The organism is Stenotrophomonas sp. YJH_SMC_4 (assembly GCF_059371575.1).
Window position 1 is genome coordinate 168,258 of record NZ_JCAFUR010000004.1, and the last position, 54,974, is coordinate 223,231.

53 protein-coding genes, 1 tRNA gene and 1 pseudogene (2 of these 55 cut by a window edge) are annotated in these 54,974 nt (G+C 65.0%); 28 read left to right on the forward strand and 27 right to left on the reverse strand.

Translation table 11 applies throughout. The features are described from left to right. On the forward strand, positions 1–703 hold the final stretch of the coding sequence (locus AC5P9F_RS09180; RefSeq protein WP_049396605.1) for an ATP-binding protein. The gene continues 1,001 nt to the left of window position 1, outside the view; 703 of the gene's 1,704 nt are visible here — the last part of the coding sequence; the start codon falls outside the window, past its left edge; its stop codon occupies positions 701–703. Between the two features lie 8 nt (positions 704–711). Here the strand turns inward: AC5P9F_RS09180 and AC5P9F_RS09185 are convergent, their stop codons facing one another. Continuing rightward, positions 712–2,235, reverse strand: coding sequence for an FAD-dependent monooxygenase (locus AC5P9F_RS09185; protein ID WP_279915583.1), 1,524 nt, complete (start codon positions 2,233–2,235; stop codon positions 712–714). 82 nt (positions 2,236–2,317) lie between these two features. Between AC5P9F_RS09185 and AC5P9F_RS09190 the strand changes: the two genes are divergently transcribed. From AC5P9F_RS09190 to AC5P9F_RS09200, 3 genes are all read left to right on the forward strand, one after another. Next, complete coding sequence (locus AC5P9F_RS09190; RefSeq protein WP_005413851.1) at positions 2,318–2,962, forward strand: TetR/AcrR family transcriptional regulator; 645 nt, start codon at positions 2,318–2,320, stop codon at positions 2,960–2,962. 72 nt (positions 2,963–3,034) lie between these two features. Continuing rightward, complete coding sequence (locus tag AC5P9F_RS09195) at positions 3,035–5,176, forward strand: TonB-dependent siderophore receptor (protein ID WP_495231936.1); 2,142 nt, start codon at positions 3,035–3,037, stop codon at positions 5,174–5,176. A gap of 162 nt (positions 5,177–5,338) precedes the next feature. Then, complete coding sequence (locus AC5P9F_RS09200) at positions 5,339–5,536, forward strand: hypothetical protein (protein ID WP_080355030.1); 198 nt, start codon at positions 5,339–5,341, stop codon at positions 5,534–5,536. 110 nt (positions 5,537–5,646) lie between these two features. Here the strand turns inward: AC5P9F_RS09200 and AC5P9F_RS09205 are convergent, their stop codons facing one another. From AC5P9F_RS09205 to AC5P9F_RS09215, 3 genes are all read right to left on the reverse strand, one after another. Further along, the gene (locus AC5P9F_RS09205) at positions 5,647–6,969 is read right to left on the reverse strand and encodes a Smlt3024 family type IV secretion system effector (protein WP_164225437.1); all 1,323 of its coding nucleotides are present in this window, start codon (positions 6,967–6,969) and stop codon (positions 5,647–5,649) included. 31 nt (positions 6,970–7,000) lie between these two features. Continuing rightward, positions 7,001–7,864, reverse strand: coding sequence for a Smlt3025 familytype IV secretion system inhibitor (locus AC5P9F_RS09210; RefSeq protein ID WP_164225438.1), 864 nt, complete (start codon positions 7,862–7,864; stop codon positions 7,001–7,003). A gap of 198 nt (positions 7,865–8,062) precedes the next feature. Beyond that, on the reverse strand, positions 8,063–8,410 hold the full coding sequence (locus tag AC5P9F_RS09215; protein WP_049449066.1) for a winged helix-turn-helix transcriptional regulator: 348 nt from the start codon (positions 8,408–8,410) through the stop codon (positions 8,063–8,065). A 102-nt stretch (positions 8,411–8,512) separates the two neighbouring features. Here AC5P9F_RS09215 and acuI point away from each other — a divergent pair, with 102 nt between their 5' ends. Both acuI and AC5P9F_RS09225 read left to right on the forward strand, forming a co-directional pair. Beyond that, on the forward strand, positions 8,513–9,502 hold the full coding sequence (gene acuI / locus AC5P9F_RS09220) for an acrylyl-CoA reductase (NADPH) (protein ID WP_164225439.1): 990 nt from the start codon (positions 8,513–8,515) through the stop codon (positions 9,500–9,502). A 146-nt stretch (positions 9,503–9,648) separates the two neighbouring features. Then, positions 9,649–9,969: a hypothetical protein gene (locus AC5P9F_RS09225; protein WP_164225440.1), complete on the forward strand. Its 321-nt coding sequence runs from the start codon at positions 9,649–9,651 to the stop codon at positions 9,967–9,969. An 88-nt stretch (positions 9,970–10,057) separates the two neighbouring features. Here the strand turns inward: AC5P9F_RS09225 and AC5P9F_RS09230 are convergent, their stop codons facing one another. Further along, on the reverse strand, positions 10,058–10,450 hold the full coding sequence (locus tag AC5P9F_RS09230; RefSeq protein WP_164225441.1) for an ankyrin repeat domain-containing protein: 393 nt from the start codon (positions 10,448–10,450) through the stop codon (positions 10,058–10,060). Positions 10,451–10,749: 299 nt separating this feature from the next. Between AC5P9F_RS09230 and AC5P9F_RS09235 the strand changes: the two genes are divergently transcribed. The 3 genes from AC5P9F_RS09235 (at position 10,750) to AC5P9F_RS09245 (ending at position 15,928) form a co-directional block, all read left to right on the forward strand. Then, positions 10,750–13,503 (forward strand): UvrD-helicase domain-containing protein, encoded by a 2,754-nt coding sequence (locus AC5P9F_RS09235; RefSeq protein WP_164225443.1) that lies wholly within the window; start codon positions 10,750–10,752, stop codon positions 13,501–13,503. Between the two features lie 175 nt (positions 13,504–13,678). Then, entirely contained in the window at positions 13,679–14,617 is a 939-nt protein-coding gene (locus AC5P9F_RS09240; RefSeq protein ID WP_239502343.1) for an IS3 family transposase, read from the forward strand. A gap of 231 nt (positions 14,618–14,848) precedes the next feature. After that, positions 14,849–15,928, forward strand: a complete 1,080-nt coding sequence (locus AC5P9F_RS09245) for a hypothetical protein (protein ID WP_146256526.1) — start codon at positions 14,849–14,851, stop codon at positions 15,926–15,928. A 368-nt stretch (positions 15,929–16,296) separates the two neighbouring features. Here AC5P9F_RS09245 and AC5P9F_RS09250 read toward each other — a convergent pair whose 3' ends face one another. Continuing rightward, the gene (locus tag AC5P9F_RS09250) at positions 16,297–17,655 is read right to left on the reverse strand and encodes a DUF6161 domain-containing protein (protein ID WP_197638199.1); all 1,359 of its coding nucleotides are present in this window, start codon (positions 17,653–17,655) and stop codon (positions 16,297–16,299) included. A 170-nt stretch (positions 17,656–17,825) separates the two neighbouring features. Further along, positions 17,826–17,915 (reverse strand) — tRNA-Ser (locus AC5P9F_RS09255). 124 nt (positions 17,916–18,039) lie between these two features. Here AC5P9F_RS09255 and AC5P9F_RS09260 point away from each other — a divergent pair. Further along, positions 18,040–19,113 carry a DUF4241 domain-containing protein gene (locus AC5P9F_RS09260; protein ID WP_111193752.1) on the forward strand — a complete coding sequence of 358 codons (1,074 nt, stop codon included), beginning with the start codon at positions 18,040–18,042 and terminating at the stop codon, positions 19,111–19,113. Between the two features lie 54 nt (positions 19,114–19,167). Here the strand turns inward: AC5P9F_RS09260 and AC5P9F_RS09265 are convergent, their stop codons facing one another. Beyond that, positions 19,168–20,160, reverse strand: a complete 993-nt coding sequence (locus AC5P9F_RS09265) for a LysR family transcriptional regulator (RefSeq protein ID WP_049429058.1) — start codon at positions 20,158–20,160, stop codon at positions 19,168–19,170. Between the two features lie 127 nt (positions 20,161–20,287). Here AC5P9F_RS09265 and AC5P9F_RS09270 point away from each other — a divergent pair, with 127 nt between their 5' ends. Beyond that, entirely contained in the window at positions 20,288–20,875 is a 588-nt protein-coding gene (locus tag AC5P9F_RS09270) for an FMN-dependent NADH-azoreductase (RefSeq protein ID WP_164225645.1), read from the forward strand. Positions 20,876–21,115: 240 nt separating this feature from the next. After that, entirely contained in the window at positions 21,116–21,466 is a 351-nt protein-coding gene (locus AC5P9F_RS09275) for an SH3 domain-containing protein (RefSeq protein ID WP_164225644.1), read from the forward strand. A gap of 157 nt (positions 21,467–21,623) precedes the next feature. On the opposite strand, the gene serS is transcribed toward AC5P9F_RS09275, so the two are convergent. Continuing rightward, positions 21,624–22,904, reverse strand: a complete 1,281-nt coding sequence (gene serS / locus AC5P9F_RS09280; RefSeq protein WP_227415574.1) for a serine--tRNA ligase — start codon at positions 22,902–22,904, stop codon at positions 21,624–21,626. Positions 22,905–23,017: 113 nt separating this feature from the next. On the opposite strand from serS, the gene AC5P9F_RS09285 reads away from it, so the two are divergent. Together AC5P9F_RS09285 and AC5P9F_RS09290 are read left to right on the forward strand one after the other, a co-directional pair. Further along, on the forward strand, positions 23,018–23,656 hold the full coding sequence (locus AC5P9F_RS09285; RefSeq protein ID WP_005410179.1) for an energy transducer TonB: 639 nt from the start codon (positions 23,018–23,020) through the stop codon (positions 23,654–23,656). A gap of 119 nt (positions 23,657–23,775) precedes the next feature. After that, positions 23,776–24,348, forward strand: coding sequence for an energy transducer TonB (locus AC5P9F_RS09290; protein WP_227415573.1), 573 nt, complete (start codon positions 23,776–23,778; stop codon positions 24,346–24,348). A 212-nt stretch (positions 24,349–24,560) separates the two neighbouring features. On the opposite strand, the gene aroA is transcribed toward AC5P9F_RS09290, so the two are convergent. The 4 genes from aroA to AC5P9F_RS09310 form a co-directional block, all read right to left on the reverse strand. Next, a complete protein-coding gene (gene aroA, locus AC5P9F_RS09295) occupies positions 24,561–25,868 on the reverse strand; it encodes a 3-phosphoshikimate 1-carboxyvinyltransferase (protein ID WP_100438711.1) in 1,308 nt (435 codons plus the stop codon). Positions 25,869–25,944: 76 nt separating this feature from the next. Then, the gene (gene pheA, locus AC5P9F_RS09300; RefSeq protein WP_279915927.1) at positions 25,945–27,150 is read right to left on the reverse strand and encodes a prephenate dehydratase; all 1,206 of its coding nucleotides are present in this window, start codon (positions 27,148–27,150) and stop codon (positions 25,945–25,947) included. A 51-nt stretch (positions 27,151–27,201) separates the two neighbouring features. Then, the gene (gene serC / locus AC5P9F_RS09305) at positions 27,202–28,287 is read right to left on the reverse strand and encodes a 3-phosphoserine/phosphohydroxythreonine transaminase (RefSeq protein WP_012480720.1); all 1,086 of its coding nucleotides are present in this window, start codon (positions 28,285–28,287) and stop codon (positions 27,202–27,204) included. A 194-nt stretch (positions 28,288–28,481) separates the two neighbouring features. Continuing rightward, positions 28,482–29,288: an FHA domain-containing protein gene (locus AC5P9F_RS09310; protein WP_005410184.1), complete on the reverse strand. Its 807-nt coding sequence runs from the start codon at positions 29,286–29,288 to the stop codon at positions 28,482–28,484. Positions 29,289–29,413: 125 nt separating this feature from the next. Between AC5P9F_RS09310 and AC5P9F_RS09315 the strand changes: the two genes are divergently transcribed. The 3 genes from AC5P9F_RS09315 (at position 29,414) to AC5P9F_RS09325 (ending at position 31,510) form a co-directional block, all read left to right on the forward strand. Beyond that, positions 29,414–29,689, forward strand: coding sequence for a polyhydroxyalkanoic acid system family protein (locus AC5P9F_RS09315; RefSeq protein WP_005417302.1), 276 nt, complete (start codon positions 29,414–29,416; stop codon positions 29,687–29,689). An 81-nt stretch (positions 29,690–29,770) separates the two neighbouring features. Then, on the forward strand, positions 29,771–30,262 hold the full coding sequence (locus AC5P9F_RS09320; protein WP_308678796.1) for a phasin family protein: 492 nt from the start codon (positions 29,771–29,773) through the stop codon (positions 30,260–30,262). 237 nt (positions 30,263–30,499) lie between these two features. Continuing rightward, on the forward strand, positions 30,500–31,510 hold the full coding sequence (locus tag AC5P9F_RS09325) for a restriction endonuclease (RefSeq protein ID WP_062607335.1): 1,011 nt from the start codon (positions 30,500–30,502) through the stop codon (positions 31,508–31,510). Between the two features lie 146 nt (positions 31,511–31,656). Here the strand turns inward: AC5P9F_RS09325 and AC5P9F_RS09330 are convergent, their stop codons facing one another. From AC5P9F_RS09330 to AC5P9F_RS09345, 4 genes and pseudogenes are all read right to left on the reverse strand, one after another. Further along, complete coding sequence (locus AC5P9F_RS09330) at positions 31,657–32,034, reverse strand: type II toxin-antitoxin system HicB family antitoxin (RefSeq protein ID WP_229295552.1); 378 nt, start codon at positions 32,032–32,034, stop codon at positions 31,657–31,659. Between the two features lie 138 nt (positions 32,035–32,172). Then, a pseudogene (locus AC5P9F_RS09335) lies at positions 32,173–32,241 on the reverse strand (type II toxin-antitoxin system HicA family toxin); the annotation flags it as partial. A 94-nt stretch (positions 32,242–32,335) separates the two neighbouring features. After that, positions 32,336–33,064, reverse strand: a complete 729-nt coding sequence (hutC, locus tag AC5P9F_RS09340) for a histidine utilization transcriptional repressor HutC (protein ID WP_062607337.1) — start codon at positions 33,062–33,064, stop codon at positions 32,336–32,338. 28 nt (positions 33,065–33,092) lie between these two features. Then, positions 33,093–34,463 (reverse strand): formimidoylglutamate deiminase, encoded by a 1,371-nt coding sequence (locus tag AC5P9F_RS09345; protein ID WP_111173735.1) that lies wholly within the window; start codon positions 34,461–34,463, stop codon positions 33,093–33,095. Positions 34,464–34,530: 67 nt separating this feature from the next. On the opposite strand from AC5P9F_RS09345, the gene hutI reads away from it, so the two are divergent. From hutI to AC5P9F_RS09385, 8 genes are all read left to right on the forward strand, one after another. Continuing rightward, positions 34,531–35,754 carry an imidazolonepropionase gene (hutI, locus tag AC5P9F_RS09350; RefSeq protein ID WP_062607459.1) on the forward strand — a complete coding sequence of 408 codons (1,224 nt, stop codon included), beginning with the start codon at positions 34,531–34,533 and terminating at the stop codon, positions 35,752–35,754. Beyond that, positions 35,751–37,292, forward strand: a complete 1,542-nt coding sequence (gene hutH, locus AC5P9F_RS09355) for a histidine ammonia-lyase (RefSeq protein ID WP_087803501.1) — start codon at positions 35,751–35,753, stop codon at positions 37,290–37,292. Before hutI ends, hutH begins: the two co-directional genes overlap by 4 nt. Next, the gene (hutG, locus tag AC5P9F_RS09360) at positions 37,289–38,143 is read left to right on the forward strand and encodes an N-formylglutamate deformylase (protein ID WP_012480727.1); all 855 of its coding nucleotides are present in this window, start codon (positions 37,289–37,291) and stop codon (positions 38,141–38,143) included. The genes hutH and hutG overlap by 4 nt, the downstream gene beginning before the upstream one ends. Continuing rightward, on the forward strand, positions 38,140–39,807 hold the full coding sequence (gene hutU, locus AC5P9F_RS09365) for a urocanate hydratase (protein WP_308678797.1): 1,668 nt from the start codon (positions 38,140–38,142) through the stop codon (positions 39,805–39,807). The genes hutG and hutU overlap by 4 nt, the downstream gene beginning before the upstream one ends. A 270-nt stretch (positions 39,808–40,077) precedes the next feature. Next, complete coding sequence (locus AC5P9F_RS09370) at positions 40,078–40,281, forward strand: hypothetical protein (RefSeq protein WP_262089288.1); 204 nt, start codon at positions 40,078–40,080, stop codon at positions 40,279–40,281. Positions 40,282–40,374: 93 nt separating this feature from the next. Continuing rightward, complete coding sequence (locus AC5P9F_RS09375; protein ID WP_012480730.1) at positions 40,375–41,031, forward strand: hypothetical protein; 657 nt, start codon at positions 40,375–40,377, stop codon at positions 41,029–41,031. Between the two features lie 272 nt (positions 41,032–41,303). Then, positions 41,304–42,740 carry a serine hydrolase domain-containing protein gene (locus tag AC5P9F_RS09380; protein WP_012480731.1) on the forward strand — a complete coding sequence of 479 codons (1,437 nt, stop codon included), beginning with the start codon at positions 41,304–41,306 and terminating at the stop codon, positions 42,738–42,740. Positions 42,741–42,933: 193 nt separating this feature from the next. Further along, positions 42,934–45,045 (forward strand): TonB-dependent receptor family protein, encoded by a 2,112-nt coding sequence (locus AC5P9F_RS09385; RefSeq protein ID WP_308678798.1) that lies wholly within the window; start codon positions 42,934–42,936, stop codon positions 45,043–45,045. Between the two features lie 46 nt (positions 45,046–45,091). Here the strand turns inward: AC5P9F_RS09385 and AC5P9F_RS09390 are convergent, their stop codons facing one another. The 4 genes from AC5P9F_RS09390 to AC5P9F_RS09405 are packed head-to-tail and all read right to left on the reverse strand — an operon-like array spanning position 45,092 to position 47,545. Further along, a complete protein-coding gene (locus AC5P9F_RS09390) occupies positions 45,092–45,610 on the reverse strand; it encodes a hypothetical protein (protein WP_043034615.1) in 519 nt (172 codons plus the stop codon). A 13-nt stretch (positions 45,611–45,623) separates the two neighbouring features. Next, complete coding sequence (locus AC5P9F_RS09395) at positions 45,624–46,496, reverse strand: hypothetical protein (protein WP_043034614.1); 873 nt, start codon at positions 46,494–46,496, stop codon at positions 45,624–45,626. After that, on the reverse strand, positions 46,496–47,341 hold the full coding sequence (locus AC5P9F_RS09400) for a hypothetical protein (RefSeq protein WP_043034613.1): 846 nt from the start codon (positions 47,339–47,341) through the stop codon (positions 46,496–46,498). Before AC5P9F_RS09400 ends, AC5P9F_RS09395 begins: the two co-directional genes overlap by 1 nt. A gap of 51 nt (positions 47,342–47,392) precedes the next feature. Next, complete coding sequence (locus AC5P9F_RS09405) at positions 47,393–47,545, reverse strand: hypothetical protein (protein ID WP_005410201.1); 153 nt, start codon at positions 47,543–47,545, stop codon at positions 47,393–47,395. Positions 47,546–47,820: 275 nt separating this feature from the next. Here AC5P9F_RS09405 and AC5P9F_RS09410 point away from each other — a divergent pair, with 275 nt between their 5' ends. Next, positions 47,821–48,132, forward strand: coding sequence for a hypothetical protein (locus AC5P9F_RS09410; protein WP_225792049.1), 312 nt, complete (start codon positions 47,821–47,823; stop codon positions 48,130–48,132). A 34-nt stretch (positions 48,133–48,166) separates the two neighbouring features. Here the strand turns inward: AC5P9F_RS09410 and AC5P9F_RS09415 are convergent, their stop codons facing one another. Continuing rightward, entirely contained in the window at positions 48,167–48,742 is a 576-nt protein-coding gene (locus tag AC5P9F_RS09415; RefSeq protein WP_024957212.1) for a TetR/AcrR family transcriptional regulator, read from the reverse strand. A gap of 69 nt (positions 48,743–48,811) precedes the next feature. Between AC5P9F_RS09415 and AC5P9F_RS09420 the strand changes: the two genes are divergently transcribed. After that, positions 48,812–49,357 carry a thioesterase family protein gene (locus AC5P9F_RS09420; RefSeq protein ID WP_005410204.1) on the forward strand — a complete coding sequence of 182 codons (546 nt, stop codon included), beginning with the start codon at positions 48,812–48,814 and terminating at the stop codon, positions 49,355–49,357. A gap of 6 nt (positions 49,358–49,363) precedes the next feature. Here AC5P9F_RS09420 and AC5P9F_RS09425 read toward each other — a convergent pair whose 3' ends face one another. After that, entirely contained in the window at positions 49,364–50,497 is a 1,134-nt protein-coding gene (locus tag AC5P9F_RS09425; RefSeq protein ID WP_100438731.1) for an agmatine deiminase family protein, read from the reverse strand. A 105-nt stretch (positions 50,498–50,602) separates the two neighbouring features. Between AC5P9F_RS09425 and AC5P9F_RS09430 the strand changes: the two genes are divergently transcribed. After that, positions 50,603–51,487, forward strand: a complete 885-nt coding sequence (locus AC5P9F_RS09430) for a LysR family transcriptional regulator (protein ID WP_033835282.1) — start codon at positions 50,603–50,605, stop codon at positions 51,485–51,487. On the opposite strand, the gene AC5P9F_RS09435 is transcribed toward AC5P9F_RS09430, so the two are convergent. The 4 genes in view from AC5P9F_RS09435 to AC5P9F_RS09450 are tightly spaced (at most 53 nt apart) and all read right to left on the reverse strand, a layout consistent with a single transcriptional unit that may run on beyond the window. Next, entirely contained in the window at positions 51,462–52,241 is a 780-nt protein-coding gene (locus AC5P9F_RS09435) for an SGNH/GDSL hydrolase family protein (RefSeq protein WP_164225365.1), read from the reverse strand. The two genes, AC5P9F_RS09430 and AC5P9F_RS09435, sit on opposite strands and share 26 nt — an antisense overlap. 11 nt (positions 52,242–52,252) lie before the next feature. Continuing rightward, positions 52,253–53,845 carry a hypothetical protein gene (locus AC5P9F_RS09440; RefSeq protein WP_161771791.1) on the reverse strand — a complete coding sequence of 531 codons (1,593 nt, stop codon included), beginning with the start codon at positions 53,843–53,845 and terminating at the stop codon, positions 52,253–52,255. Continuing rightward, the gene (locus tag AC5P9F_RS09445) at positions 53,845–54,675 is read right to left on the reverse strand and encodes a hypothetical protein (protein WP_146257178.1); all 831 of its coding nucleotides are present in this window, start codon (positions 54,673–54,675) and stop codon (positions 53,845–53,847) included. Before AC5P9F_RS09445 ends, AC5P9F_RS09440 begins: the two co-directional genes overlap by 1 nt. Before the next feature lie 53 nt (positions 54,676–54,728). Beyond that, positions 54,729–54,974, reverse strand: partial view of a DUF2268 domain-containing putative Zn-dependent protease gene (locus AC5P9F_RS09450; RefSeq protein ID WP_032966912.1) — the 3' end only. The gene runs 720 nt beyond the window's last position; 246 of the gene's 966 nt are visible here — the last part of the coding sequence; the start codon falls outside the window, past its right edge — the gene reads right to left on this strand; the stop codon is at positions 54,729–54,731.

Here is a 54,974-nt window from a genome sequence, read left to right on the forward strand (position 1 = left end):
GCTGACATCGGTGCCTTCCGTACGGTTCGCGGCGCCGATGAAAGGCAACTTCGCTGCGATCAGCGTCAGCGACACCGGTGCCGGTATCGATCCGTCCGTGGTGGACCGGATCTTCGAGCCATTCTTCACCACCAAGGGAGTGGGCGCGGGCACCGGGCTTGGCCTCAGCCAGGTTTTCGGCTTCGTCAAGCAGTCCGAGGGCGAAGTGGACGTACAGAGCCAGGCCGGTGTCGGTACGCGCTTCACGCTGTATCTGCCCCTGGCGCAGGCAAACGCCTCCATCGAGCTGCCGACCGCGCAACCGGGATTGCTGCATGGTCACGGATTGTGCGTGCTGGTGGTGGAAGACAATGTGGATGTGGCCGAATTTGCAGTCGGTGCGCTGCGCGAGCTTGAGTACAACGTCGTACTCGCGCGCAATGCCGACGAAGCACTGGCGGAGCTCGAGCGCGACGCTGCGCGTTTCCACGTGGTGTTCAGCGACGTGGTCATGCCCGGGACCAATGGGCTGGATCTGGCCCGCACCATCCGCAGCCGCCTGCCCGATCTTCCGATCATCCTCACCAGTGGCTACAGCGAACTGCTGGCCCGCGATCCAGGCCACGGTTTCACGCTGCTGCGCAAGCCCTACTCACTGAAGCAGCTGGCCTTGGTGATGACCGAGGCCAGCTGTCGCTCGCAGACGATGGTGACTGCGCATTAGCGGGCAGATCACCGGGTCGGACCGGTCCAGGAAGCAAGCGCTGAATCGAGGCCGGACATATCCCCCCGTGTGCCACAGGCCCAGGCAACGATGCCATCCGGGCGCACCAGCACCGCCCCCAGGCCCGACGCCACATCCCCGGTATCTGCGGCGCAGGCGATGGAAGGCTGCCAGCGTTGGCCATGCTGCGGCGGCGAAGACGCCGGGTCGAAAACAAGCAGCGCCCCCTGCCCCGCTCTCAGCAGTTCGCCCAGGCGGCGGCCATCGACCAACCGGAAGTCCGGCGCGCTCCTGCCGACCAGCGGGTGGTCCCCGTCAAGATCCAGCTGCTGCGAAACACCCCAGATCCGCTCGGCCAGATACGTGGCCCCATCGCGGGTGCCGGCCAGGTCGGCCATGATCGCTGCCAGTGCGCGCGAACCGGCCCCGGGTCGCATCAGCGCAACCTGCGCGCGCGACCAGTCCAGCACCTTGGCGCCCACCGGATGGCGCTCAGCCTGATAGCTGTCCAGCAGCGCCTCATCGGCCTTGCCCCGCGCCACGGCGGCCAGCTTCCAACCGAGGTTCATCGCATCGCCGATGCCGAGGTTCAGTCCCTGGCCGCCCAACGGCGAATGCATGTGCGCGGCATCACCTGCCAACATCACACGTCCGCTGCGATAGGCCGTCGCCTGGCGCGCAGCATCGGTCCATGTCGTGGCCAGGTGCAATGCAGTGATCGTTGCCTCGCAGCCAGACACCCGCCGCAGCAACGCTTGCGCGGTGTGCCGGTCCAGTGGCGTGCGATGGCCGGCGCCACCATCGAAATCGGCCAGCGCCAGCATGCCTGGCGGGTTGAAATTGCACATCCCGTGATCGGTGAACTGTCGGCCTGGTGTGAGTACACACCCATCTGCCAGTTCGACCAGCAGCGTGTAACCGGTGAACTCTGGCCCGGTTCCAGCGAAGAGGAAGCCCGATTGTTTGCGTACCGTGCTGCGGGCCCCATCACAACCGACCAGCCAGCGGCCGTGGACCCTGCCGGAGCCGGTGTGCACGGCAACCTGCGCCTCGTGCGCATCCACCGCCTGTACCGCACGCCCGCGTTCGATGCGCACGCCCAGCGCAGCCGCACGTTCGGCAAACACCGCTTCCAGGGCCTGCAACTCCACCGCCATCTGGGTGCCCACCGGTGTCGGCAGGCGCCAGCTCCAGCGCGCCTGGTCCACATCGTCCAGTGCAAATGGAATACCCGCGAAGTGCCCACCCAGCGCACGCGGCTGCGCCAGCCAATGGGCGGTGCCGGGCGGCGGCGCACCCTTGTCGGGCTTGAGCACCTGCGTCGCGGCGACCGCGTCCAACAGGCCGCGCCGATCCAGTGCCTCCAGCGTGGGGGCGTTGAGGCCGCGCAGCCCGAATGGCAGGCGCTTCAACGGCGAACCGGCGGACCCGGCCTGTTCCAGAACCAGCACCGAACACCCGGCCTGGGCCAGTTCGCAGGACAGGAACAAGCCAACCGGGCCAGCACCGGCAATGACAACGTCGTACAGCATCGAGATTCCTTGTGAGCGCCGGGTCGGCGCTCTGGCGGATCAAATGTTACACTCGGTGTACGTTTTCACAAGTGAACCGCCCATGACCCCGCCTCCTGGCCGCCGCGAACAACGCAAGGCCGTGACTCGACAAACGATTTCGGACGTCGCCACCGAGCTGATCATCCGGCGCGGCTTCGAGGCCGTCTCCATGTCCGAGATCGCCGAAGCCGCGGGCGTCTCACGCAAGACGGTCTTCAACTACTTCGCCAGCAAGGAAGACCTGGTGTTCGACCGGGATGAGGAGGCGCGCACGCTGCTGCGCGAGGGCATGATGGCGCGCAGCGGCCTGACCCCGCTCGCGGCCTTCCAGTCGCTCGTTCGTGAGCTGCTGGAGGCTGGCCATCCGCTGCTGCGCATCAATGCCGGCGCTGTCGCCTTCTGGGGCACCGTGGCGGAGAGCCCGGTACTGGTCGCGCACGCGCGACGGCTGCAGGCGCAGTTGACTGACGATCTGGCGCGATTGATGGCCCACGCTGTCGGCCGGCCCGAACATGACGCCGAAGCGCGACTGGGCGCGGCCATGCTGCTGGCGTCGATGGTGGCGGCCTATGAGAAAGGACTGGCAAGCCAGCTGCAGGGCGAGGACCCGCGTGAGGCCATGCGGCAGCTGATCGTGCGCGGTGCCACCGGGGTACTGGTGGCCTTGGCGGGCACCCCGTATACGGACCCCGGCGCGCGTCCATAGCGCATCCGGGGATAGGCATCGAAGTATCGCAAATGCTAATCTTTCTCATTTGCAGACACGTGACCCTCCCCAATGTCCCTGCCCATGCCCCTGCAACGCACCCTGTGCCTGGCACTGACCCTGCACGTGGCGACCCTTGCGCATGCAGCTGAGTCCTCCGCTGCCGCACCCAAGGATCTGGACAAGGTCGAAGTCCGCGGACGCGCACAGACACTGTATCGGGTAGACGATGCCGCGGTCGGCACCCGCACCGATACGCCCCTGGAGCTGGTCCCACAGTCGATCCAGGTCATCCCGCGTGAACTGATCGACGACCAGGCCGCGCGCCAGGTGACCGACCTCTATCGCAGCATCAGCGGCATCAGCTATTTCAGCTATGCCGGAGTGACCCTGCGCGGCTTCCGCCAGGAGAACGTGCTGTATGACGGCCTGCGCGGCGACCCGTACGCAGGATTTTCGGTGCCGCAGCTGTTCAACATCGAGCGCGTGGAAGTGCTGAAGGGGCCGGCAGGCGCGCTGTATGGCGGGGGTGATGCGGGCGGTGTCATCAACTACGTGACCCGCAAGCCCCAAGCCGCTGCCGAGCGCCGCATCGAGGTCCAGCTGGGCGACAAGGACTTCCGTGCCGGATCGATCGAGGGTACCGGGCCGTTGAATGCCGCCGGCAGCGTGCGCTATCGCGCCGGGCTCTATGCCGACAATGAAAAGGGCGTGCGCTGGAACACCAACAGCGAGAGCGTTATCGGCGATGCCTCGCTGGCCTTCGACGTTGGCCAGACCGGCGAGCTGGTGCTGCAGTTCACCGACATCACCCAGAACCTTGGCGGCAACCGCCTGCGTGGCGTGCCGGTCAACGATGCAGGTACGTTCCTGACCAACCGCCGCTGGAACCACAACGAGGCCAGCGACTTTCTCGACATGCGCGCCAAGGTGGCACTGGCACAGTATCGCTTCGCGCCGCTCGATACCCTGGACGTGGACTTCGCCGCTCGCTGGTTCAGCAACACCGAACACCAGATGTACCACGAGCCGATGGGCCTGATCGATCGCGACCGCGATGGCGTGGCCGAATGGATGACCCGCCAGCTGCGCAACCAGATCCGTGACAACGAGGCCTTCACTGCCAACGGCAATGCAGTCTGGCGGGTGACCACCGGCGCGGTGGCGCACAAGGTGCTGTTCGGTGCGGACGTGTACCAGCTGGATGCGGATTTCACTGCACAGACCGCCAACAGCGCTGACCTTGCGCGCGGTGCGGGACCGGTGCGCGGCATCGACCTGTTCAATCCGGTGTACGGCGCCAGCACCTGGCATGACTACAACCTGGGCGCCCTGCCCTGGCGCAGAACGTCCACCCGCAGCAAACGCTATGGCGGTTACCTGCAGGATGAGCTGGCACTGGGCCCGCGCTGGCATGTGCTGGCCGGGCTGCGCTGGGATGGTTTCAAGGATGAGGATCGCATCGCCGGCAGCAGTGTCGATGGCAGCGATCTCAGCTGGCGGCTGGGCAGCACGTTCACCGTGCGCGAGGGCCTGAACGTCTACGCCAACGTCGCCAGTGGTTTCGTGCCGCAGAGTGCGGCGAACCAGAATCCGGCCGCTGGCGGACCGTTCGATGCCGAGCGCAGCAAGCAGTGGGAAGTGGGCATGAAGTCCCTGCTGGCCGAGCGCGTGACGTTGAACATGGCGGCCTACCGGATTGACCGCAGCAACATCGTGCAGGCCACCGGCGAAGTGATCGGTGGCGTGAACCAGCTGGCCGCGCTGGGCCTGGTGCGCAGTACCGGGATGGAGCTGGACCTGTTGGCCGACCTTACCGAGCGCTGGGTGCTGAACCTGACCTACGCCTACAACGATGCGCGGGTGAAGGACGCCGGCCCGAACGGCATCACCAACGCCTCCGGCGACCGCTTCGCGAATGCGCCCCGCAACAAGCTGGGCCTGTGGACCCGCTACGACCTGCCGGCAATCAACTCCGCCATCGGCTTCGGGGCAGACCATGTTGGCGAGCGTGTCAGCCTGGATGGGCAGACGGTGAAGGCCTACACGGTGTTCGACATGAGCTGGAAGACGACGTGGAAGCAGTGGCAGTTCCAGGCCAACGTGAAGAACCTGTTCGACAAGGTGTATGCGGCCAGTGGCTTCATCGAACGCAACGGGCATTTCCCCGGCGAGCCACGACGGGTGTATGTGCAGGCGGCCTACAGCTTCTGACCGGAAGCATTTGTAGCGCTGAATCCACTGTCGGCAAGCAGATCGTTGCCTGGCACTGGTTCACGCGTGTCCGAAACCATCGGCACTTCCAGTCACTTGTGCACGATCACCTCCGCCTGTAGCGTTGCCGTTGCCCAAGGAGGGCTATCAACGGAGTGAAGCATGAAGATTGGATTCAAGCTGTCTGTTGCTATTGCGGCTGCTGCACTGACCCTGGGAATCGGCAGTGCCTCCGCGCAGTCCCGCTGTACCCCGTGCTACACCGCCTACGATGCTTGTCTGGCGGCGGGCAATGGTGAGAACGTCTGCTACCCGGCGTTTGCACGTTGCCTGCGGAACAGCGGCTGCACCATCCCGTAAGTCACGCACTGCCGTGATGCGTGCCGGCCCCCATTTCGGGGGCTGGCATTGGCTGGCAGGCGCTGCGCCTTACTACTGAAAAGGTTCCATACGCGACTGGCGGTGTGATTTCATCCCATCCGCATCGCATGGTTCTCGCGCGCCTGCACATCAATTTCCTGCTGGCGTTGCCCGGCAGTCTGCTGGCGATCCAGGTCGATCGCATTCATCTGCTGCAACGACTGCGCAACCGGCGTCTGTACTGCTATATCCGTGGGCATTGAAACGCGCAGGTGGGCGGGGTCGGTCATCTCGCCCTGCACCACGAACACGTTCCGCCCTGCGGCAGCGTCGGCCGTCTGGGCGCTCAGCAGCGCGTGATCGGCGCGTTCAAGCTGGTTGCGGCGGGCCAAGGCCATCACGCTCGCCACAAGACGCTCGCTGTTCTCATCGTGGGTACGTCCCGCGCTGGCATCGATCGCGGCCACGCCTTCGCGCACCTGCTGCAGCAATGTGTACTCACGGTGGCCAGGACCAATGTCGGCCAGACGGGTCGGCGCCTGTGAGGGATCCGGCACGTCGTCCACCGCTGCGGTAAGCGGGCTGCGGGTAATGGTCCGATATGGGTCGTCCGGGTGGAACTGGGTTCGCTTCTCCAGGCGCTCCAGACGAACCTCGCGCGCGTCGTTGAGTTCGGCGATACGTGAGGGATCGGTGATCTCGCGCAGCGACATGTGACCGCCGCCCGCACTGATGCTGGCCCATTTCCTGTCCGCCTCGAAGTACATCGCGTAGTAGCTGTTGCCACCGATGACGTTCGGATCGACCGTCGAGCGCCCTTCCAGGGCCTGGGTGGCTTCCAGCACGCTCAACCGGGTGAGGTACTGGCCGCCTTTCGTCCATCCCATCTGGCTGATGGCATCGACGCTGGTGTTGCCTACGCGCGGGCCTCCGGCGTAGTCATTGTTGAGCATGTTGGTCCAGATCTGTTCCAGCTTCTCGGGGCCGCTCTTCTGCTCAGCCGCCTGCAGCAACACGCGCGGCGTCCAGCAGCTGGGATCGAGTTCATGCCGTTCAAATGCACGGTCGTGAGCCAGCATTACATCCTTGCCGGGAAGATTCAGTGCCAGGTCTGGGCGGCGCTCGTTCATCCACTGCTGCCGCAACTCAAGATCTCTTTCTAGCAGCGTCTGCCCAAAGGACTCCCATTGCCGTTCGGTCAACTGTGCATTTGGAAACCGGGATCCCTCTTCCTGCTGGCTCTTCGCGTAGTCCTGTGCATAGGTGTTCGCGACGCGTCCCGGCAGGCTGTCATTGCGTACAACACCCAGTGCCAGTGTCCCATACCCATCGGCTCCCGGCAGTTGCGACAAGTAGTTCCAGTAAAGCTCGCGGTTGCCGTCTCTGGCATAGCTGCCAAGGATGCTGAGATCGTGCTCGGTCAATCCACTCATACCCTTCCTCTCCTCTTCCTTGAATCACCGATCACTTGGACCGGGTGCGCGCGATGACGTCCTTGACGGCCTCTTCCATGCGCTTCCAGTCCTTCAGAAACGCTCTCTTGTAGTCCAGACTGACGGACAGCTTGTTGTCGATGTCCACGAAATAATGAACGCAGCCCGCTGCCACTTCCCCTGGCTCACTGATCACCTCGCGCCCCTCCAGCCGCACGCCGTCGCGTCGGAATTCCTCGCCGTCACATTTGATGAACGAGCTGATCCGACCATCGCCCTGGCGTGCGATGTACCAGTCTCTCTCGTAGGCGGGATTGCGGACAGGCGGCTTCCCGTACCGCGCCTCATACTTCTTCGCGTACACCACCATCTTCGCTTCATCGATTGCATAGGGCGTCAGGCCCAAGGTCTGCGGCTTTGCAACGCGTTGATCGAGACGGTCCCTGGGATCCTCCCTTTCCACAGAACCCTCCTCCGTGATGGCTTCATTTGACGACAGCCTTGAGAGCAGTGTTTCGACGGGAACGCGATCAACGTAGTTGATCCGAATGGGAATCTCCTTCCGGAAATCATTCGTGCGCGGATTGGCGCGGGCACCCGGCGGCGTCGGCGTCATGTCCGGCCACTCGATGACCAGCGTCACGCCCTCGCCCGGCCACGGTGCGATCTGGCTGTCCAGGTAGTTGGCCGGAATGCGGAAAGTGTTCGGCCCGAGCCTCACGTCCACGGGCGCATCGGTATAGGTGTGGCCGTTGATCGTGCGGCCGGTCTGGGTTGCGCCGGACATGGCGGGATTCCTTTCGTGTTCGGTGGACGGCGGCCGTGCACACGCGCTGGCACTCACTGCGACGGCAAGTGCAAGCGTCAGGCAACGGCTGGGGGACATCACGTGCATGGGCATTCCATTGCAGGGTTCCGGGGCCACTATAGGGAACCGGGCGTCAACGGAACAGGAACCGCATCACCGCCCTTCACGGAGCGAGGCAGCGCTCCACATCCGCTGCCTGCAGTACTGCGGCTATTGCCGCGGCCTCCGGAATGCTGCAGGGGTTCAAGAGCCATGGCGACGACGCTCGGTTCGCCGCTTCACGCCTCAGCCGTCGCTGTCCGTGCCTTTATGGCCGCGATAGGTTTCACCCCACTCGCGCATGGCAAGCAGCACCGGCACCAGCGTGCGCCCGAATTCGGAAAGCTCGTATTCCACCTTCGGTGGCACCTCGGGATAGACATGGCGGATCACCACCCCGTCAGCCTCCAGTTCCCGCAGCTGGCTGGTCAGCATGGACTGGGTGGCGTTGGGCACACGCCGCGTCAGCTCCATGAAGCGTCGCTTGCCTGTCATCAGGTGAAACAGAATGATCGGCTTCCACACGCCGCCCATCACCGACAGCGTGACTTCCACCGCACAACCGCTCTTGCCGTCCCAACGCCTGCTACGCATGCATACTCCGGAAAACCATAGTACCTACGGAAATTCATCGTTCTTGTTGCGATAACGGTGCGAGCCTAGCATGGGCTCATCCACTGAACGTGAGACCGCACCATGAGCTTCAAAGCACTGCTGACCCGCAAGACCAACGACGGCGTTTCCACGGAGCTGGTCGATTTCGACGAGGCCAACCTGACGGATGGCGACGTGCTGGTGCAGGTCGAGTACTCCACGCTGAACTACAAGGACGCGCTGGCCCTCACCGGCACGCGCCCGGTGATCCGGACGTTCCCGTTGATCCCTGGCATCGACCTGGCTGGCGTGGTGCTGGACTCCAGCAGCGTCGACTTCAAGCCCGGCGACCGCGTTGTGCTCAATGGCTGGGATCTCAGCATGGGCCACCACGGCGGCCTCGCTCAGCGCGCCCGTGTTCGCGGTGAATGGCTCAACAGGATTCCCGGCAACCTGAGCACCCGCGATGCCATGGCCATCGGCACCGCCGGCTATACCGCAATGCTGTGCGTGCTGGCATTGGAAGATGCCGGCCTAACGCCCGGGAAGGGCGATGTACTGGTCACCGGCGCCAACGGCGGCGTCGGCTCGATTGCGGTGGCGATCCTGTCCAAGCTTGGCTATCGCGTGGTGGCCGCCACCGGGCGACCTGAACACGCCGGGTATCTGCACAGCCTGGGCGCCGCCGAGATCATCGACCGCGCGCAGCTTTCAGAACCGCGTGAGCGGCCGGTGAGTGCCGAACGCTGGGCCGGCGTGGTCGATGTGGCGGGCGGTCCCACCCTCGTCAACGCCATTGCCGAGACGAAATACCGCGGCGCCGTGGCCGCCTGCGGGCTGGCTCAGAGTGATGAGCTGCATGGCTCGGTGCTGCCCTTCATTCTCCGCAACGTGACGCTTGCCGGCGTGGATTCGGTGAATGCGCCGCAGGCCGTCCGCCAGCGTGCATGGGACCGGCTTGCCGCCGACCTGGACCCGCAGAAGCTGGAAAGCACCGTGCAGCTGATCGGGCTTGCCGATGTGCTGAAGGTCTATGACCAGATCATTCCCGGCAAGGTGCGTGGACGCATTGTCGTGGATGTGAATGCGTGAGCGGATCATCAGGATCAACTGCCGCTGAAGCAGCTCCCATGCTGTGGCGAATGGTGAACATGCGGTGAAACGACGCGGGCGGCGGTGGCCTCAAGCCAACGCCGCTCGCATACGCTCGGGTTCCCATCGCCGCCTGGACACCTGACATGCCAATGACCGCACTCGCACTTGCCGCTGCGCTTTCGGGCCTGCCCGACATCACCTGGGAGCGCGAGCGCGCCGAGGATGCGCACCAGCTCACGCTGTGCCAGATCCATCGCGATGCGCTGAAGCAGAACGAGGGCAAGGATGATGCCTATTCGCGCGCCAAGGCGGTCTGCGACCTGCTGGCACGCGAGTACAAGGACAAGTGGGATTTCGATGCGCAGGATGCCCTGGCCGCTTCGGCGGTGAATCTGGATGAGCTGATCCGGCGCGGTGATGTGGTGGAAGTCCCGCCGACGAAGCAGGATCGCGCCTACGAGTGATGGCACGCGATCCTAGCACCGTGATCTTCTCGGCCTGCCCCAGGTTGCGGAGCCACGAGCGCGCTCCAACGCCCACACCTCGCCCGCCTCAAACCGCCCCCGGGAGCTCGCTCTCGATCTGCTCAACCAACTGATTGAAGACGGGTCTCCTCTTCATGATCTCCAGCACCGAATCGCCCACTTCATCCAGGATCATGGGGTCCGCACCACAGGAGAGAAGGTAGACAACGGCCTCGAGGCTTTCACTAATCACCGCGTTCGCCATCGGGGTCAATCCAATATCCCCGAGTACGTCGATATTGGTGACGAACGGCATCAACTCTTTGAGTAGATCCACTTCGTTATTGAACGCCGCTATATGCAGTGGCGTATCGTCGTCGATCCCATGGCTTTCCGGACTGGTCAACTGGCAGCCTTCGAAGGTGTGGCACTCATCGAACCTTGCCAGCAACTTCTTCAATTCCGGATCCACTGCATTCATCGGGGGCATTCCCTCCCAAGCCTCTCTCCAAGCACCGCTTCCACTCAACATGCAGTGAGCCGCCGGATGGTGGCACACCACTGCACAGGTGCATAGTGGCACGTACGGAGCGCACATCCGGGACGCACGCGATAAGCGCGACACCCCGCGACTCCACAGACCACTTCCTGCGTATGCGAAGCCCTTACCGAGGTCAATCCGCGAGCTGATGACCACAGGCGGCTTCCAAGCCCCTTATCATGTGGGCTTAGGGGCTCAATAAGCCCTATTGACGCTTGCAAGGCAGTATCTGGATGTCTATGGAATGGTGCCCCTCGGGCTGGGGCCGACGCGTGACCCGTTCGCCCCATTGGTCGCTGCGACTTGATGGCGAGTGCGTTGAACTCAGTGTCTCCGGCCAGCAGTACCGGCTGCGCGTGGATGATGACCAGCAGGTGCAGATCCATCCAGGGGTCTTCTGGTCACGGGTCGAGCTGCAGACCGGCGATGCCGCCGGGCTGTGCGTCGACGGGCTCCCCAACGGACAAGCATCCCGGCTTGCTGCGGCCCTGCAGCACCTGCTCTTTGCGCGCACTGCGCGTGGGCGCAAGGCCCTGTTCGACACGATTCTGGAGCAGATCCAGTCGTGGTTGAGCGACGCGGATGCCCTCATTGATCGTGGCAGTGCCGGCCGCCGCTGGATCACCCATGAGCAGCAGCAGGCGCTGCTGGCGAAGCGCTCAGACCTGCCCCTGCAGCCGCCTGAGCTGGAGCAGCTGTTCCGCGATGAAGACGTGCATGAAGATCTGCATGCGGACAGCCATCGCGCAGCGCTGGACGCCCTGCGCGACTGGAACCTGGATTGGCCCGCTGCCTGGGCCGAAGCCAATGAGGCCATGACCCTGCGCGAGCTGGTGTTGGCCAGGGACTTCCTGGGCCGGGTCGAGAGCAAGCCGCTGACCGAGGAACAGGCCCGCGCCGTCATCTGCTTCGACAATCGGGTGCAGGTCGTGGCCGCGGCCGGCTCCGGCAAGACCTCCACGATGGTCGCCAAGGCCGCTTATGCCATTGACCGCGGCTTTGTCGAGCCCGAACGCATCGTGATGCTCGCCTTCAACAAGGATGCTGCCAAGGAACTGGAGGAGCGTGCGCAGCGAACCTTCGATCGACTCGGCATGGGCAACACCGTGGTTGAGGCCCGGACCTTCCACGCCCTGGGCCTGGCCATCATCGCCAAGGCCACCGGCCGCAAGCCCGACATCCCCGAATGGGCCATTGACGCCACGCTGGGCTTCAACAAGCTGGCCGAACTGGTGGACGACCTGAAGGACCGCTCGACCCACTTCCGCACCCAATGGGACATGTTCCGCCTGGTGTTCGGGCGCGACCTGCCGCCATTCGGTGCGGAAATGGAGGCCGACGGCTACGACCGCGATGGCACGCCCTACATCCGCGCCCTGCAGGGTGAGCGGGTGAAGAGCCTGGAAGAGTGCGTCATCGCCGACTGGCTCTTCTACAACGGCGTGACGTACGACTACGAGCGGCGCTACGAATTCGATACGGCCACCGACACCCATCGCCAGTATCGCCCCAAATTCTATTACCCGGATGCCGGGCTGTATCACGAACACTTTGCGCTGGATGCCGATGGCCAACCGCCGGCGCACTTCGCCCATTACGCCGAAGGTATGCACAGGAAGCGCCAGCAGCACGCGGCACGCGGCACCGCCCTTGTCGAGACCACCTCGTTCGGTCTTCGCAGTGGACATGCCCTGCAGGATCTTGCGGAGAGGCTTGACGGGTCCGGTGTCGAACTCGACCCCAACCCCGACCGCGAGCTACCCGAGCAGGGCGCAAAGCCCATGCCGGACGCGGACCTGATCGGGCTGATGCGCACATTCATTGCCCACGCAAAGAGCAATTGCCTGACGCTGGATGACATGGCCGAGCGCCTGCGGCAGATGCCCGAAGATCAGTTCAAGGAACGGCATCGGCGCTTCCTGGAGATTGCCAGCCCTGTTTTCCAGGCTTGGGACAACGCACTGGCTGACGAGCACGGCATCGATTTCGAAGACATGCTCAACATGGCGGCCGGACTGCTGGAACAGGGCCGCTATGAATCGCCCTACGAACTGGTGATGGCCGACGAATTCCAGGATGCCTCGCGCGCCCGTGCCCGGCTCTGCCGAGCATTGGTCAGCAAACCAGGGCGCTACCTGTTTGCGGTAGGCGATGACTGGCAGTCGATCAATCGCTTCGCCGGCGCCGACGTTTCAGTGATGACCGGATTCCGCGAGTGGATGGGACAGGGCCAGGTGCTGAAACTGGAGCAGACATTCCGCTGCCCGCAGACGCTCTGTGATGCGTCCAGCCGCTTCATCAGCAGGAATCCGGCGCAGATTACCAAGGCGGTTCATTCGGCTGCACCGGCGCTGGGTCCGGTGTTGCAGGCGTTCCAGATGACGCGGCGCGAGGAAATGCAGGATGGTGTTCGCCAGTACCTCGCCAGGCTGCATCAGCAACTGATGTCCGGAGCGGTGCCGCAGGGACGCAATGGACGCGTGACGGTGTTCATCCTGGGCCGCTACCGCGCGGATCGCAGCACGGTGCCTTCCGACTGGGAGACGGCGTTCGGCAGCACGATGGAGGTGGAGTTTCTTACGGCTCATCGCTCGAAGGGGCGCGAGGCGGACTACGTGATTCTGCCCGGAATGGTGAATCGCGGCTTCCCTAGCCTGCGATCGGATGATCCTGTGCTTTCCCTGGCGATGCCGGAGGGCGATACCTATCCACTGAGCGAAGAGCGGCGGTTGTTCTATGTGGCGCTAACGCGTGCGCGACGGTCGGTTGCGATGTTCACGCTGCAGGGCAAGCACTCGCCGTTCCTGGATGAGCTGGTGAAGGACGACACGGTGGTAGTGACGAGCCTGTCTGGCGTGGCCATCAACGAAGAACGTTGCCCGGTATGCAAGGTGGGCGTGTTTGTGGACCGCAATGGGCCGCACGGGGCTTTCAGATCGTGCTCCAGTTATCCGCTGTGCCACAACAAGCCTAAGGGGGGGCGACGTGGGTGAGCACGTGACCTCTCCCGAACACCTCTTCCTGGGTATTCGCGCATGGGGAGAAAAGTGACCGCACTCAACCGACTGTCTCCCAGTATCGCTATGAAACTAGAGCCAAGAATATAGGCACGACCCAGCGAAGATTACGGCCAGCGCGGGAAAGTTAAATGCAAACCAATTTCACAGAATGCGAGCAACCTCGCACAAGCGAGCCTTGCGCCGCATATGGTGTAAGCAGTGTTCGAAAAACACGTCATCAAGGATGCGTTACGAAGAAGTGATGACCGCACTGGCGCGCAGGTTACTCGTGCGGAGCATGGTCGAGAAAGGGCTGAGCGAGAGGCGCGCGTTGGTGGTTGCACGCATGAGCGCCAGCGCGCTGTGTTACGAACCCAGGCCGGTCCACAACGTTGAACTGCGCGAGCAGATCGCTGCACTGGCACACCGGCCTCGACGTTACGGCGTGGGCATGATCCATCTGAAATTGCGACAGAAGGGGCTTATTGTGAACTACAAGCGCGTGGAGCGCCCGTATCAGGAAGCGGGTCGGCAGGTGCGTCGCAGGAAGCGCAAGAAGGTGCCTGTCGGTCAGCGTCAGCCCTTGCCGCGCCCGTCCGCCGCCAATCAGGTGTGGTCGATGGATTTTGTGTTCGACCGCACTCCGGAAGGCCGAGCAATCAAGTGCCTGACTATCGTTGACGATGCCCCCCCCAAGGCCGTGGCCATCGAGGTGGAACGGGCCATTTCTGGGCAGGGCATTGCCAGAGTGCTGGATAGATTGGCCGTTCAGCGCGGCTTGCCGCGAGTGATCAGGACCGACAACGGCAGGAAGTTTTGCGGTAAAGCGATGGTGGCATGGGCTCACGAGAAGGGAATTTCCCTGCGCCTGATCGAGCCGGGCAAGCCGAACCAAAACGCTTACGTTGAGTTCTTCAACGGACGGCTGCGCGATGAATGTCTGAACGAGCATTGGTTCCCGACGTTGCTCCATGCCAGGACCAGTATCGAAAGCTGGCAGCGTGACTACAACGACGAAAGGCCTAAACGAGCACTTGGTGGACTGACGCCCGCCCAGTACGCCGCCCAGTTGGCTGGCAAGAAGGATAAGATCAGCACCGGACTCTAAACCCGCCCACTACTCGGGACGAGGGGACATCGGTCCAGTCGCTTCTGTATAGATTATTTCCTATCAGCAGAATAACTTATGCACCTACTCTCATCACACAATCGCTCCGAATTCCTAGCATGCCCACAGCTAGTTCGTTTCGAGTACGCCAAGGGAGACGAGAAATTCGAGCCCACCTTTCTCATCAAGGGCAGCACTCTCCTTCTAAAGTACATAGTACTTGGTGTACCTATGCAGCTTGCCTTCGCCATGCACGGCGACCGTCTTCTTTATGCATTGAGGGTATGCGACGACGGTGACAGTGGAGGCATTCTTTGGTCGGTTATGGAGCGTACCGAGGAATTGAATGGGATTCGTGGCTTGGCACGCGGCGAGCCATTGGTGGCATTTCTGTTCAACGAACTTGCTGTGAACGTTGCTTGGAAAAGTCTTCCTACACCCGGCGCGTTGGATCGTCTTTCAATGTGGGCAGATAGCGCCGAACTGGGCCAGGTTGACCATGCGATGATGAAGTCTACGATAGAACCGTTGATAGACCGACTTCATCAATCTGACCTAAGCAACGGCGAGTGGCTGCTGTTAGAGATTGGCGGAGAATCCGGTTGGAATGCCCTCGATAATCACTTCATCACTGCGGACGCTGCATCCAGCCTAATTGATCTGTTCGACGAAAACGAAGGAAATCAGCAAGAGCAACTTGGAATCTGGCTTACCGACAATCTTCACCCTTTGGGCATCCATTATAGCCCACAAATTCCCAAGGGGAGCGGAACGCGCGAATTGACAGACATACTGTTTAGCCATGAATTTGGCGCAGTCTTGATCGAATCCAAGACGCTTTCCGTTTTAGCACGCGAACGTCTACCGGACAGGGCAAAGCTAAAGCGCGATATTTCCGCCCATATCGGCAAGGCATTCGCTCAATTGCGTGGCGCCATACGGGCACTTAAATCCGGCGTCCCGGCGACAAGCCCGAAAGGCGATACGCTGACGATCGAGAGAGAGAAACCTGCTCACGCTATCGTCCTCATCCCCGATTTGGAACTAGTCGCGGATCACCCAGCCTACGGCATCGAGTTCATACGCGATTTCATGGGCGCCACGGGGGCCATTCCGCACCTACTGGATATTTCAGAGTTGCTTCGCGTTGTGCAAGCTGCCGAAATAATCGCCAAGCGAGGCACCACAACCACCCCAATGATGGCGTTCGACTACTATCTTATGGAGAGAGCTAACATGGCACTTGCTGCTGGCACACTTTGTATCGAAGTGTTGTTGCGCCTCACCGACGACGAAGGGGCACCAGAATGAAAGTCACACAGGCGGCGAGACTTATGGCGGAAGGGGCGGGATTCGAACCCGCGGATGCTTGCGAATCGGCGGCTTTCAAATTTCCCGTGACCGACCTTTACGCCATTTACCGAACACTCTCGAAATCTGGCGTACGAAGAGCAAAGGCCCGGAGTTCGTGAAGCTCGGGCATACCAATTCTGCGCCCATCCGATATCTGCGCTCCAAGATTTTCCAGTTCATGGAGGCGCAGACTTTCCGCAGCACCAGCGCCTACGCGCCGAACTCCAGACACAGAGTTATTCGTGCTTGCTCGCTAAGGACTTGGCGCTTCTGTGGTTAGGTCGGCAGCACCCGAAAAGTACAAGCCCAGCGCAATCCTGGGCTGCTTACTCGTCCTGCTCAGGATCTACCTTTGGCTTGGACTTCGATTGAGCTTTTGCAGGAGTGACAGCAACAATTGCCTTGCTTGCCAAGTCCTTCACCTGCTCCGCGAAGCCGGGCACGGCTTTCATAGCCTGCTTTACCACATCCGATGAGGCCAATTCATGCCAAGGGCTTCCGTGACTATCTGTCTCCACCAAACGGAGTGGCAGTTCGTCAAGCCGTGTCAGTGCGGACGTAAGCAGCTTGGCCTCCATGTCCTTGTCGAATCGCGCCGCCTCACGGCGGAACCCTTCATAGGCGCGCGAGATTGATGCTTTGAATGCGTAGTCTTCGGCAAGCCGAAAACGCTGCCCGATCTGCTTAGTTGCGAGCCACGCAAACCACACGGGAGCGGCTACCGACAACACAGATAGCAGCAGGTTGAGAACGATCACAGAAGTGGATGCACTCGGAACCTTGAAGAGTTCTGAAAGGGTATGCAGTTGACCTGAGCCGAAATAGCTGCCAGCAGCCAAGGCCCCGACTAGTCCGGCAACCCAGAACCACATGGATTTTGATAGCGCGTTTGACCGCTCACTGAACGCCGCAGCGAGTCCAACGCTGGTTGCAGCGGAGTAAGCAGTTTCGCAACGCTCAAGCACTGCCTTCGCGTCGTCAGCGCTCTTTTTCAGTTGTTTATCAAGCTCATTGGCCGCTTCGCGGATACGGGATACATCACCTTGATCCCTCGTCGCATCCTTGGCGAGGTCAGCGATTTTCTGCCTTGCCTCAGACAATGACTCTAGGTCTGTAGGCAGTTGATCCGCCGCGTTGTACGCCTGCTCGATACGTTCGACCATTGTATTGAGCGAAGCGGTACGAGGCTCCAGCCCATTGAGTCGTGCCTCCATGCTGCGAAGCTGGCTGGCCAACTTCTTCAACTTGACCACAGCGTCGGCATGACCGTCATTGGTCAGTACAGGCGTCAGTGCCTTGCGAAGCCCTTGAAGGGTGAAAAGATACGCTGGCACGGCTTGCCCAGCGTTTCCCCAAAGCTGGGCCACAGTATGTTGCTGGAGGTGTTGAAGTCGGCGAGCGTAGTCCTGTAGCCGTGCTTCGTGGTCACCAACTTCGTCGCCGCCTTGATCCTCGATCAGGTCAACAATGGATTGGGTCTCTTCAATTAGCTCGGCTCGTGTGAGACCGGGAAAGCTCCAGTTGTTATGCGCATTCCCAAACGGTTCATCGTTCGGAACGACAGATTGCACTTGGGCAATGACCTTCTCCAAGTGCTGCTTGATTGTTGTTAGCGCCTGATGCATTCCTTCCCCCAGTTGAGTCTGCGTTTCTCCCATGTAATCCGAGTTTACACGGGGATACATGATCAAATTTCAATGGGTTACGAGAAACGAAGGTACCCGCTGTCAGTTACGGCGTGCTTATGGGCCGCAAAATCGTCACTAACAAGAAAGCCCCGACTTGAAGGGCTTCTCGTTCTCTTTTGCAAGCGCTTTGCGTGCCCGCTGAACTACGCAAAGTGCTTGTTTTCTACTGGCGGAGAGAGTGGGATTCGAACCCACGGAAGGTTTGACCCTTCGCCGGTTTTCAAGACCGGTGCCTTAAACCGCTCGGCCATCTCTCCAATCGGGTCCCGGTCGCCCGGGCAGCGCCGTATTCTCGCACGTGAAGGCCATTTGCCCAAGACCACCCTTGCTCCCGCCCTTCGCATCCGGCACGGTGGGGCCTCCACTGCAATCGGATCCCCCATGGCCCACCTCGATCTGGCCAACCTGCGCACCACCCTGCTGGACGACACCCAGCTGGCCGCAGTGGCCCTGCACCGCACCTTCGCCGGCCACCTGCCGGTCAGCAGCGGGCATCTGGTGGTCTGCGATCCGCTGGTCCAGTCCGAGGCGCCCGCGCTGGCCGACTACACCGCTCCGGTGGGTCGGCATCCGGTCGAGATCATCGTGCACAGCGGCCGCCCGGCACTGGCCGTGGTCTGGTTCAAGCCCCGCGAAGCCCTCACTGCGTCTGCCCTGCATTGGCAGATGGCGCGCTGGACCACGCAGGACCTGACCGGCCTGGATGAGGACAGCTTCATCGGCTATCCGGTCGACGCCGGCATCGGCTGTTTCATGGACACCGACACCCAGCAGGCACTGCTGGCCCTGATCGAACAGGCCGATGGCGACGAAGACAATGCGTGGTCGGATGCCCTGATCGACCACGACGGCCTGGATGAAGGCGCCGAGTACCGCCCTTGGGGCGAGGACTCGCCACACGGCCTGGTCGTATTCACCAGCGGCTGGGGCGACGGCGTCTATCCGAGCTACTGGGCGCTGGATACGTCCGGCATTCCGGTAGCACTGGTCACCGATTTCCTGAGCATCCAGGGCGGTGACGGGCGCGACGAGCGCGAGATCGCCGACCAGGCCTATCGCGACAGCCTTTCACCCGACGAAGCGGAAGCGCTGGCACGCCTGCTAGCGGCCGTGGAACGCGACGATCAGGATGCGCTGCATGTCCTGTTGAAGGACGCCCCACAGCGCGCCAACCAGATCGAACCCGGTTGCGGCGGCACCGCGCTGTTCGAGGCGATCCGCCTGGACCGTCCACAGGCATTGCAGGTACTGCTGCAGGGCGGCGCCTTGCCGGCGATGCCGGAGCGCCTGCACATGAGCAAAGTGACCAGCTACCTGGACTATGCACGCTTCCTGAAGAAGCCGCGCAGCGCGGAGCTGATGGCAGTGCTGGAAGCGCCGGTCGTCGCTGCCGCCCCCACGCCGATGCCGGCACCGCAACGCAGCTTCTGGGACCGGCTGTTCAGACGGAAGTGATCGACCCCGGAAACAGCAACGCCGGGCATGGCCCGGCGCTACCTTTCAGATCTCTCAGCCCGCATCCACCGCCAGCGCGCCCAGCGCACTGGCCTTGATGCGCTCCTTGGCCTTCTCACAGGCTCCATCGCAATGCAGGCGCGAGGCCTCCAGCTGCGGCGGCAGGTGCTCGGCCAGGAAGTCGATGAACACGCGCACCGCCGGCAACAGGCCACGGCGCGAGGCGAACACGGCATGGCACACGCCCTGCGGCAGCGACCAGTCCGGCAGCACTACTTCCAGTTCGCCATTGCGCACGGCATCGGCGCACACGGTTTCCGGCAGCATGGTGATGCCGAAGCCGTCCTTCACCATGCTCTGCAGCAGCGGGAAATCGAAGCCGGCCACGCGTGGCTGCAGGTCGACCCGGCGCACTTCGCCTTCCGGCCCATGCAGTTCCCAGCGCTGGCGCGCTTCGTCTTCGCTGATGCTGAGGGTGACGTGCTGGGTCAGTTCTTCCGGGTCCTTGGGGCGGCCGGCGCGGTCCAGGTACTTCGGGCTGGCCACCAGCAGTTCCTGCACCTGGCCGAAGCTGCGCATCACCAGGCTGCCGTCGTCGTCCAGGCGCGAACGCACGCGCAGGGCCACGTCGTAGCCTTCATTGATGATGTCCACGCGGCGGTTGCTGATGTTCAGCTGCAGGCGCACCTTCGGGTACTGCTCGAGGAACTTGGGCAGCAGCTTGGGCAGCTGCATCTGCGCCAGCGACACCGGCACACTGGCGCGCACCACGCCGCGCGGTTCCGCGCTGAGGCGGTCGACAACTTCGCGGGCGGCCTGCGCCTCGGCCAGCATCGTCTGCGCGTGGCGATGCACGCTGGTGCCGACGTCGGTGACCGCGAAGCGGCGCGTGGAGCGCTGCAGCAGGCGCACGCCCAGGTCGGTCTCCAGCTGGCTGATGCGGCGGCTCAGGCGCGACTTGGGGATGCCCAGCGCGCGCTCGGCGGCGGCAAATCCACCGTGGTCGACCACCATCGCAAAGTAGTACAGATCATTCAGGTCATGCATGCCCGAGTTCCATATCTAGAACAATACGTGGCATTCAATCACCTTTATCCCGCCTTTGCAACAACCTATCGTTCTCTCCGTCGGCGGGGCCTACCCGCTTCTTCCTTCCAGAACATAGGTGACTGCCATGAAGCTTCTGCATCTCGACGCCAGCGTGCTTGGCGAGAACTCCGTCTCCCGCCACCTGACCGCCGCCGTGGTGGCCCGGTTCAAGCAGCAGGTCGACGGCCTGCAGGTCGATTATCGCGATCTTGACGCCAATCCGGTACCGCATCTGCGCAGCAGCTCGCTGGCCAAGGCCGACGCGGCCGAAGCCGCCGATGCTGAACAGGTGCTGGAACAGTTCCTTGCTGCGGACATCGTGGTGATCGGCGCGCCGATGTACAACTTCAGCATTCCGTCCACCCTGAAGGCCTGGATCGACCGCGTAGCCGTGGCCGGGCGCACCTTCAAGTACACCGAGAACGGCCCGGTCGGCCTGGCCGGCGGCAAGCGCGTGATCGTGGTCAGCAGCCGCGGCGGCATCTATACCGATTCGCCGGCCGACTTCCAGGAGCCGTTCCTGCGCCAGACGTTCGCCTTCTGGGGCATCAACGACATCGAGTTCGTGCGCGCCGAGGGCATCGCCTACTCGCCGCAGCACCGTGAAGACGCCATCGCCGGCGCGCTGGCGGCCCTGCCGTCGCACGAAGCGGCTGAAGCCGCCGCTGCATAAGCGTTCCAGCGTTCGGCGCCGCTCTCTCCTCGTCGAGGCGCTGAACGCGGGCCGGCATCCCCTCCCCCATCCCGGCCCACCCTGGCGGCCCCGCTGTGCGGGGCCGCTTTTTTGTGGTGCCTGGTCTGAGGGCCTGCGCTATCCACGCATGGCGTGGATCTACTGATGCGCGCGGTAGATCCACGCCATGCGTGGATGCGGCGCCGTGCGCGGGGTTCTACAGAGCGTTAGGCTGGGGCCATGAACTACATCGTGACCACTGCGCATCGCAGCGAATTTCCGCACCCGATCACCCTGCGCCGCGGGCAGGCGCTGGCGGTGGGCGAACGCTATGAAGGCCCGGAGGGCTGGGCGGACTGGTTCCTGTGCGAGGCCGAGGGGCAACAGCCCGGATTCGTGCCAGCACCGGTGATCGGTCGCACTGCGCAGGGTGACGCGTTTGCCACGCAGGATTACGGCGCGCGGGAGCTGGATGTGGATCCCGGCCAGCTGCTGCGTGGGCAGCGCACGCTCAATGGCTGGGCGTGGTGCGTGCCGGAGGCCGGCGACCCGGGATGGGTGCCGTTGGAGAAGGTGCGGGTTGTGGAGTGATCGTGGGGTTCATCCACGCATGGCGTGGATCTACTGGGGCATCGGTGAAATCATGCCGAGCGCCTGCAACATCCTCCAGTAGATCCACGCCATGCGTGGATTCGGTGCCATGCAAGCATGGCACCCACCAGAGCCGCAGCACCGCCCGATCAGGGAATCAGGCGATGGTTTCCAGACCGCCCATGTACGGGCGCAGGGCTTCCGGCACGGTGATGCTGCCGTCGGCGTTCTGGTAGTTCTCCATCACCGCGATCATCGCGCGGCCGACGGCCACGCCCGAGCCGTTCAGCGTGTGCGCCAGCTCCGGCTTGCCGGTGGCCGGGTTGCGCCAGCGCGCCTGCATGCGGCGGGCCTGGAAGTCACCACAGTTCGAGCACGAGGAGATTTCGCGGTAGGTCTCCTGCGACGGCAGCCAGACTTCCAGGTCGTAGGTCTTCACCGCAGAGAAGCCCATGTCGCCGGTGCACAGCAGCACCTTGCGGTACGGCAGGCCCAGCTTTTCCAGCACCACTTCGGCGCAGCGGGTCATGCGCTGGTGTTCGGCATCGCTGTCTTCCGGGCGGCTGATCGAGACCAGCTCGACCTTCTCGAACTGGTGCTGGCGGATCATGCCGCGCACGTCGCGACCACCGCTGCCAGCCTCGGCACGGAAGCACATCGAGTGGGCGGTCATGCGCAACGGCAGGCGTTCGGCATCGACGATCTCGTCGCGCACGATGTTGGTCAGCGGCACTTCCGAGGTCGGGATCAGGTAGCGCGTGGAATCGCCCACGGCCGTCATGAACAGGTCGTCCTCGAACTTCGGCAGCTGGCTGGTGCCACGCAGCGAGTCAGCGTTGACCAGCAGCGGCACGTTGGTTTCCTCATAGCCGTGCTCGCCGGTGTGCAGGTCGACCATGAACTGGGCCAGCGCACGGTGCAGGCGCGCGATCGGGCCGCGCAGCACGGTGAAGCGCGAGCCGGACAGCTTGGCCGCGGTCTCGCCGTCCAGCCAGCCGTTGCGGGCGCCCAGTTCGACGTGGTCGAGCACCTTGAAGTCGAACTGGCGCGGGGTTCCCCAGCGCGACTGCTCGACGTTGTCGTTCTCGTCGGCACCGGCCGGCACGTCATCGGCCGGCAGGTTCGGGATGCCCATCGAGATCGCTTCGATCTTCTCGCGCAGCTCGTCCAGCGCCACTTCCGAGGCCTTCAGCTCGTCGGCGAAGGCTGCGACCTCGGCCATGATGGCCGAGACGTCCTCGCCCTTGGCCTTGGCCTGGCCAATGGCCTTGGAACGGCTGTTGCGCAGGCTCTGCAGCTCCTGGGTCCGCACCTGGATGCGCTTGCGATCAGCCTCCAGGGACTCCAGGGCAGACACGTCGAGCTCGAAGCCGCGGCTGGTGCGCAGGCGTTCGGCGAGGTCGGCGGGCTGGTGGCGGAGCAGGGCTGGATCAAGCATGGCAGGTGTCGTGGTGGGTATCAGGGATGGGATTATCGCTTGTTATACGGATTTCTGCCGCCCGGTTCATTCCCGCCGTGGCAGAATCGAGCCATTCCGTACTGGTCCGGTCCATGTCTGCACCCCGCTCGTCGTCCGCCAAGTCGTTCACTGTGCATATCCCGCGCAACGCCCTGAAGATCGCCGGCATCGCCTTCGGCGTGGGCGTACTGCTGTTCGTGCTGGTCTGGCTGACCGGTCGCGACAAGGAGTTCTTCCGCGCCGATCCGGCTGCCCAGACCCCGCAGGAAACCGCCCAGATCGAGCCCCTGCCGGAACCACTGGCCGCTGCCGCCGGTTCCAGCGACATGCCCGATGCCAAGCCGGCACCGGTGGAGGAAGAAGCGCCGAAGCTGGTGGAAACGGCCCCGCCGCCGCCCGCGCCCGTGGCTGAAGCGGCCCCGGCTGCACCGGGCCCTGCGCCGGCGGCCACCGGCAACAGCCAGCCGATGCCGATTGCCGGCCAGTCGCCGCCGCCGTCCTATCCCGCCGCCGCCCTGCGCGCCGGTGAAACCGGTACGGTGGTGGTACGCGTGGACGTGGACGCCACCGGCTATCCGAACAACGCCACGGTGATCCAGCGCAGCGGTTCACGCGAGCTCGACCGTGCCGCCACCGACGCTGTGCGCCGCTGGCGCTTCACTCCGGCGCAGAGCAACGGCCAGGCCGTACCCGGCAGCATTGAAGTGCCGTTCGACTTCAAGACGCAGTAACTGAACACTTCCCGGCAGGCAAACTGAACCCTGCCGGTGGCGTTGACGCAACGCTGACACTTCCCGTCCGTGGCTCGGGCAACACTGCCCACGTCGTCCATTGACGGAAGGAGTTTGCGATGACCGCCACCACCCACGAAGACCTTCATTCGCCGCAGCTGCCGCAGGATTCAAGCGCGCAGCACAAGCCCACGTCGCCCTGGATGTGGATCGCGCTGATCGTGGCGATGTTTGCCGGCGCCCTGCTCTGGCTGCGTCATTCGAACCAGGAAGACGTGGCACCGGCGCCGGTCGGTGAGCGCATGCTGCCGGCCCCTGAGCAGCCCGCGGTGACGGATGCAGCGGCCCCTGCCGCGCGCCAGGCAACCCCGGCTACTGCTTCGCGGAAGGCCGCGCCGGCAGTGCGCAATCGTGAAGCCCGCCCGCTGGCCAGCAACCGCATGCCCACCTACCCCGCCGCCGCGCTGCGTAGCGGCGTGCAGGGCAGCGTGATCGCCAGCCTGAATGTCGATACCCGCGGCAATGTCGCCAGCGCTGCGATCGTCTCGCGCAGCGGCGAGCGCAGTCGCGATCTGGATCGTGCGGTGCTCAATACCGTGCAGAACTGGAAGTTCCAGCCGGCGGTGCATGACGGCCGCGCAGTAGCAAGCGTAGTGCGAGTCCCGGTGGATTTCCGTACCGAGCAGCGTTGATCGCGGACGAGGGGTTCGTGATGTTTAGACGGAGGCTTCGGCCTCCGTCCTTTTATGCGGGAAAGCGTGCCAACCAAGGTTGGCACCTACCAGGAGATGTGAGCGTGCCAACCAGGGTTGGCACCTACCGGGAGATGTGTGCGTGCCAACCAAGGTCGGCACCTACCGGGCATTGCGATCCGCCTGGCAGGGCCCGGCGGACGCGGTGACGATCAGGCCAGGTTGAATCCGGCGCTGCGGGCCAGGCCGTCGAAGTCCGGGAAGGACGTGGCGACGTTGGCGATATCGTTGATGCGCACCTCGCCGTCACTGATCTGGCCGGCAATGGCGAACGCCATGGCGATGCGGTGGTCGCCGTGGCTTTCGATGGTGCCGCTGCCCAGGCGCACGCCACCATGCAGGGTGGCACCGTCGTCGGTTTCGTCCACCTGCATGCCCAGCGCGCGCAGGCCGGTGGCCATCGCCGCAAGGCGATCGGATTCCTTCACCCGCAGCTCGGCGGCACCGCTCACCACGGTCTGGCCTTCGGCGGCGGCGGCGGCCACGAACAGCGCGGGGAACTCGTCGATCATGTCCGGCACCAGTGCTTCCGGAATGCGTGCACCCTTCAGCGGGGCATAGCGCACCACCAGGTCCGCCACCGGTTCACCGCCCTGCTCGGCCGGGTTCTCTTCGGTGATATCCGCGCCCATCAGGCGCAGCGCATGCAACAGACCGGTGCGGCGCGGGTTCAGGCCGACCTGTTTCAGGCGCAGCTCGGAGCCCGGAATGATGCTGGCAGCCACCAGATAGAACGCCGCAGACGAGAAGTCGGCCGGCACCACGATATCCGTGGCACGAAGGCGTTGGCCGCCGCGCAGGCGCGCCTTGCCCGGCGAGAATTCGATGTCCACGCCGAACGCGGACAGCATGCGTTCGGTGTAGTCGCGGGTCGGGTGCGGCTCGACAACGCTGGTTTCGCCCTGCGCGTACAGGCCTGCCAGCAACACCGCCGACTTGATCTGCGCGCTGGCCACCGGCGAGGCGAAGTCGATGCCATGCAGCGTCTGGCCGCCATGCACGTGCAGCGGCGGCGTGCCGTCATCCTGGGTGTCGATCTTCGCGCCCATCTGCGACAGCGGGCCGGTGACGCGGCGCATAGGTCGACCCGACAGCGACTCGTCGCCGATCAGCGTGCAGTCGAACGCCTGGCCCGCCAGCAGGCCGGCCAGCAGGCGCATGCCGGTACCGGCGTTGCCGCAGTCCAGCGGCGCATCCGGCGCCTTCAGGCCGTCGATGCCGACGCCGTGCACGATGCGCTGCGACGCGCTGGGGGTTTCGATGCGCACGCCCAGCTGGCTGAAGATGCGCGCGGTAGCGCGGGTATCTTCGCCTTCCAGGAAACCTTCGATATGCGAGGTGCCATCGGCCAGCGCGGCGAACATCACCGAGCGGTGCGAGACCGACTTGTCGCCGGGAATGGTCAGGCTGCCCTGCAGCGGCTGGCCCTTGCGGGCGATCCAGTGTTGCGCGTTGCTCATCGTTCGATCATTCCGTAAACGCCGGCAGCGCCGGCGATGCATCAGGGAGCGGCGGCCAGGGCCGCCGCAGCAGCACTCAGGGCACGGCCACCGGATAGGAGCCCAGCACCTTGATCTGCGCCGAGTGCGCTTCCAGTTCGGCCAGGGCAGCCTGCATCGGCGCGTCGTCGATGTGGCCGGCCAGGTCGATGAAGAAGCCGTATTCCCACTTGCCGTGGTGCGACGGGCGCGACTCGATGCGGTTCATGCTGATGCCGTGGCGGGCGAACGGGCTGAGCACGTCGAACAGCGCACCGGGCTTGTCATGGATGAACACCAGCACCGAGGTGCGGTCGTGGCCGGAGGTCGGGAAGATGTTACGGCCCACCACCAGGAAGCGGGTGGTGTTGTCGGCATCGTTCTGGATCGGCTTGGTGACCACCTTCTTCAGGCCATACACGTGGCCGGCACTCTCGCCGCCGATGGCCGCTGCGTCGTCGGCGTTGCGCGCACGGCGCGCACCTTCGGCGTTGCTGGATACCGGAATCTTCTCGGCCTTCGGCAGGTTGGCGCGCAGCCACGCCGAGGTCTGCATGAACGACTGCGGGTGTGCGTAGATGCGCTCGATGTCCTCGATGCGGCCGCTGCGCGACATCAGGTACTGCTGCACGCGCAGTTCCACTTCGCCACAGATCTTCAGGTTGGAGGTCAGGAACATGTCCAGGGTGATCTGGATGGTGCCCTGCCCCGAATTCTCCACCGGCACCACGCCGAAATCGGCGTTGCCCGCTTCCACTTCCTGGAACACTTCCTCGATGCTGGCCATCGGCAGGCCCAGCGCGGAGCGGCCGAAGTGCTTGAGCACCGCCTGCTGGCTGAAGGTGCCTTCCGGGCCGAGGTAGCCGATCTTCAGTGGCTCCTGCTGCGCCAGGCAGGCCGACATGATCTCGCGGTAGACGTGCACCAGCAGTTCATCGCTGAGCGGGCCTTCGTTGCGGTCCACCACCATGCGCAGCACCTGCGCTTCGCGCTCGGGGCGGTAGTAGTCGACGGCAGCAGCCAGCTTGCCCTTGGCCTTGCCGACCTGGTGGGCGAAACGCGCGCGCTCGGCGATCAGGCTCTGGATGTCGCGGTCGATCTGGTCGATCTTCGAACGCACATCGGCCAGCGCCAGCGGCGCCAGGGTGGGCGCCGGGTTCGACGCAGCCTTGGACGTGCTCTTGCCCTTGGCCTTGGTGGAGGCGCTGTCCTTGGCCGATTCGGCCTTCTTCGGCACCTTCTTGCTGGATTTGCTGCTTGCCATCGGAATTCCCTGTTGCGGGGCACGCACCCGACGGTGCGCGCCGTTCATTGCTCAACCGTGACGCTGCTGGAAATCGGCCATGAAGGCGACCAGCGCCTCGGCCCCGGCCAGCGGCATGGCGTTGTACAGCGAAGCCCGGATGCCGCCGACCACCTTGTGGCCCTTCAGCGCCAGCAGGCCAGCGGCCTTGGCTTCGGCGACGAAGCGGGCGTCAAGCTCGGCATCGGGCAGGAAGAACGGAATGTTCATGCGCGAACGGGCCGCATATGCGACTTCATTGCGGTAGAAGCCGCCGGAGCCGTCGATGGCGCCGTACACCAGCGCGGCCTTGGCGGCGTTGCGCTTGGCGAATTCGGTCACGCCGCCTTCGGCCAGCATCCACTTGAACACCAGGCCGGCCAGATACCAGTTCCAGGTCGGCGGCGTGTTGAGCATCGAATCGCGGGCGACGTGCGAGCGGTAATCGAAGATGTCCGCGCGCGGCTGGCCACTGCGCTCGAGCAGGTCGCGGCGGATGATCATCACCGCGACGCCGACCGGGCCCAGGTTCTTCTGCGCGCCGGCGTAGATCACGCCATAGCGGCGCACATCCAGCGGTTCGCTGGCGATGGACGAGCTGAAGTCGGCGATCAGCGGGACGTTGCCGGTGTCGGGCACATCACGGAATTCGACGCCGTGGATGGTCTCGTTGGCGGTGATGTGCACGTAGGCGGCATCGCGCGACAGCTGCCAGTCGGCACGCGCCGGCAGCTCGCGGTAGCCGTTGGCCTCGCTGCTGGCGGCAATGTTGACGTCGACGTAGACCCCGGCCTGCTTGACCGCCGTCTTGCCCCAGTGGCCACTAACCACGTAATCGGCACGCTGGCCCGGGGCGGCGAAGTTGAGCGGGATCAGTGCCTGCTGGGTGGTGGCGCCACCGGACAGGAACAGCACCGCATAGTCGTCGGGGATGTCGAGCAGGCGACGCAGGTCGGCCTCGGCTTCGGCAGCCACGGACATGAATTCCGCGCCGCGATGGCTCATTTCCACGATCGAAGCGCCGGACCCGTGCCAGTCCAGCATTTCCGCCTGCGCCTGGCGCAGGACCGATTCCGGCAAGGTCGCAGGGCCGGCACTGAAGTTGAACGCGCGCGTCATGTCACACCTGTGGGGCAAGACCCCTAGTATGCCGCAGTGCACCAGCCTTGCGGCCTTGTGGCGCAAGGGAAATTTGGTTTCATTGGAATCCATTGGCGACGCGACCGGGTAGTGCCGGCCGCTGGCCGGCAACCTCATGGATTCGGGGCGGCGGTTGCCGGCCAGCGCCCGACACTACCGTCACCGCGCGACCGTCAGCGCGCGCCGAACCAGAGCAGCAGGCTGAGCACTGCTGCCAGCAACAAGGCGCTGGCCAGCAGCCACGGCCAGCGCCGGACTCTGCGCGGCGTCACAGGCAGCACCGGCGCCTGTTCCGCGTCCTCGCCGGACTCGTCCTCGGCCGGCAACGGCCGCCGACGTGGATCATGCGGCACTTCCAGCACGAAACGATGCTGGCCATCGAACACCACCTGGTCGCCGGCCTGCAGCCAGCAGTGGCGCACGGCCACGCCGTTGACCCGGGTGCCGTCGGCACTGCCGAGGTCGCGCAGCAGCACACGATCACCGTGCACTTCCACGCGGGCGTGCTGTTCGGCGAAGGCCGGATCGTCGATGGCGATGTCGGCGTCGCTGCCGCGGCCGATCAACCGTGCCCGCGACAGCGTATAGCTGCGGCCATGATGCAGGCCGCCGACACCGCGCAGCAGGCGCTGCTGCTCATCGGTGCCATCGTCGTTCTTCGGCGCGGGTGCCTGCAGCAGGCTCTCGACCTCGCCCTGCAGCACCATCTCCACGCCGTCCACATAGACCGCATCGCCTGCACGCAGCAGCGCCATGCGACGCACCGGCCGACCATTCACGTGGATGCCACGGATACCGTTGCCGACCTGCAGCCACAGGCCGCGATCGTCCATGCAGAACTGCGCCAGCAGCAGGGCGCCGTGGCCGGCGTCGCCGAGCCGCACACTGCCGTTGGCCTGGCGCACGATGCGTTGCACCCCGGGCCGCAGCGGCTGGTCGGGCTGTTGTTGTTGACTGAAGTGAACAAGCAGGTTCTGCACGCGGCGCAGCCTAGCAGGTTGGCCGCCAACGAAGAAGAACCTGCGATGAGTGCTTGGCGCGACGGCCCTCGATGCGCACAATGCTCGCCCTCATTGATCATCCCCGCCCGGCGCCAGGAGCCTGCATGTCCACCATCGATGTCCGCCACGCCCACGCCCTGCCCGACGCGCAGGCACGCGCCGCGATCGAACAGGTCGCCGCCAAGCTGTCCGAGCGCTTCGGCCTGAAGTCGTCCTGGACCGCCGACGTGCTGAACTTCTCTGGCAGCGGCGTGGACGGTGCGATCGAACTGCAGCCGGGCGCCGTGCGCGTCACCGCCAAGCTGGGCTTCCTGCTGTCGGCGATGAAGGGCATGGTCGAGGGCGAGATCCAGCGCGTCCTGAAGGAAAAGCTGGGCTGAACCCCGGCGGCGGCCGTCACGGCCGTGCAACGCCAGTGCGCGCTACTCTCGGGGGCAGGCCCAACTCCCACGGGAAGTGCGATGAACCAGTACAAAAACGATGACCGCCGCAACGACGACGCCTCGTTCGGTGACCAGGCCGAGCGCTTCTCGCGCAAGCTGAGTGACTCGGCGCAGCAGGTCTGGCTGGCCGGCCTGGGCGCTCTTGGCCGTGCACAGGCCGAAGGCAGCCGCTTCTTCGACGGCCTGGTGAAGGAAGGCGAAGCCTGGGAGGCCCGCCGCCGTGAACGCCATGGCGAACAGGGCCCGGGCTGGCGCGACAACGTGGAATCCTCGCTGGATGAGGCCCGCGAGAAGGCCTCTGGCACCTGGAACAAGGTCGAAAAGGCCTTCGATGACCAGGTGCAGGGCGTGCTCAAGCGCCTGCATGTCCCAACTGCGGACGAGGTGACCGCGCTGGAAGCCCGTATCGACGCCCTGCACGCGCGGCTGGCCAAGCTGGAAAACCGTGCGGCCTCGGGCGCCGATGCTCCCGCCCCGGGCAGCCATCAGTCGCCAGGCAGCGTGCCCTGACCGGCCATTGTTGCAATGCAATAAAATTTGATTGACAATCGCGAGCAACCCGCCAATCGCTTCGGCTGCCGTTTGTTCCCTCCCCTCACGGCTTCAGGATTGGCGGGTTTTTCGTGCTCGCCGTATGCCGATCTGAGCGTTCCATCACGCTTCCTGTCAGGAACGTCCTGACCCAGCCGGATAGTGCGACCTTTACACTGTCGTCTTCCGCATTCGCCCCTTCCGCGCACCTCCTGCATGCTCCCTTGGATCCTGGCCCTGCTGTCGGCCCTGCTTACCTGTTCCCTGGCTGTTGTCTATCTGTGGTGGATCAAGCGGCGGCAGAAGGAGATGCAACTCGGCCTGCAAGCGCTGGCCGGCATGCACTGGCGCGAGTTCTCGGTACTGGTCAAGCGCATGCTGCGCGAACAGCGCGGCCTGCGTGAACTGAATGACCCGGCGGAGGAGTCCCGCGAGCCAAGCAGCGACTTCCTGCTCAGCGACGGCCCCAACCAGTGGCTGGTGTCCTGCAAGCATGGCCTTGCCTACCGTATCGGCACCGCCGCAGTGAACGAGCTGGGGGCTGCTGCGCGCCTGGCCGGCGCCAAGGGCGGCGTGCTGCTGACCGAAGGCCGGATGGAACGCGACGGGCGCAGCGCTGCCGAGAAGCAGGCGGTCGAGGTGCTGGACGGTCCACGCCTGTGGCCGCTGCTGCAGCCCTACCTGCCGGCGGAAATCGAAACCCGTGTGCGCGCCAGCGCCCGCCATGAAGCCTTGCGCCGGATCGCCATTGCCGCGCTCGGCGCGGTCACGCTGGGCCTGCTGGTGGGATTGAGCCTGCAAGGCTTGCATGTGCAGGACACCGCGCCTGTTGCCGAGGTGGCGGCCCCCCCCGCGCCGGTTGCGCCTGCGGTTGGAGCGGCGCCCGAACCGGCACCGGCCCCCGCCACCACGCCGCCGGCCGCTGCGCCTGCACCGGCCGCGCCCTCAGCCGACGCGCGCAGCAACCCCAACCCGGATGCCGCCACGCTGGAGCGCTTCCAGGCCGATCTGTCCCGCGCCTTGGCCGGCAAGCCCGGTATCGCCAGCGGGGTCTGGCTGACCCGGCAGACGCTGGCGATCAACCGCACGGGCGAGCTGGACGCGGTCTGGCCGCAGGTCTGCGAGGAAGTGCTGCACTACCCCGCCCTGCGCAACGTGCGCATCCAGCTCAACGCCCGCCCCGGCGTGGATGAGCCGGTGCGCTGGCGCCAATGCGCCACGTACTGATGGGGCCGCATCCACGCGTGGCGTGGATCTACTGAACCCCGATGCGCGACCCCTTGGTAGATCCACGCCACGCGTGGATGCCTTTGCAGAGTTGAGCCACGCGCGAACAGCAGCCGAGCATCGGCTCGGCTCCACATGGCGCCAGCTCAGCCCAATGCCGCGAGATGGGCGATGTAACTGGAGCGCGATTCACCCGCCGCTCTGGCCTGCGCATCCAGCCTCGCCAGGATCCGGCGTGGCAGGCTGATATTGACCCGCTCGATGGTATCGTCCAGCAGAGCCGGATCAATGCAGATGTACGCAAGAATCCAACGGATGTCCTTGGATGCCTCGGCGGCGATCTTCTGCGGCGCGGACGGTGTCGGAATCGAACGCCCCTCATCCAGGGCCGCATCAATCCAGGCGAGTGCAGCTTCCTCGGCAGCGCTGAGCGCATCATCAAGCGTATCGGCCGCCGAGAAGCACCCCGGCAGATCTGGAACGACCACACCCCACGCGGTGCGCTCATCGCCTGCCTCGATCAAGACTGGATATCGCATGGGCCCTCCTACGTCAGTCCTGCGAGCTTCCGCAACGCCTGCACCAGCCCTTTCCCCAGATCCTTCCTTTGGGTGAGGAAGGGTGATGATGTGAGGGTGCTGCGGGTGCACGAATACATGATGGGATCCGCGGATCCGGCGACAGATCCAACCTGCCGCTTCCAGATCCCGGATGAGGTCCCTGCTCTTCATGCAGGGACGATACACATCGTACACACGCCCCGACAGAGCTCAAGGCGACAGTCGTTCCGGCCCAGTAGATCCACGCCATGCGTGGATGGAATCCCTATCGCGCGCCCGGCGCGAAACGCGCCACCAGGTCCCAGGCATCCCCCAGGAACACCTGGCGCACGCGGGTGATCGGCTGTTCGCCACGCCAGGTAAGGCGTTCGATCACCAGGCAGGCGGTACCGGGCTTCACGTCCAGCAGCTTGGCGGTGGCGGTATCTGCCCCCCAGGCACTGATGCGGTGCTGGGCACGGGTCCACGACACGTTCTGCAGCAGCCAGCTGCCCGGCGCGGTAGTGCTGAAGTCGACCTCCAGTACCTCAGGCACGCCCACCGGGCTGATCAGGCGATGCTCCAGCGCCAGCGGGCGACCATCGGCCAGGTGCAGGCAGCGCATCGCCAGCAGGTTTTCCTGCCCGGCCAGCTCGACTTCACCGGCATTGCCGGCATCGGCAAGGCGCAGGTCGCGCTGCAGCAGGCGATAGGCGTACTGGTGGCCGCGCGAGCCAACCTCCATCGCGATATCGGGAATCTCCAGCGCCACCTGCTCCAGGTGCGGGGGCTGCCGCGCGACGAACGAACCGGCACGGCGACGGCGTTCGATCATGCCGCTCTCGGCCAGCGCGGTCAGCACCTTGTTCACCGTCATCCGCGAGCAGCCGTACTGCTCCATCAGCTCGTGTTCGTACGGAATCCGAAAGCCCGGCGCCCACTCTCCACTGAGGATGCGGCTTTCCAGATCGCTGCGGATACGCTGGTTGAGCGTGGCGGACTTGCTGGCCTTCACGTAATGGGGTCTCGGTGGCGGGAGGCGATCAGCCCAGCACGCCACGCAGGGCGGCGGTAAAGGCGGTGGTGATCGCCTCGCGCTGCAGGTGGCGGCCCTCGGCCACGCATTGGCGGCCATGGCGCCAGACCGATCGCAGCGCGCCATTACGTGCGGCGAACACCCAGCTGTCAAGCCATGCGTCATCCTGTCGCGCCTGCAGCGCCGGGTGCCCGGCATCCAGTTCGACCAGGTCGGCACTGGCGCCGACCTGCAGGCCAGCGGCCACGCCCAGCGCCTGTGCACCACCGTGCAGTGCGCCTTCGAACAGGAAGCGGCCGGTGCTGCGGGTGGCATCCGGGGCCAGCACGTTGCGACCGCGCAGGGTCAGGCGCTGGCCGTATTCGAGCAGGCGCAGTTCTTCGGCCGCATCAATCAGCACATTGGAATCGGAGCCGACACCGAAGCGCCCGCCCTCGCGCGCGAACGCCTGCATCGGGAACAGGCCGTCACCCAGGTTGGCTTCGGTGATCGGGCACAGGCCGGCCACGGCCTGGCTGGCCACGATGGCGACGCGCTCATCGTCGGTGATGTGGGTGGCGTGCACCAGGCACCAGCGCGCATCCACCGGTGCATGGTCGTACAGCCACTGCACCGGACGCTGGCCGCTCCAGGCCAGGCAGGCCTCGACTTCACGCACCTGCTCGGCGATATGGATGTGCACCGGGCCGTCGGTCAGCGGCAGCAACGCACTCAATTCCTCGCCGGTGACTGCACGCAGGCTGTGCGGCGCGATGCCGAGCACCGCATCCGGCAGCGCGGCCAGTGCCGGCTTGGCGGCGTCCAGCAGCTGCGCGAAACCGTTCACGTCGTGGATCAGGCGCCGCTGCGCTGGATTCGGCGCCGCCCCGCCGAAATCGGCATGCGCATAGAACACCGGCAGCAGGGTCAGGCCGATGCCGGTCTGCTCGGCGGCGGCAGCAATCCGTGCACTCATCTCGGCGCGGTTGGCATAGGCGCGACCATCGGCGTCGTGGTGCAGGTAATGGAATTCGCCGACGCGGGTGAAGCCGCTTTCCAGCATTTCCATGTAGGCCTGGGCGGCGATGGCCTGCACCGCGTCCGGGCGCAGATGGGCCAGGAAGCGGTACATCAGCTCACGCCAGCTCCAGAAGCTGTCACCGTCGCCGCCGCCGATCTCGGTCAGCCCAGCCATGCCGCGCTGGAAGGCGTGGCTGTGCAGGTTGGGCAGGCCCGGCACCAGGATGTCGACGCGGGTGTCGCCGTGCTGGGCGCCCTGCCCCATGTGGATCGCCGTGATGCGGCCGTCCTGCACCTGCAGGCGGACATCGCGGGCCCAGCCATCGGCCAGCAGGGCGTGGGCGGCATGGAAACAGTGTGGGGAACGCGAATCGGACATGGCTGGACAACCCGAAATGGACGCCTATATTGTATAGACATATAAGCACAGCCGCGTTGTGGATGCCATGCACGTCGATACCCTCTGGTCCAACGTCCACCTGATGACCCTCGATGGCGAGGGGCTGGGTGTCATCCGCGATGGCGTGATGGCCTGCGCCGACGGCCGCATCGTCCATGTCGGCCCGGCCGGCAGCGACGCCCACCTGCAGCCGACCACCCGCATCGATGGCGAAGGCCGCTGGATCTCGCCCGGCCTGATCGACTGCCACACCCACCTGGTCTACGCCGGCAACCGCGCCAACGAATTCGAGCAGCGCCTGCAGGGCGTCAGTTATGCCGAGATCGCCCGTGCCGGCGGCGGCATCGTCTCCACCGTGCGCGCCACCCGTGCTGCCACCCCGGAACAGCTGGCCAGCGAAAGCCGGCCGCGCCTGCTGGCGATGCGTGCCGAAGGTGTGACCACGATCGAGATCAAGTCCGGCTACGGCCTGACCCTCCCCGACGAACGCAAGCAGCTGCAGGTAGCGCGTGCGCTGGGCGAGGAGTGCCGGGTCAACGTGGTGACCACATTCCTCGGCGCACACGCGATTCCGCCAGGCCGCGAGGCGCAGGAATACACCGACGAGGTGTGCAACGTGATGATTCCAGCCATCGCCGCCGAAGGCCTGGCCGAAGCGGTGGACGTATTCTGCGAGAACATCGCCTTCTCGCCGGCGCAGGCGCGGCAGGTCTTCGAAGCGGCGCGCGCCAACGGGCTGGCGGTGAAGATCCATGCCGAGCAGCTGAGCAACCAGCATGGCGCCGAACTGGCAGCCAGCTTCGGTGCCCTCTCGGCCGACCATATCGAACATCTGGACGATGCCGGCATCGCCGCGATGGCCGCCGCCGGCACCGTCGCCGTGCTGTTGCCCGGTGCCTTCTATTTCACCCGCGATACCACCCTGCCGCCCATCGCTGCGCTGCGTGCGGCCGGCGTGCCGCTGGCGTTGGCCACCGACAGCAATCCGGGCACTTCGCCGCTGACCAGCCCGCTGCTGGCGATGAACATGGGCGCCACCCTGTTCCGCCTGACCGTGGATGAGTGCATCGCCGGCTTCACCCGTGAAGCGGCGCGCGCGCTCGGACGCAGCGACCGCATCGGCCGCCTCGCCGTGGGCCTGGACTGCGACCTGGCGATCTGGGACATCGATGCCCCCGCCGACCTGGTCTATCGCATTGGATTCAACCCGCTGCACGCGCGCGTGGTGCGCGGACAGCCCGACCTGCCTGCCTCCTGGAGCAACACATGAGCAACACCCTGGTTCTTCGCCCCGGCCATGTCACTCTCGCCCAGTGGCGGCAGGTCTATCGCGGTGCGCCGCTTGCACTGGACCCGGCCGCGCTGCCGGTGGTGCGCGCCAGTGCTGCGGCGGTGGCCGCCATCGTCGCCAAGGGCGCGCCGGTGTATGGCATCAACACCGGTTTCGGCAAGCTGGCCAGCGTGCGCATCGAGCGCGAAGATCTGGCCACTCTGCAGCGGAACATCGTGCTCTCGCATGCCGCTGGCGTGGGCGAGTCGATGCCGGCCAGCGTGGTGCGCCTGATGATGGCGCTTAAGCTGGTCAGCCTGGCGCAGGGTGCGTCAGGCATTCGCGAGGAGACGCTGCTGCTGCTGGAAGCGATGCTGATCAAGGGCGTGCTGCCGGTGGTGCCCGCACAGGGCTCGGTGGGTGCCTCGGGTGACCTGGCGCCGCTCTCGCACCTGGCCAGCGTGATGCTGGGCGTAGGCGAAGCCTTCATCGGCGGCGAACGCCTGCCGGCGGCCGATGCACTGGCACGTGCCGGCCTGCAGCCGATCGAACTGGGCGCGAAGGAAGGCCTGGCGCTGCTCAACGGCACCCAGTTCTCCACCGCCTATGCGCTGGCGGGCCTGTTCGAGATCGAGACCGTGTTCCAGGCCGCACTGGTCACCGGCGCGCTGTCGGTGGAAGCTGCCAAGGGTTCCGACACGCCCTTCGACCCGCGCATACACGCGATCCGCGGCCAGCGCGGGCAGATCGCCACCGCCGCCACCCTGCGCGCGCTGATGCAGGGCTCGGACATCCGCGAGTCGCATCGCGACAACGACGTGCGCGTGCAGGACCCGTACTGCCTGCGCTGCCAGCCGCAGGTGATGGGCGCGGCGCTGGACATCCTGCGCCAGGCCGCGACCACGCTGGAAATTGAAGCCAACGGCGTGTCCGACAATCCGCTGGTGTTCACCGACACCGGCGAAGCGCTGTCCGGTGGCAACTTCCACGCCGAGCCGGTGGCCTTCGCCGCCGACATGCTGGCGATGGCGGTGTGCGAGATCGGTTCGATCAGCGAGCGCCGCCTGGCGATGCTGGTGGACCCGGCCCTGTCCGGCCTGCCGGCGTTCCTGACCCCGCGCCCGGGCCTGAATTCCGGCTTCATGATTCCGCAGGTGACCGCCGCCGCGCTGGTCTCGGAAAACAAGCAGCGCGCCTACCCGGCCAGCGTTGATTCGATTCCGACCTCGGCCAACCAGGAAGACCATGTGTCGATGGCCGCGCATGGCGCGCGCCGGCTGATGCAGATGGCCGAGAACGCCGCCAACGTGATCGGCATCGAGCTGCTGGCCGCCGCGCAGGGCTGTGATTTCCATGCGCCGCTGCGCTCCAGCGCCGCGCTGGAAACGGTGCGCGCCACCCTGCGTGCGCAGGTGCCGACGCTGGAAGAAGACCGCTATTTCCACCCCGACATGGTGACCGCCACGAATCTTGTGCGCAGTGGCGCGCTGGCGCAGGGCCTGGGCGATCTGTTGCCGACTGTGGAACCGCAGGCATGACGACCCTTCCTGAATGGTTGACGGTGCACGAGGGCGATGCCCCCCTCATCGTCAGCTTCCCGCATACCGGCAGCGAGCTGCCGCACGACCTGATCGGCGACTACCACTCGCCGTGGCTGGCCCGCCGCGATGCCGACTGGTGGGTGCACGAGCTGTACGACTTCGTGCGCGGCATGGGCGCGACCACGGTGCGCTCGGCGATCTCGCGTTCGGTGATCGACCTCAACCGCGATCCCAGCGGCGTGTCGCTGTACCCGGGCCAGAACACCACCGGCCTGTGTCCGCTGACCACCTTCGACAACCAGCCGCTGTACCACGCCGGGCGCGAACCGGACGAAGCAGAAATCGCCCGTCGTCGCGACACGTATTTCCTGCCTTACCACGATGCGCTGGCTTCGCAGATCACGCGCCTGCGTGCACGCCACGGCACCGTGGTGGTGTACGACGCGCACTCGATCCGCTCGCATATCCCGCACCTGTTCGAGGGCGAACTGCCGCAGTTCAACCTGGGGACTGCCGGTCCGTCCGGCGCACCGGACACCTCCTGCGACAACGCCCTGAGCGACGTGGTGGAAAACCTGCTGAAGATCAGCGGCATGAGCCAGGTGCGCAACGGCCGCTTCAAGGGCGGCTGGATCACCCGCCACTACAGCAACATCGCCGGCGGCGTGCACAGCCTGCAGATGGAACTGGCCTGCCGCGGCTACATGCACGAACCCCTGCCGGACCAGGTGGACGAACACAGCTGGCCCACCCCGCTCGACCCCGACCACGCCGCACCACTGCGCCACACCCTGGCGCAGGTGCTCAACGCCTGCCTTGAATTCGCTACGAACCGGAGCGCCGCATGACCCGCAACGACCCGTCCCGCACCATCGCCGCGCCGACCGGCACCACGCTCAGTGCCAAGAGCTGGCTGACCGAAGCACCGCTGCGCATGCTGATGAACAACCTGCACCCGGACGTGGCCGAGCGCCCGCAGGAACTGGTGGTGTATGGCGGCATCGGCCGCGCCGCACGCGACTGGGAAAGCTTCGACGCCATCGTCGAAACGCTCAAGCGCCTGGACGATGACCAGACCCTGCTGGTGCAATCGGGCAAGCCGGTGGGCGTGTTCCGCACCCACGCCGATGCACCGCGCGTGCTGATCGCCAATTCCAACCTGGTGCCGCGCTGGGCCAACTGGGACCACTTCAACGAGCTGGATAAGAAGGGCCTGGCCATGTACGGCCAGATGACCGCCGGCAGCTGGATCTACATCGGTGCGCAGGGCATCGTGCAGGGCACCTACGAGACCTTCGTGGAAATGGGGCGCCAGCATTTCGGCGGCGACCTGACCGGGAAGTGGCTGTTCACCGGTGGCCTCGGCGGCATGGGTGGTGCACAGCCGCTGGCTGCCGTGATGGCCGGTGCCTCCTGCCTGGCCGTCGAGTGCCGCAAGAGCAGCATCGACATGCGCCTGCGCACCGGCTACCTCGACACCTGGACCGACAATCTGGACGAAGCGCTGCGCCTGATCGATGAATCGTGCAAGGCCGGTACGCCGAAGTCGGTGGGCCTGCTCGGCAACGTTGCCGATGTGCTGGCCGAACTGCTCAAGCGCGGCGTGAAGCCGGACCTGCTGACCGACCAGACCTCCGCGCACGACCCGGTGAACGGCTACCTGCCGCAGGGCTGGACGGTCGAACAGTGGGATGAGAAGCGCGCTTCCGCCCCCAAGGAAGTGGAGAAGGCCGCGCGTGCATCGATGGCCAACCACATCCGCGCCATGCTCGGCTTCCATGCGCTGGGCGTACCGACCGTGGACTACGGCAACAACCTGCGGCAGATGGCGCTGGAAGAAGGCGTGGCCAATGCGTTCGATTTCCCGGGTTTCGTGCCGGCCTACATCCGCCCGTTGTTCTGCCGCGGCATCGGCCCGTTCCGTTGGGCGGCACTGAGTGGCGACCCGGAAGACATCGCCAAGACCGATGCCAAGGTGAAGGAACTGATTCCGGACAACCCGCACCTGCACCGCTGGCTGGACATGGCCGCCGAGAAGATCAAGTTCCAGGGCCTGCCGGCGCGCATCTGCTGGGTCGGCCTGGGTGATCGTGATCGACTTGGCCTGGCGTTCAACGAGATGGTCGCCAACGGCGAACTGAAGGCGCCGGTGGTGATCGGTCGCGACCACCTGGACAGTGGCAGCGTCGCCTCGCCGAACCGCGAAACCGAAGCGATGGCCGACGGCTCCGATGCGGTGTCCGACTGGCCGCTGCTGAACGCCCTGCTCAACACCGCCAGCGGCGCGACCTGGGTGTCGCTGCATCACGGTGGTGGCGTCGGCATGGGCTTCTCGCAGCACGCCGGCATGGTGATCGTCTGCGACGGCACCGAGGCAGCGGCCAAGCGGATTGGCCGCGTGCTGTGGAACGACCCGGCCACCGGCGTGATGCGCCATGCCGATGCGGGGTACGACATCGCGATCGACTGCGCGAAGGAAAAGGGGCTGGATCTGCCAGGGATTCTCGGCTGACAAGTCAGCGACCAGCGCGCACATCATCCGGTGCCATCAAGGCAATGCGCGATAGTGTCCCCGATCCACCGGCGCGCGTGCCATGGAAGAGGCTTGTGCCAGCTTCAGTGGCATCGTACCTAAAGTTGCGCGGCGCCCTGCCGATACCGGAGGTCAACAAGGAATGTGGCCCTCCGGCCTGTTTACTCGGGCCAGCGCCCCTGTGGGCTCATTCCTTTCTGATGAACTCTTCTACTGAAAGGAATACACCGTATGGCTCACGAAATCACCATGGATCTTGCCACCAAGTTCGTTCTGCACAAGGACGTCGAACTTGCCGTCAGGAAAGACGGAAAGCTGCTCGGCACCGCACTGATCAGCAAAGGCAACATCGAATGGGTGCCCGCAGGTAATTCGGTGAACAAGAAGCGGCTGAGCTGGGCCAGGTTTGCCGAGCTGATGCAGGACCATGGCAAGGATGTAAAGATCAAGTAGATCGATCGCGGATTGCCACATCGCCCTGCGGCGAGGCCTCAGTGCCAGGACTTCGTCTGAATCCCGTTTTGCACCATCGAGATATTCTCTCCAATGAGCGTTCTTCAACGTCTGCTACTTGTCGCCGCCTGCATTGCGGTCGCCGGGCCTGCGAGCGCAGCAAACCATATCAGCACAAAACTCCCACACGAGGCCCGGATCAGCCCGCTCGTTATTCTGGATGCGAATAATGAGGGTTCCTGCGCACTGCCCTCGCCAGATGGGCGTCGCCGCACCCCCTACTTCCCCGATCTCAGGCAGCGTTGCAGCATCCTTGCACAAGCCCTGTTCGCGTCACTCATTACCCGCGGCTTCGACGCGAAAATAGAGTCCTTCACGCCTGATGCGCCCATCGGCTACAAGGAGTATTACGCCGCGTTCGCTGAGTGGAAGCAAGGCGTGCTTGAAAAGTACCCCGATCGGTACGTGCTGACTTACCACGGCTTGGTGGACGAAAGAAAACAAAGCTACCTGGTGATGAATCTGTCTGGACCAGGCGACGGCGAACGCCCGCTGCTTGGCACGATAGAGCTCAGCAAGGACCAGATGTGGACCATTACCAAGCTCGGCGATATGAACTTCATTGGTCCGACCCCGTTACCGCGTCTCATCGAGCTGCTGAGCAACACCCTGGAGGAGCGCTGTCCGACCCGCGGGTTCATGCGCAACTGCTATGGCCGTGGCTGGCTCATGGACAAGAGCCCCAGGTAAGCCCTCAGCCACCATCGATAGGGTGCCGGCCACCGGTTGGCATCACCGCCATCAGGAAGTAAGGAAGCCACGCACAGCACGCCCTTCATGGCCGCTGAGGACCTGAATGCAACGCTCGACTGCCGCCACGTCCTCCATCCGAGCATACCCGCATGATCCCGTGCGGCACGAGGCCCAGCCGCTCATGCATGCGTGCTCCATCGAACAGGGCCAGCTTGACCCAATCTGCAGCCTTGACCAACATGCGCCATCACCGCTGATGGATCACCGCGATGTACCGCACGCTCGCTGCCGCATTGCTCTGCACGCTATTGGTGGTTTCGTCTGCTTCGGCGCATAACATCCTCACAGCTCTCTCTACCCAGCTCGACACCCAGCTGCAGGCCAACCGCGAACGCTACGGCATCGCCGGCCAGGCGGTACTGGTCGCCCACAACGGCCAGGTGCTGTACCAGGGCGCCAGCGGTGAAAGTGATCCCGCTACCCATGCGCCCGCCACCGTCGAGACCATCTTCGCCGCGCAGTCGATGGCCAAGCTGCTGACCAGCACGCTGGTGATGCAATTGGTCGACCAGGGCAAGGTGGATCTGGACGCGCCGGCCAGCCACTATGTGCCGGACCTGCCATCAGCATGGCAGACCATTCACGTACGCGATTTCCTCAACCACAGCTCGGGTATCGGCGAGTACTACGACCGGGTGGACAACCGCTGGGTGAGTAAGGGCTACACCGGAGTGGCGCCGGACCTTGCAGCAGCACTGAAGGTGGCCGGCGCGACACCGATGCAGTTCGCCACCGGCAGCCGCGTGCAGTACACCCAGGCCAACTACCTGGTGCTGACCGCCTTGCTGGAAGCGCATTACCGCAAGCCTTACCCAGCCATCGCGCACGAACGCATCCTGCAGCCATTGAAGATGGCCAGCACCTCGTGGGGCGGTGCCAGCGTGCCAGCCACGCGCGCGGCGGTGCCTTACATCGGCAAGGATGGCCAACTGCAGCCGGCCAATGAAGATGCCTGGCCGGACTACGGCTGGGGCCATGCCGACCTGCAGACCACCGTGGGCGACATGAACCGTTTCCTGCAGGCGCTGGCGACCGGCAAGCTGCTGCATACGGCAACCCTGGAAAAACTCTGGCAGCCGCAGAAACTGAGCGGGGGCGGCAGCAATTTCTTCTCCACTGGCTGGGACACCACCCGCGGCGACGGCTACACCCAGGTCGGCCACGATGGTGGCACCCGTGTACGTGCGCGATTGGCCTACAAGGGCACGCTGGCCAGCGGCTACTGGGTGTTCGTGTACCTGACCAACGGCAGCGCCCGCAATGTCTGGTCCAGCACGTTGGTGGAGAGCACGATGGCGGTGGTTGCGCCCGGGGAGTTTCCGCACGCTGTGCTGTCCGAGCGGCTGATCGGCTATGCGCTGGATGACAGCACCGATGCGAAACCGCAGATGCGTAGCTGGCTGCGCGAAAGCAATGGCGTTCCCACCGGCGAACTGGAACGTGCGATCAATGCCGATGGCTACGCCATCCGCGAGAGTCTGGGTGCCAGCAAGGCACTGAAAGTGTTCGCGCTCAACGCCGAGCTGTATCCGGATTCGGCCAACGCGTGGGACAGCCTGGCCGAGTGCCATGCGGCATTGGGCGATGCAGAGATTGCCAAGGCGCTGTACGCGAAGGCCAAGGCGCTGGCGAAGCCCTCGCCCTAAACCCTGCTGCAGAGCCGAGCCCATGCTCGGCTGCTCTTCGTTGCAATCTCAGGAGACCCGCGCTGCGCGCGATAGCCGAGCATGGACTCGGCTCTACATGGATGTTGCGGGCGGCCATACGCCGCCGGTGGGTGACGTGACGCCGCCGAACTGTTAACTTGCGCGCCACTTTTGTGGTTTACAGCATTCCCGCATGCCGCTCTCGTCGTACCGCCCCACCCCCTCGCTGCTGTTCCTGGCCGTTTCCCTCGGCCTCTCTTCCACCGCCGCTGCGGCCCCACAGGCCACCACGCTGGATGCCGTGCAGGTCACCGCTGCCGCCGATGCCAGCGCGCAGGCGCGCGAGGCGCTGAAGCGCGTTCCCGGCGCCAGCAACCTGATCGACGTGGCCAAGGCCGACAGCCGACTGTCCACCAGCGCCGATGTGCTGGCCTACCAACCGGGCATCAGCGCGCAGTCGCCGGGCAATGAGGGCACCAAGATCTCGATCCGTGGCTCGGGCATCAACCGTGGCCCGGGCGCGCACGCCTCGGGCATTGCGGTGTCGATCGACGGCCTGCCACTGACCGGCCCGGGCGGCACGCCCTACGAGCTGCTGGAACCGCTGTGGCTGTCGCGCGTGGAAGTCCTGCGCGGCGCCAACGGCTTCGAGCGCGGTGCGTTGGCGCTGGGTGGTGCCATCGACTACGTCAGCCGTAGCGGTCGTGATTCGGCGGGTGTGCAGCTGCACTACGAAGCCGGCAGCCGTGGCTACCAGAAGCGCGGCATCAGCTGGGGCGGCGTCAGTGGTGATGTCGACTACTTCCTGGCCTACACCGATACCGAGTTCGACGGTTACCAGCGTCATGCGCGCGGCGACGGCAAGGGTGCGATGGCCAACATCGGCTGGCAGATCACGCCCGACCTGCAGACGCGCTTCTTCGTGCGCTATCGCGAAACCAATCATGAAACGCCCGGCCGCCTGACCCGCGACCAGATCCGCAACGATCCGCGTGCCGCGAATGCGGCCAACCTGGCCATCGATGCGCGTCGCCCGCAGCCGGGCAGCACCTGGGTGGGCAACGTCACCACGCTGCAGATCGATGAGGACTCCTCGTTCCAGGCCGGGCTGGTCTATCACAAGTACCCGATGGACTTGAACGAGAGCCTGTACCGGCAGCAGCTGGACTACGCCAACCTCAACGCCACGCTGGACTACCGCCGCCGCCACCGGCTGTTCGGCCTGGACAGCGAGACCACGGTCGGCCTGCGCGTCACCCACGATCTGGACGCCGATGTGCGCGAGTCGCTGCGCTTTGCCAGCAACGGCTATGCCGCGGGTACGCGCACGCGTGACTTCCGGCACCACGGCACCGACAGCACGCTGCACGTCAGCAATACCCTCACCTTCAATGACCGCCTGCGCATGCAGACCGGGCTGGCGCTGATCAAAACCCGCCGCGATGTGCAGGTGACCTGGCCAAGCAGCGGTGGCCGCCTGCGCGACCACGACTGGGACTATGCGCCGCGACTGGGCTTCACCTGGCAGCACAGCGCCCAGACCCAGTGGTTCGGCAACCTCAGCCGCTCGGTGGAGGCGCCGCACCCCTGGTCGATGATCTGGGGCTCGAACCAGTACTTCGGTCCAGGCAATGGCCCGTCCAGCGACCGCCAGCGCGCGCCGGTGCCGATGCAGAACCAGACCGCCACCACGCTGGAACTGGGCGCGCGCGGTGACGCGGCGCTGGGCCGCTGGGAACTGACCGGCTACTACGCACACGTGAACCACGAACTGCTGAGCGTCGAACTGCAACCGGTGCCGAACCTGTTCATCGCCGAGAACAACGCCAGCCCCACCGTTCACCGCGGCATCGAGGCCGGATTGGACAGCACGCTGTGGCAGGCTGCACCGGGCCGCCTGTCGCTGCGCCAGGCGTATACCTTCAGCGATTTCCGCTATCGCCACGACGCGCGTTTCGGCAGCAACCGCCTGCCCGGCCTGCCGCGCCACGCCTACCAGGCCGAGCTGCGCTTCGATCATGCATCCGGCCTGTACGCCGCGCTCAATACCGAATACGCCTCGCGCATCGCCGTCGACTACGCCAACAGCTACTGGGCTGACAGCCATGTGATCTTCGGCAGCCGCATCGGCTACGACGCACCCGGTGGCCGCTGGCAGGCCTGGGCGGAGATGCGCAACCTCGGCAACCGCCACTACGCCGCCACGGTCACGCCGGGCTACGACGACGCCGGCAAGGATGTCGCGCGCTCGACCCCGGGCGATGGGCGTGGCGTCTATGCGGGCGTGCGCTGGCGCTTTGACTGATGACCGCAGGCGGCGCCGGGTGTGATCCGGCGCCGTCGTTCCAGGATCAGCCGATACGCCAGGCCGGCAGGCGCTCGCTGCGCTTCCAGATGGAAGGTGCGAAACCAATCAACGCCAGCGCCGCCAGCCACTTCGGTGAGGTATTGAGCAGTGTCGAGGTAAGCGAACCATCGACAGGGGCGGCCATTTCCTGCCACGGGTTGTAGCCCAGGTAGACGACGCTGCCAGCCCACCACAGCAATGCCACACCGACACCCACCAGCAACAGAGCCAGCGTGCGGCAGGTCCAGCGCTGCGAGGTGGTGCCCCACTCGCGGGACGCCGCTACCAGCAGGCCCACCACCAGCAGCGACACCAGTGCAACCAGCCCGATATCGACCTTGTGCCCGATACGCTCGTAGGTGCAGGCGCGGCATCGCGCCTCTTCCGCGGCAGTGGCGGCTTCGGCGCCATCGGCCTCCCCGGCTGCGGGCTGCGCCAGTGCCGCAAACGGCATCAATACTGCCAGCAGCGTCACCATGATCCAACGAAACAACGTCCTGTTCCTGCGTGCAGCGACATCCATGCGCTCTTCCTCGTCAGTGGTTGTACGTCCAGGGCCGCAGTATGCGGCCGTCCCATACGCCGCCCAGACCCCGTTCCGGGGGTTCGGCCATCCAGCGTTCTTGTTCCCGATGCAGCACGACAAGCTCCCGGTAGACGAAATCGTCGGAACACGAATCCCAGGCGACCGCAATCATAGCCCACTGCCCATCGACGCTGAAAACAGGCCGGGTCAGATAGGCGACGTGGTCGTATGTCCGAGTCGGCCCATGCACCGTTGCCCCGCACCCTTGCTCCCGCAGCGCTCGAAGCCCCGCGCCGTCCATCCGCTGCGCACCGGCCAATGCGGCCGCAGGCACTGGCGTGGACCGGCGATTGACGGGAACCAGGTCCGCCTGCAGCTGCAACCGCAGCGCATGGATGTCCGGCGGCCACCGGTCGTCCAGCGGCAGGACCAGGTCGTCCACCTCCTGGCAGATGGAGGCACTGCTGCCCGGCCAGCAATAGGGCAAGGTCTGCTCCATCACGTAGATGTCCTCCCCCACCGGGTCGGTCAACTGCGGCTGTTCCTGCGGGCGCCATTGATCAACGCGCGTGGACGGTGTCTGCGGTGCGCTGGGCACCTCGCTCAGCGACGATGGCAGAACTGGCGTTGGCTGCGGCACTGGCGGGGGTGGAGGGGGGAATGGGGGGCTCTGCCGGATCGCCAGCGCCATCGCCTCCGCCTGCATCTGCGCTGTTCCCAGGTTGATCGGTAGCCGACCGATCTCCTGCTGCCACCTCGGGCGCAGGCTGCAGATCCCGGCCATGAGCGCCAAGGCCGACAGCGCCGCCGCCAGCGATGCAATGCGTCGCCAGGCGATCCGTTGTTGGCAGTCACGGTCTGGCTTGAACGAGGTATCTATCATCACGACTCCGGCAACGCGGGCCACAGGCCCTGTCCAAAGCTCATATGGCGGACAGGCTCCACTCGAACACGCTCCCAGCCGCCCTTCCTGCGATGCAGAAGGTAGAGGACACGCATCGCCGTTCCTCCACTGCACAGATCCGAGGCGACCGATGCCATTGCCCAGTTCCCATCCAGGCTGAACACAGGACGCTGCAGATAGACAACGCCCAGATCCGGATTGCCCGGGCCACCCGTGCATCCCTCGATACCGCGCGCGCGCCGTTGCTGAAGCTCGTCCCACGTCATCCGTTGCGCCCGCACGTGTGCAAGCTCGAACGCGAGACCGGGTACCCGTGAAGCCCGGCGGTTCGCAACCTGCAGCATCGACTCCAGATGCTGCTGCAGTTGAAAGGACGCCGCACTGTCATCATCGCGCCACTCGACGACGCTGTGACGAACCTGGCAGACCGGGGCGGGATATCCTTCACCGCAGGAAGGCGCAGTCCATTCCATCACAGCGAATGGAATGTCGGGCTCCCAGCCGCGCGGCTGGAAGTGTGCTGGCGCGACGTCTTCCAACCGCACCGCTGCGGTCGCGAACCCACTGTTACCGGCCAGCATCGGGGAGGAGACTCCTCTCATTGGAATCGGTGGAACCGGCGGCTTTCCTGGCGGTGTCGGTCGCAGGTCGATGAGCTCTGCCATCACTTCGGCCTGCATCCGTGCCGTTCCCAGACTGATCGGAGGCGGGCCGACTTCCCGCCGCCACTGCGGGCGCACGCTGACCATCAGCGCTACGACTGCAACCATCGATAGAACGACCGTTGTGGCCAGGACGCGTTTCCTTGCAATGCGCTGTCGCATGAAGATCCTGGAAAAAGTGAAGCACAGAGGAAATCGCCCGGAATTGCAGTACTACCCGGCCAGCACTACCGCCATCGGGTAGCGCAGCGGCATTGCATCGACAGCGGCCGCCCACTGCAGACCCGAGGCATGGAAAACGGTGGCGCCGGTCAACGCGACGATCATGGCCACCGCGTGCGCGGCCAGCCGCACGCACGACTTCACTGCCGCGGCTCCTGGGCAACTTCAATGCACTGATTGAAAAATGGCGCGAGTTCTTCATGCCGCCGCCAGCGGGCGCGTGGCATTGCGGCCAGGGACCTCAGAAACCTGATACTGCATGCGGACATCCTTGCCGGGCACGCGTAGGCGGTGGTGGACGGATTCTAGCGCGATGGGGCCGTGGGTCCATCACCCACAGGCCGCACTGGCGCCGGCCTTGTACCCGCGCGCCGGCGGCTGGATTATGATTTTCCACCAGAAGAGCTATGCGCCACGGCATGCACGCCTCCCAGTTCACCCGCGCCACCGCGCTCGTGATGTTCGTTCCAATGATCGGCCTCGCCGGTTGGGGTTCGTGGTTTGGTAGCCGCTGCTTCAGCGATGGCTGCCTCGGCGTCCTGGTGGCATGGCTTGCCGCCGTGGCCACCTTTGCGGTGCAGGCGTTGCTGGTGCTCCCGACGCATGCCTGGGCCCTCAAGCGGCAGGGATGCCCCGCCTCCCGCAGCTACCTGCGTTGGCTTGGCGCGTCGGCCATCGCTGCCTTCCTGCCCATCGTGCTCGGCTGGGGCTACCTGATGATCTTCCGATGACCTGCTGCGCGTCTTCCGCACACGTATAGCCGGATCAAGGAGGCGCGGCCGCCTTCAGCAACTGCGCTGCTACCCGATCAAACGGAGCGATGTCCTGCAGTGCGCGGCACATCGCCACGGCGCCTTCCACGCTGGCGATCACCAGGCTGGCCAGTCCATCCGCCGCCGCAGGTTCGTGGCCGTCGGCAATGAAGGCTGCGGCCAGATGCCCCTGCCAGCGCACGAACACCTCTGCGGCGGCCACGCGCGGTTGGCTGGTAACCGCCTCGACCGGCTCTTCGACGGCAACGGCCAGCACCGGACAACCCGCGCGGAACCCGGACCGCAGCAGGCGCTCGCGCCACATCGCCAGGAACTGCTGCAGGCCCTGCACGGCCCCGCCCTTCAACAACTCAACGAGGAGCGCCTCCACCTTGTCACCAGCCATGTGGGTGGCGCGCGCCAGCAGCTCCTGCTTGCCGCCGGGAAAGTGGTGATAGGTGGAACCCAGCGGCGCCTCGGCCAGCTTGGTCACCTCACGGATGCTGGTGGCATTGAGACCCACGCGCGCCAGCATCTGTGCCGCAGCATCAATCACGCGTTGTGGCGCATCAGAGGGGCGCGGGCTCACGGCAGGCTCCTTGCCAGGACAGTCGTCATAAATTAGCGTATCGGCGATTCTATAACAGTCGTCATAACCATGAATCTCTGGTTCCGCCTGCTCCACCTGCTGCTGTGCAGCCTGTTCCGGCCGAAGCTGGAGGCGCCGTTCGGGGTCTCGCGGCTGCAGTTCCGGGTACTGCCCAACGACCTGGACAGCAACCTGCACATGACCAACGGCCGCTACTGGAACATCTTCGATCTGGGCCGGCTGGACCTGATACTGCGGATGGGCCTGGGCCGGGTGGCGCTGCGCGAGAAGTGGGCACCGATCGTCGGCGCTGGCACCATCCAGTTCCGCCGCGAACTGAAGCCGTTCCAGCGCTTCACCCTGGAAACACGCCTGGTCGGCTGGATCGGCTCGCGCGGCATCATGGAGCAGCGCGTGCTGATCGGGCCCGAGCAGAAGATCGCCACCCGTGCGCTGCTGGTCACCGGCATCTACGACCGTCGCGCGCGCCAGTTCCTGGGCATGCCGAAGATGATGGAAGCGATCGGTGTGGTTGCCCCGCCGTCGCCGCCGCTCAGTGCAGCCGCCGAGGCGCTGCTGGCTGCCGATGCGGCGTTGAAGCAGGACGACGCCTGAGGCACCTCAGCCTACCTTCGGCATGTTCTTGGTCACGCAATGGATGCCGCCACCGCCACCGGCGATCGCATCGATGTCCACCTGTTCGATCACACGACCGGGATACATGTCTTCCAGTAGTTCACGGCAGTAGCCATCGGCTGCGTCGTCACCGAACTGCGGCGCGACCACCGCGCCGTTGATCGGCAGGTAGTTGATGTAGCCCATCGCCAGATCATCGTTGTCGCGGGTATGCACGTTGTCGCGCCCGTCCAGCGGCGGCGGCAGCGTGTGCACCTGCAGACGACGGCCATCGGCATCGGTGGCGCCGCGCAGAATCTCCAGGTGCTCGCGGGTCAGATCGTAGTCGTAGGACTCCGGATCGTCGTCCAGATTGGCGATCACCACGCCCGGACGCACGAAGCGCGCATAGAAATCCACGTGTGCGTCAGTGATGTCCTCGCCGGCGATGCCGGGCAGCCAGATCACCTTGCGCAGGCCGAGGTGGTGCATCAGCTCGGCCTCGATATCCGCGCGCGACCAGCCGGGATTGCGATTGCGGTTCACCCAGCAGCTTTCGGTGAGGATGGCCGTGCCATGGCCATCGACTTCGATGCCGCCACCCTCGCCCACCAGATCGCTTTCCAGCAGCGTGGCACCGGTCACCTGCGCCAGCCACGGCGCCACCGCACCATCGTTGCGTGCGCTCTGCTTGCCGCCCCAGCCGTTGAAGTTGAAATCGACCAGCCCCAGCCCGCCCTTGCCATCGGTGACGAAACAACCGCCGTAGTCGCGCACCCAGATGTCATCCAGCGGCACCTCGAGGAACTCGATGTTGTCGCGGCCGCAGCGATCCTGCGCCAGCTTCCGCTGCGCCGGGCGGCACAGCACGCTGACCGGCTGGTGGCGGGCGATGGTGCGGGCCAGCCGGGCCACAGCGGTGTTCACCGCATCGGCCTGCGCGCCCCAGACCCGAGGCTGCGCGGCGAAGGCCAGGAAAACGCGCTCCTGCGGGCCGTGCTCGTCCGGCATGCGCCAGACGCCCGCTGCTGGCCCCGCTGCGGATACGCGCGCGGGCAGCCCCGCCAGGCCGAGGGCGGCCAGGCCGCCAAGGCCAGCGGCGCCAGCCAGTTGGGTAAGGAAATGACGACGGCTGCTCATGACGGGCTCCAGGGCCGGTGTGGGATCGAAACTATGCTGCGCTTGCGTATCGATAAGAACAAACGATAGATTCAGCCATCAATTGAACAGTTTTACTTATCTGAAATGCTGAGGCATTGGCCACCGCTGAACGCGTTGCGTGGTTTCGAGGCCGCCGCCCGCCTGGGTAGTTTCCACAGGGCCGCCGAGGAACTGCATCTGACCCAGTCGGCCATCAGCCAGCAGATCCGGGGCCTGGAAGCCTCGCTGCAGCAGCCGCTGTTCTTCCGGCAGGGCCGCAGCGTCACCCTCACCGACGCCGGCATCGACCTGCTGGAAACCACCCAGTCCCTGCTGCGGCAGCTGGCCAGCGGCATCCGCCGGCTCGATCAGTACCGCAAGCCGAATCAACTGATCGTCAACACCAGTCCAGCCTTTGCCCGGCATTGGCTGGTGCCGCGCCTGGCCAGCTTCCACCGCCTGCATCCCGACGCCGACCTGTGGCTGCTGACCAGCGAGGAGGCACCGGATATGACCACGCAGACGCTGGACGTGGCGGTACGCGATGACCTCGACTCACAGGCGCAGTGCCAGCATCGCGTGCTGCTGCAGGATCGCCTCTTTCCGGCCTGCCATCCGGCCCTGCTCGCCACGCCGGTGCACGAACGCCTCACCCTGCATGGCGAGCGCGAAATGGACTGGAGCCAGTGGCAGGTACAGGGGGGCGCCGATGTCGGCCAGCGCCGCGAAGGCATGAACTTCTCCGAACCCGGGCAGCTGCTGGATGCTGCCTGCCAAGGGCTGGGTATCGCCCTGGTCAGCGAGCTGCTGGCGGCACGCGCCTGCGATCAGGGGCTGCTGCAGCCGCTGGATGAGGCACGCGTGCGCGGCCCGCGCTGGAGCTGGCTGGTGCATGAGGACAGCGCGGCCGATCCGCTGGTGATCAGTTTCTGTGAGTGGTTGCTGGCGAGTCTGCCCGCAGAAGCTACTTCTGCTGCAGCGCGCGCTTGACCGCTGCCTCGGCCAACGGCGCCATCACCGCATAGCCCTTCGCCGTGGGATGCACGCCATCCTCGGCCAGCTGCGCATCGAGTCCTCCGGCGGCATTGGCCATCGGCGTGTAGTAGTCCAGATAGACCACCTGCTTCGCATCGGCATAGCGCTTCAACGCCGTGTTCAATGCACGCACCTTGGGCGCTGGCGTTGTTCCCGGCAACCAGGGGTAATCGCTGACCGGCAGCACCGATGCCAGCACCACGGCGATGCCATGTGCACGCGCCAGGTCCACCATCGCGTGCAGGTTGTCCTCGATCATCGCCTGCGTGGACGGGCCGGTGTTGCCGGCAATGTCGTTGGTGCCGGCCAGGATCACCACCACCTGTGGCTTCAGTGCCAGCACGTCCTGCGGGAAGCGCACCAGCATCTGCGCCGTGGTCTGGCCGCTGATGCCGCGGTTGAGCCACCCCTTGCCGGGGAAGAATCCAGGGCTGCCTTCCCTGCCCCAGCCTTCGGTGATGGAATCGCCGAAGAACACTACGCGAGCCTGCCCGGGTACTGCGGCAGGCAACTGTGCGTTGGCATCGCGATAGCGCTGCAGCTGCCCGAAATCAGCAACGGTTCGCTGCAGGTATTGCAGTTCGTCCTTCCTGAGTTGCTCGACGGGCGTGGCCAGCAGTCCCGATACCGCTGGAACCTCACCCGCCTCCACACTTGTGCAGACAACAAGCAAGCCGAACAGAAGGCTGCAGCGCGTTGCACTTCGCATGTCTTTTTCCTTCAAAGTAGTGGCGGTCGGATCGGCAGGGGAACACGCCCGAGGCCCGCCCGCCCTGTATCCCGGCCGGACAGGCCGACCCGGTGGGGAAACGCATTTTCGGTATCCGTCCTCAATCCACCCCGGACGATGATCAGATCAAACGTCTCGGGGCCGGAGGCGAACTGCAGCTTACCGCCTCGCTGACCCGGGGAGGTGCCATTGACACTGAAATCCGTCGCCGGCCCAGACCTGAGAATCAAGCGGGGCCGGCCGTTGGCGGCTTCGCGCCTCAGTATGCGATGGAGCAGGATCAGCAGGAACCTGTTCAGCGCGTATGCCTTGCTGAAGTGCCCCGAATGGGTGACCAGCATCACCTCGTCAACATCCTTGCGCAGCATCTTCAGTACGGCCTTGCTCACAGCCGAACCGACCTTCCCTGAATTCAGAAGTTTCCTGGCGACAAGGGCAAAGCGCCTGTCCAGACGTTTGTAGATCGTTGGCGAGGAACTCCAGGTGGCTGCCATCGTCGCGTGCATGTCCGCCGTTGCCAGCTCGCGCAATGCCTGGCTGATCTCGACGGACCCGGCCACCTTCGACTTCGCAATGACACGGTTCCAAGCATCAAGCGGATGAGCAACCTTCAACAGGCAGCGTAGTGCATCCTGCAGAGCACCGTCGCCGGAACCCAGGATGGCCACGCGTGGACGCCAATGCTTGTCCCCCGGGGGAGGCTTGAACCCCAGACGAGGCTTCATGACCTCGTCGCAGTCCCAGAATCCCGTGTTCGAGTAGGCCGATGGGCACTCCAGGCCCTCGGCATACTGGTTCTTCTCTTTCGCGTAGCCCATGGCGTAAATCACGAAGCGGAAGTGGTGCGCCTCGGTGTTCGATGCGGCGGTGATGTACAGGGCAGGCAACGGGCGCGCTTTCAGTGGAATCGCATGAACACTCGCCGGCCCGATTGTCATCTGCTTCAAACGTTCCTTGGACCGCTGCTCAAGCGTTGCTCCCCTGATGAAACAGGAATCACTCCGGATGTGAGATTGCGAACCCCAGTTCGCCGCATGCTGGATCCAGCCAGCTACCTCGGTTGCGTAGGCAGCATCGAGCACGCCACCCACCACTGCCGCCGGCAACGGCTTAGTCATATGAAGCTGCAGCCCCACACTCGCAGCGCCAAACGCGGCCGACCGCAGCGGGTAACGGTGGTCGGCATGATTGCTGTGCGGCCATTCGTACATGGCCGCACTGACATATCTGGCGGCGGGTGAACGCAGTACTCCGCCCACGCCAGCCTGTGAGTCGGTGTCCATGAGAACGAAGCGCAACTTGAGACGGTCGGCCTCAAGCGCCGCGGCCAGGCCCGCTGCCCCGGCACCGCAGATGAGCAGGTCGAAGGACGGGCCGGGATCTGTCTTCACTGCATCGGCGCCGACCGCACCCAGGGCGTGAAGCTGCTGGATCAGCATCTGTGCCCGCACGATCTGGTCACGGATGCTGATGTTGGAGAACCGATAGCTCAGGTCGAACTGTCGCGGCGCGATCTTCAGCGCAAGCAGGGTCAGCACATCCAGTGCGTCGTCAGGTGCGGAAACAGGGATGACGGCGCTCATCACAGGTTCTCCAGGATATCGGCCAACAACTGCGGATCGGCTGAAAACAGAACCGGGTGATCAAGCACTTCCATCACGCCACCACGCCCCGGCCCTGGTCCATCGCGATCATCAGGGCCATCTGGTCCTTCACCGTCTCCCCCGCCTCCGGAACCGCCACCGGAATCTCCGCGGTCGCGCCGGCCATCTGCGTTGGTTCGCGGAGGATCATACGAATAGGGCGACAAGGCGCCGCCCTCCCGAGCGTCGGCATCGTCCCAATAGGCGCGCCTCGCCGCAGGGCCATCGAGCGGAGGAACACGTCCTTCTGGGTCCACGATTGAATCCATTGCACCGTGCATCCACGCACCGAGGGGCCACAGGTACGGTCCGGGATCAACGTCACCATCGGGATCGTTGTCGCCAAACAACTCACTGACGCCGCGGACAAGCACCTCTCGCCGGCCGTTGAAGAGCTCGGTCACGCCGTTGAAGCCCACATGCACCAGAATCACTCGCGCATCATCCGGCACACGATCAGACCTCTGTTCACGGCGTATCGACCCGAGCATCTGCCGCAGCACACCGTCTTCGCCATCCAGCACCACACGGACACTGCAGCGCACGGGGCCGTTACCCCGTACATGCGGGTTTTCCAGGTAGCCGCCCTGATCCACGCAGTACAAGCGCGACAGGAAAATCCGTGCAAGCGCACGGAACTGGCCAGGAGAGAATCGGCCCTCCACTGGACCTGAAGGGTGCCACCAATAGGGGAGTCGGCGCACCGGCGGGCCCAGCAGGTACAGCAGGTCTTCCACAAACGGATTTTTGTTTGGATCAAAACGGTACATTGCCAGTGCCCTCACGCGTTCCTGCGATCATGGTTTCACTCCTGTGGAACAGCTCAGCGTGCCGCCGTACGCGCCGCCACGCCGGTCACCTTTGCCGGCATCCACATGCCCGGCGTCCAGCCGCTGGCGGCCAGGATCGTTTTCGGGTTGTCCTGCTGGATCAGCGCACGCACCGCATCACGCTTGTCCTTGGCCTGCAGGTAATAGGCCTTGGCGATGCGGTAACCCACCCAGTACCCCAGGTCGTAGGGTTCCTGCGAGCCAGGCTTGTAGTTGTACAGCCACGGCGACAGATCGGT

What these genes read in the sequence shown, in the direction of transcription:
- AC5P9F_RS09185 (WP_279915583.1), bottom strand. Translation starts at nt 2,235, where the DNA reads ATGCTGTACGACGTTGTCATTGCCGGTGCTGGCCCGGTTGGCTTGTTC.
- AC5P9F_RS09190 (WP_005413851.1), top strand. Translation starts at nt 2,318, where the DNA reads ATGACCCCGCCTCCTGGCCGCCGCGAACAACGCAAGGCCGTGACTCGA.
- AC5P9F_RS09195 (WP_495231936.1), top strand. Translation starts at nt 3,035, where the DNA reads ATGTCCCTGCCCATGCCCCTGCAACGCACCCTGTGCCTGGCACTGACC.
- AC5P9F_RS09200 (WP_080355030.1), top strand. Translation starts at nt 5,339, where the DNA reads ATGAAGATTGGATTCAAGCTGTCTGTTGCTATTGCGGCTGCTGCACTG.
- AC5P9F_RS09205 (WP_164225437.1), bottom strand. Translation starts at nt 6,969, where the DNA reads ATGAGTGGATTGACCGAGCACGATCTCAGCATCCTTGGCAGCTATGCC.
- AC5P9F_RS09210 (WP_164225438.1), bottom strand. Translation starts at nt 7,864, where the DNA reads ATGCACGTGATGTCCCCCAGCCGTTGCCTGACGCTTGCACTTGCCGTC.
- AC5P9F_RS09215 (WP_049449066.1), bottom strand. Translation starts at nt 8,410, where the DNA reads ATGCGTAGCAGGCGTTGGGACGGCAAGAGCGGTTGTGCGGTGGAAGTC.
- acuI (WP_164225439.1), top strand. Translation starts at nt 8,513, where the DNA reads ATGAGCTTCAAAGCACTGCTGACCCGCAAGACCAACGACGGCGTTTCC.
- AC5P9F_RS09225 (WP_164225440.1), top strand. Translation starts at nt 9,649, where the DNA reads ATGCCAATGACCGCACTCGCACTTGCCGCTGCGCTTTCGGGCCTGCCC.
- AC5P9F_RS09230 (WP_164225441.1), bottom strand. Translation starts at nt 10,450, where the DNA reads ATGAATGCAGTGGATCCGGAATTGAAGAAGTTGCTGGCAAGGTTCGAT.
- AC5P9F_RS09235 (WP_164225443.1), top strand. Translation starts at nt 10,750, where the DNA reads ATGGAATGGTGCCCCTCGGGCTGGGGCCGACGCGTGACCCGTTCGCCC.
- AC5P9F_RS09240 (WP_239502343.1), top strand. Translation starts at nt 13,679, where the DNA reads ATGCGAGCAACCTCGCACAAGCGAGCCTTGCGCCGCATATGGTGTAAG.
- AC5P9F_RS09245 (WP_146256526.1), top strand. Translation starts at nt 14,849, where the DNA reads ATGCAGCTTGCCTTCGCCATGCACGGCGACCGTCTTCTTTATGCATTG.
- AC5P9F_RS09250 (WP_197638199.1), bottom strand. Translation starts at nt 17,655, where the DNA reads ATGTATCCCCGTGTAAACTCGGATTACATGGGAGAAACGCAGACTCAA.
- AC5P9F_RS09260 (WP_111193752.1), top strand. Translation starts at nt 18,040, where the DNA reads ATGGCCCACCTCGATCTGGCCAACCTGCGCACCACCCTGCTGGACGAC.
- AC5P9F_RS09265 (WP_049429058.1), bottom strand. Translation starts at nt 20,160, where the DNA reads ATGCATGACCTGAATGATCTGTACTACTTTGCGATGGTGGTCGACCAC.
- AC5P9F_RS09270 (WP_164225645.1), top strand. Translation starts at nt 20,288, where the DNA reads ATGAAGCTTCTGCATCTCGACGCCAGCGTGCTTGGCGAGAACTCCGTC.
- AC5P9F_RS09275 (WP_164225644.1), top strand. Translation starts at nt 21,116, where the DNA reads ATGAACTACATCGTGACCACTGCGCATCGCAGCGAATTTCCGCACCCG.
- serS (WP_227415574.1), bottom strand. Translation starts at nt 22,904, where the DNA reads ATGCTTGATCCAGCCCTGCTCCGCCACCAGCCCGCCGACCTCGCCGAA.
- AC5P9F_RS09285 (WP_005410179.1), top strand. Translation starts at nt 23,018, where the DNA reads ATGTCTGCACCCCGCTCGTCGTCCGCCAAGTCGTTCACTGTGCATATC.
- AC5P9F_RS09290 (WP_227415573.1), top strand. Translation starts at nt 23,776, where the DNA reads ATGACCGCCACCACCCACGAAGACCTTCATTCGCCGCAGCTGCCGCAG.
- aroA (WP_100438711.1), bottom strand. Translation starts at nt 25,868, where the DNA reads ATGAGCAACGCGCAACACTGGATCGCCCGCAAGGGCCAGCCGCTGCAG.
- pheA (WP_279915927.1), bottom strand. Translation starts at nt 27,150, where the DNA reads ATGGCAAGCAGCAAATCCAGCAAGAAGGTGCCGAAGAAGGCCGAATCG.
- serC (WP_012480720.1), bottom strand. Translation starts at nt 28,287, where the DNA reads ATGACGCGCGCGTTCAACTTCAGTGCCGGCCCTGCGACCTTGCCGGAA.
- AC5P9F_RS09315 (WP_005417302.1), top strand. Translation starts at nt 29,414, where the DNA reads ATGTCCACCATCGATGTCCGCCACGCCCACGCCCTGCCCGACGCGCAG.
- AC5P9F_RS09320 (WP_308678796.1), top strand. Translation starts at nt 29,771, where the DNA reads ATGAACCAGTACAAAAACGATGACCGCCGCAACGACGACGCCTCGTTC.
- AC5P9F_RS09325 (WP_062607335.1), top strand. Translation starts at nt 30,500, where the DNA reads ATGCTCCCTTGGATCCTGGCCCTGCTGTCGGCCCTGCTTACCTGTTCC.
- AC5P9F_RS09345 (WP_111173735.1), bottom strand. Translation starts at nt 34,463, where the DNA reads ATGTCCGATTCGCGTTCCCCACACTGTTTCCATGCCGCCCACGCCCTG.
- hutI (WP_062607459.1), top strand. Translation starts at nt 34,531, where the DNA reads ATGCACGTCGATACCCTCTGGTCCAACGTCCACCTGATGACCCTCGAT.
- hutH (WP_087803501.1), top strand. Translation starts at nt 35,751, where the DNA reads ATGAGCAACACCCTGGTTCTTCGCCCCGGCCATGTCACTCTCGCCCAG.
- hutG (WP_012480727.1), top strand. Translation starts at nt 37,289, where the DNA reads ATGACGACCCTTCCTGAATGGTTGACGGTGCACGAGGGCGATGCCCCC.
- hutU (WP_308678797.1), top strand. Translation starts at nt 38,140, where the DNA reads ATGACCCGCAACGACCCGTCCCGCACCATCGCCGCGCCGACCGGCACC.
- AC5P9F_RS09370 (WP_262089288.1), top strand. Translation starts at nt 40,078, where the DNA reads ATGGATCTTGCCACCAAGTTCGTTCTGCACAAGGACGTCGAACTTGCC.
- AC5P9F_RS09375 (WP_012480730.1), top strand. Translation starts at nt 40,375, where the DNA reads ATGAGCGTTCTTCAACGTCTGCTACTTGTCGCCGCCTGCATTGCGGTC.
- AC5P9F_RS09380 (WP_012480731.1), top strand. Translation starts at nt 41,304, where the DNA reads ATGTACCGCACGCTCGCTGCCGCATTGCTCTGCACGCTATTGGTGGTT.
- AC5P9F_RS09385 (WP_308678798.1), top strand. Translation starts at nt 42,934, where the DNA reads ATGCCGCTCTCGTCGTACCGCCCCACCCCCTCGCTGCTGTTCCTGGCC.
- AC5P9F_RS09390 (WP_043034615.1), bottom strand. Translation starts at nt 45,610, where the DNA reads ATGGATGTCGCTGCACGCAGGAACAGGACGTTGTTTCGTTGGATCATG.
- AC5P9F_RS09395 (WP_043034614.1), bottom strand. Translation starts at nt 46,496, where the DNA reads ATGATAGATACCTCGTTCAAGCCAGACCGTGACTGCCAACAACGGATC.
- AC5P9F_RS09400 (WP_043034613.1), bottom strand. Translation starts at nt 47,341, where the DNA reads ATGCGACAGCGCATTGCAAGGAAACGCGTCCTGGCCACAACGGTCGTT.
- AC5P9F_RS09410 (WP_225792049.1), top strand. Translation starts at nt 47,821, where the DNA reads ATGCACGCCTCCCAGTTCACCCGCGCCACCGCGCTCGTGATGTTCGTT.
- AC5P9F_RS09420 (WP_005410204.1), top strand. Translation starts at nt 48,812, where the DNA reads ATGAATCTCTGGTTCCGCCTGCTCCACCTGCTGCTGTGCAGCCTGTTC.
- AC5P9F_RS09425 (WP_100438731.1), bottom strand. Translation starts at nt 50,497, where the DNA reads ATGAGCAGCCGTCGTCATTTCCTTACCCAACTGGCTGGCGCCGCTGGC.
- AC5P9F_RS09430 (WP_033835282.1), top strand. Translation starts at nt 50,603, where the DNA reads ATGCTGAGGCATTGGCCACCGCTGAACGCGTTGCGTGGTTTCGAGGCC.
- AC5P9F_RS09435 (WP_164225365.1), bottom strand. Translation starts at nt 52,241, where the DNA reads ATGCGAAGTGCAACGCGCTGCAGCCTTCTGTTCGGCTTGCTTGTTGTC.
- AC5P9F_RS09440 (WP_161771791.1), bottom strand. Translation starts at nt 53,845, where the DNA reads ATGAGCGCCGTCATCCCTGTTTCCGCACCTGACGACGCACTGGATGTG.
- AC5P9F_RS09445 (WP_146257178.1), bottom strand. Translation starts at nt 54,675, where the DNA reads ATGTACCGTTTTGATCCAAACAAAAATCCGTTTGTGGAAGACCTGCTG.